We start from the raw sequence: 54752 nt of genomic DNA, 5'->3' as shown, positions 1-54752 counted from the left end.
CGGCCGCCTCGCGCTCGCGGGCGGCGTCGGTGAAGCCGGCCCGGGCGTAGCGGGCGAAGCCGGCCAGGGTCACGTTGCGGTAGATCGGCTCGCCGAGCAGCAGCGCCTGGCTCTTGCGCTCCTCCGGCGCCATGCCGATGCCGGCCTTCACGGCGGCGTTGACGCTGCCGCGGCGCAGCTTCTGCCCGGCCAGCTCGACCGTGCCGGCGCTGGGCCGGCGGGCGCCGTAGATGCTCTCGAGCACCTCGGAGCGGCCGGAGCCGACCAGGCCGGTGATGCCGACGATCTCGCCGCCGTGCACCTCGAGCGACACGTCGGCGAAGCGGCCCGGCAGCGTGAGCCCCTCGACCCGCAGCAGCGGGGCGCCGTCGAAGGCGCGCGCGGCGGGCCGGGTGGGGAAGACGTACTCGATGGTGCGCCCGGTCATCCGGCTCACCAGCTCGCGGTTGGGGGTGCTCTTCGCGTCGAGGTTGGCGGCGGTGGTGCGCCCGTCCTTGAGCACCGTCACCCGGTCGCCGATCTCGCGGATCTCGTCGAGGCGGTGCGAGATGTAGATGACCGCGATGCCCTGCTCGGTGAGGCCGCGCACGATGCGGAACAGGTTCTCCACCTCGTCGTGGGCGAGCACGGCGCTCGGCTCGTCCATGATGAGCAGCCTGGCCTCGCGCGACAGCGCCCGGCCCATGCTCACGATCTGCTTGGCGGCGGCGGGCAGCTTGCCGACCTCGCGGCCGACCGGGATCTCGGGGTGCCCGAGGCGCTGCAGGATGGCGGCCGCGCCGCGGCGCATCTGCCGGCGGGCGACGAAGCCCACGCTGTTGGGCTCGTGCCCGAGGTACATGTTCTCGGCGACGCTCAGCCCGTCGACCAGGTCGAGCTCCTGGTAGATGGTGGCGATGCCGGCCTTCATGGCCGCCTGCGGGCTGCCGAACGCGGCCGGCTGGCCCTGCCACAGGATCTCGCCGGAGTCCGGGGTGTGTGCGCCCGACAGGACCTTGATCAGGGTCGACTTGCCGGCGCCGTTCTGGCCCAGCAGGCAGTGCACCTCGCCCGCGCGCACCTCGAGCTGAACGCCGTCGAGCGCGCGGACGCCGGGAAACGTCTTGACCACATCGGTGAGCCGAAGTACCACGTCCGCCGTGGGGTTCTCGACCGGTTGCCCAGGTTGGGCCGGTGGAGCTGTCATGAAGGCCGTCCATATGCGAGTTCGCTGGCCAGTACCGCGGCGCCGACGACGCCGGCGCGGGGGCCGAGCTCGGACAGGACGACCGGCAGGTTGCCGGTCGCAAGGGGCAGTGAGCGCCGGTACACGACGCTGCGGATCTCGGCGAGCAGGATGTGCCCGAGGCCGGCCAGGCCGCCGCCGATCACGATCATCGACGGGTTGATGAAGCTGACCAGGCCGGCGAGCACGCCGCCGACGCGGCGACCGCCGTCGCGGATGAGCCGGATGCAGGTGACGTCGCCCTCGGCCGCGCCGTCGGCGACGTCCTTGGCCGTCACGGAGCCGTTGGCCGCGAGCCGGTCGGCCAGCGCCGGCGAGGCGCCGCTGCGGGCCGCGGCGGTCGCGTCACGCGCGAGCGCGCCGCCACCGAAGAGCGCCTCGAGGCAGCCGACGTTGCCGCACGAGCACACCGGCCCGTGGCTGTCGACCTGGATGTGGCCGATGTCGCCGGCGCACCCGTCGGTGCCCCGGTACACCTCTCCGTTGAGGTAGATGCCGCACCCGATGCCCGTGCCGACCTTGAGGAACAGCAGGTTGTCCACCGAGTGCGCGACGCCGCCGTAGCGCTCGCCGATGCTCATGATGTTGACGTCGTTGTCGACGACGACCGGGCAGTTGTGCTCGCGCCCGAGCGCCTCCCGCACCGGGAACCGGTCCCAGCCGGGCATGATCGGCGGCGACACCGGCACCCCGTCGCGGAAGCTGACCGGGCCGGGCACGCCGATGCCGATGGCGTTGAGGCGCTCGTACGCCCCTTCCGCCTTGAACTTGTGCAGGATCTCGTTGACCCGTTGCAGGATCACCTTCGGCCCCGAGCGGATGTCCGCGGGCTCCCCGTAGGCGGCGATCGGCTCCAGCCGGCCGTCACTGATCTCGACGTCGATCGAGCTGGCGCCCAGGTCCACCGCCGCGAAGCGCAGGCCCGGGTTGAGCTCGACCAGCGTGGAGCGCCGCCCGCCGCGGCTCGCCGCCGGGCCCGCCTCGCGGATGAGCCCGGTCGCGACGAGCGCGTCCAGGTCGGCCAGCAGCCGGGGCCGCGGCACCTCGAGTCGGTCGGCCAGCTCCGCACGCGACAGCGCACCCGTGTCCCGCAACAGGCGGAGCAGGCGCGACTGAACGGGGTTGTCGATGGCGCTGACGGTGTTCATGGAGGCACCTCCTCGTCAGGTCGCAGTCCAGGGCGTCCGCGACATGCGGCTACACCACCACACCGCCACCTAGCTACTGGTGACAGGGTCGTGTGCCGTGCGTTACACCCGTGTTGCGTCGAGACTTTAGGCCCGCCCGAGCCCCCGCGTCTAGAGCTTCTTTCGCTTGTTACCAAACTTTTGCTGAATCCAACGGAAGTTCGGACGCTTAAGAAAATATGCCTGTTTCCGCAGGTCGGGGCCGGTATGCAAAGATCATCCGACCTTTGCAAAATGCGGTCAAACCGGGCGCCAGAAGTTTTTTTCAGCCCGCCTCCCCCACCGGTCCACGCGTCGGCCTTGCCTCGCCGTGCGCTTGCCGAACTCCCTCGCCGCGCCCCCGCCGGGCTTGCCTGGCCGTGCCCCCCGCCGCCTCGCCGCGCCCCCGCCGGGCCCGCCCCGCCGGGCGCTCGCCGACAAGTTTGTAAGTGCGGACTCACATACATGCAACCGCCCACGGAGCCGGCTGGCCCTTGCGTCGCCGCGCCCCTGCCGGGCCCGCCTCGCCAGGCGCTCCCGACAAAGTTTGTAAGTGTGGACTCACATACATGCGACCGCCCACGGAGCCGGCTGACCCTTGCGTCGCCGCGCGCTTGCCGAGCCCGCCTCGCCGCGCCCCCGCCGGGCCCGCCCCGCCGGGCGCTCACCGACAAGTTTGTAAGTGCGGACTCACATACATGCAACCGCCCACGGAGCCGGCTGGCCCTTGCGTCGCCGCACCCCTGCCGGGCCCGCCTCGCCAGGCGCTCCCGACAAAGTTTGTAAGTGTGGACTCACATACATGCAACCGCTCGCGGAGATGGCTGGCCCTTGCGTGGGTTTGTAAGTCCACACTGACTTACAAACCATCGGCCATGCGCTCCGTCGGGCGAAAAGCCGGACACGGAAAGTTCCACGGTCCCCAATGGCGCGAGCGCCTGGCGCGGGCCGGCCCGCGAGGGTTACTACGATGCGTCAGTGCGTCTCAACCCGCGCTGGCTCGGGCTGGCCGCCACCGTCCTGCTGGCCGCCAGCGGCTTCCTCGGCGGCAAGCCGCTGCCGCACGACGCGGCCTGGGTGACCGGCGTCTGCGTCTGGTTCGTCGGGCTGCTCATGCTCGGGTGGGCGTGGTGGCAGCTGCGCGACACCACCGAGACCCGCGAGGTGCTCGTCACCGCCGCCGTCTGGGCCCTGCCGCTGCTGGTGGCGCCGCCGATGGGGGCCCTGGACGTGTACGCGTACGCCTGCCAGGGTCAGCTCTTCAACGCCGGGATCAACCTGTACGAGCACGGGCCGTCCGCGCTGCCCTGCACGTGGCTGGGCGAGGTGCCGCCGCTGTGGCGGGACACGCCGAGCCCCTACGGACCGCTGTGGTTCGCGATCTCGGGCGGGGTCGCCTGGGTCGCGCACGGGCACCTCATGCTGGCCGTCGGGCTGTTCCGGCTCGTCGCGATCGGCGGGCTGGTGCTGTGCGTCGCCGCCGCGCACCGGCTCACCGACGGCAACGCCGTGCTCGCGGCCAGCCCGCTCGTCATGATCCACGTGGTGTCCGGCGTGCACAACGACATCCTGCTCGCGGCGTTCGTGCTGGCCGGGTTCGCGTTGGCGACCCGCGGGCGGGGCGGGCTGTCCGGGGTCGCGTTCGGGCTCGCGGCCGCGATCAAGGTGACCGCCGTGGTGGCGGCGCCCTTTGCGGTACCACTGCTGCTTGTGCGGGGGCGGCGGGCACCGGCCGGCTTCGTCGCGGCGATGGCCGGGACGTACGGCCTTCTCGCCCTCGTCACCGGGCACGGGATCGGGTTCGTCAAGGCGCTCGGGGCCACGGCGGGGCTCAAGCAGTGGCTGTCGATCCCGACCGGCGTCGGCATGGCGATCGGGTACGTCCTGCGCGCCCTCGGGCGGCCCGCGGCCGTCGACACCGTGATCGCCGCCTGCCGGGCCGCGGGGTTCGTCGCGCTCGCGGCGATCCTGCTCTGGCTGTGGTGGCGGGCGGTGCGGGCGGCGCGACGCAACCCGCAGGAGGCGGCCGACCCCGTGCTCACCGCCGCGGGGCTGGCGCTGCTGGCCACGGCGGTGCTCGGGCCGGTGTTCTACGCCTGGTACGCCCTCGCCGGAATCGCCGTCCTCGCCGGAACGCACCTGCACGGGAGGCTGCGCACCGGGGTGCACGTCGCCGTGGTCGCGCTGCCGTTCCTGACGCTGCAAGACAGCCTCGGGCTGGCCACCAAGACGAAGCTGCCCGGTGCGTTCCTCGACGTGGCGCTGGTCATCGCCGTGGCCGTACGGCTGCTGCGCCGCAACAAAGACCGGCTGCCCGCGGGCTAGGGCACGGTGCCGACGCCGGACTTCGCCCAGGCGACCAGCTCGCGGGTGTGCTCCGGCACGCCCGGTGCCTGCGGGTCGACGCTCTCGTCGTAGCGGACGGTCCAGCGCAGGCCGTTGACGCCGGGGACGCGGCGGCCGACGACGCGCACGCCGCCGCGGGTGCCGGTGAGCTCGTCGAGCGGATGGTGCGAGGTGTGCGCGATCGACTTGTTGACGCGCACGCGGACCTGCTCCGGCACGCGGTCGGGGTCGAGCAGCGTGATGACCAGGGGCGGGAGGTCGCCCATCACCGCGTACTCCTCCTCGCCGGGCAGCTCGCGCGCCGCCACGACGGCGAGCTGGCGGCCCGACCAGGTGGCCTTGTGGATCTCGTGCCAGCCGACGCGCTCGTCGGCGCCGGGCAGCCACAGGCCGTGGTTGGTGGCGACCACGACGTTGTCGCCGGTTGCGGCGGCCCAGGCCACGACGCGCTCGTCGGGGCCCAGCCGGGGGCGTTTGTCCGCCGGCAGCCGGCGGCGCTTGAGAAATCCGAACACGAGACTCCTAGACGGTCACCAGCGGCTCGCGCCGCGGTCGCGTAGCGCGCGGGCGTGGCCCTCCAGCGACACCAGCTCGCTGAACAGGCGCAGGTGCTCGTCGGCGTTGGTCACCGGGTTGATGCGCTGCAGCTTCGACTTGAGCTCGGCGATCGTGCGGTTGAGCGCCATGAGCTGCAGCCGGTTGATCGTCGCCTCGACGTAGCGCGGGTCCGGCTCGCCGTCCAAGCGCAGCGGCTCGACCGCGAGCTCCGCGACGAGCGCGCCGGCCCCCAGGTCGGTGCACGCCTCGCGGACCTGCTCGATCCACACCGCGCCGCCGCCCGCGCTGGAGGCGCCGCCGGCGTCCCCGACCGCCGAGCGAAGGGCCGAATACATCGGATGGGTGTACATCTCCGGGCCCACGGCGTCGAACATGGGCCCGGCCAGGGCCGGCTGCTGCAGGGCGAGCTTCAGCGCCTCCCGCTCGACGAGCGCCTCGGCGCTGTCGGGCGCGACCACCCGCCGCTGCGCCTGGGCCGGGATCGGGTCGACGGCGCCCTTGCCGGCCGCGGCGACCGCGCGCTGGACCGTCTCCAGCTCCATGCCGAGGTCGCCGGAGAGCTTGCGCGCGTACTCCGGCCGCAGCGCCCGGTCCTTGATCTTCGCCACCAGCGGGGCGGTCGCGCGCAGGGCGCCGACGCGGCCCTCGGCGGTGTTGAGGTCGAAGCGCTGGATCACCGAGCGCAGCGCGAAGTCGAGCAGCGGCTGGCGGTCGGCGACCAGGTCGCGTACCGCCACATCGCCCTTGGCCAGGCGCAGCTCGCACGGGTCCATGTTGTCGGGGCCGATCGCGACGAACGTCTGGGCGACGAAGCGCTGGTCGTCCTCGAACGCGCGCAGCGCCGCCTTCTGCCCGGCCGCGTCGCCGTCGAACGTGAAGATGATCTCGCCGCCGTAGCCGTCGGCGTCCAGCAGCAGGCGGCGCAGGACCGTGATGTGGTCCGCGCCGAACGCGGTGCCGCAGGTCGCCACGGCCACCGGCACGCCGGCCAGGTGACAGGCCATCACGTCGGTGTAGCCCTCGACGATGACGACCCGGCTCTGCTTGGCGATCTCGCGTTTGGCCTGGTCGATGCCGTACAGCACGTGGGACTTCTTGTACAGCGGCGTCTCGGGCGTGTTGAGGTACTTCGGCCCGTCATCGTCGTCGAACAGCTTCCGCGCGCCGAAGCCGATCACGTCGCCGGAGATGTCCTTGATCGGCCACAGCAGCCGGCGGCGGAACCGGTCGATGAGCCCGCCCGAGCGGCCCTCGCGGGAGAGGCCGGCGGCGGTGAGCTCCTGGTGGGTGTACCCCTTCTGGCGCAGATGCTTCGAAAGGTGGTCCCAGCCGTCGGGGGCGAACCCGCACCCGTAGCGCTCGGCGGCCTCGCGGCTGAACCCGCGCTGGGCGAGGAACTCCCGGGCCGGGCGGGCGCCCGGGGTGCCCAGCTGCTCGGCGTAGAAGCGGGCGGCCTCCGCGTGCGCGGCGATCAGGCGCTGCTTCTGCCCCGTCTGGCGGATCGGCGCGCTGCCGGCCTCGACGTAGCGCAGCTGCAGCCCGGCCCGCGCGGCGAGGCGCTCGACCGACTCGACGAAGCTGAGGTGGTCGTGGTCCATCAGGAACTTGATGGCGTCGCCGCCGGCTCCGCAGCCGTGGCAGAAGTACACGTTGCGGGCGGGCGAGACGTTGAACGAGGCGGTCTTCTCGTCGTGGAACGGGCACAGGCCCTTGAGGTTGCCGCCGCCCGCGGAGCGCAGCGTGACGTGCTCGGAGATCACGTCCTCGATCGACGTGCGCTCGCGGACCAGGGCGATGTCCTCGTCCTTGATCTTGCCGGCCAATCGCCACCTCCCAACACATCCTGCCTCGCGGCACCGACAATCTAAAACCCGCAGGGCCAGACGTGTGAGGAAGCGCCGCCTTGCCGGGCCGTGCCATGCTGCGCGCATGCCGTCTCGCCCTCCCTGGTACCGCCGACGCTGGGTGATCATCGCCACCCTCGGACTCTCCCGGCGCCTGCCCGACGACCGGCGCCGCCGCCGCCGCGTCCTGCGCCGGCTGACGGTCGCCGCCGTCGTGGCGGTGGCGATCGCGCTCGCCCCGACGGTGTGGATCCGAGCCGCGTCCGCCGGGCGGGTGGTCCCCGCCGACCGGGCGCCGGCGGCGGACGTGGCGATCGTGTTCGGCGCGCAGGTGGAGCACGACGGCAAGGACCCGATGTCGTTCCTGCGCAACCGGCTCGACGCGGCCGCCGCGCTGGTGTCCTCCGGGAAGGTGAAGGCGCTGCTCATCTCCGGCGACGCGCACGGCGGCTCGGGCAACGAGGTCAAGGTCATGAGCGACTACCTCGCCGCGCGCGGCGTGGACCGGTCGCGGCTCGTGATAGACCCATATGGCCTCGACACGTACGACACGTGCCGGCGGGCGCACGACGTCTACGGCATCAGCCGGGCGCTGCTGGTGAGCCAGGACATCCATCTGTACCGCGCCGTCACCCTCTGCCGCCGCGTGGGCGTGGACGCGTGGGGCGTGCCGTCCGGGTGCCAGGGCTGCCAGCGGGTGACGATCGCGTACAACACGGTCAGGGACGTCGCCGCCGCCTGGAAGGCCGCCTGGGACGCGCTGCGGCACCGGCCGCCGGCCGTGCAGTCCCCGCCCGATCCGGCACTCCAGGAGGCGATTGCCGCGCACAGTCCGTAATCCGTTTCGCATCACGGGCGGCGACGCTCCATAGTGGACGGCGGCACGCCGCGCCAGGCGACACGCCGATTTTCGCGCGACACGCACCGGACGGGCGACTACGTCTTCGCCACACCAGCCCCATTCGCGTTTTCGCCGTGCGGGCCCGCCGCCCCCGGCATACTTGACCAGGCCCGTCACGGGCGGCGCGGAAGTGTCGGTACGAACGATGCGATGGGTGGTGCGAGTCCGGTGAGGGCGAGCGTGCGCGTGGGACGGCTTCTCGGGCGGCGCGGCTGATGGTCATCGTGCTGCGCACCACGGACGACGTCCTGCGCTGGGCCGACCGGCTGGTCGAGCCGCCCCTGCGCGCGGCGGTCGGCCGCCTGCCCGAGCCCTCCCGTGAGGTCGCCGAGCTGCGGCTGGGCCGGCCCTCCGGCGACGCCGGGCCGAACGCGTCGCTGTACCGCGCGCTCACCCTCGTCTGCGCCGCGGCCGTCGGCGGCGACCCGCACGACGCGGTGCCCGCCGCCGTCGCCGTCGAGCTCATGCACCACTGGTCGGCCATCCGCCGCGACCTGGTCGACGGCCCCCTCGACGGCGCCCCGTGGACCGTCGGCACCCAGCCCGCGGCGCTCGGCGGCGAGGCCCTGCTCGCGCTCGCCTTCGACGTCATCGCCACCGGCGACCCGACCCGCCTGGGCGCGGCCCGCCACGGCCGGGCCGCCGCGGTCGCCGGCGCCCACGCCTCGCTCGGCCGCCCCCGCCAGCGCCCCGCCCGCCCGGACGCCCCCGGCCCCGACCGGGCGATGATGCGCGTACTCGGCGACACGGTGCAGGAGCTGCTGCACGGCCAGCACGCCTCCCTCGCCCTGCGCGACACCCCGCCCGGCACGGCGGCCGAGGAGCGCACCGACCTGCTGCGCGACTGCCTGGCCATGGTCGAGCAGCGCACCGGCGCCCTCTTCGGCTGCGCCTGCGCCCTCGGCGCCGTGGCCGGCGGCGGCGACGCCGCCCAGGTCGAGCGGCTGCACCTCTTCGGCGTGCGCCTGGGCCTGGCCGTGCAGTTCGCCGAGGACCTGCTCGGCATCTGGGCCGAGGACGGCGGCCCCGGCCGCCCCGCGTACCCCGACCTGCGCCGCCGCCGTCGCTCCCTGCCCGTCGCGGCCGCGATCGCGGCCGGCGCCGACGAGCTGGGCGCCCTGCTGGAGGCCCGCGGCCGGCTCAGCGACGCCGACGCCGAGCGCGCGGCGAAGACGATCGAGCAGTCGGGCGCCCGCGACTGGTGCCGCCGCCAGGCCGAGGAGCTGCTGTCTCAGGCGCTGCTCGCGCTGGACCTGGCCTTCCCGGCGCCGGCGGCGGTCGCCGAGCTCATCGCGCTGGCTCGCCGCGCCACCATCGCGCCGCGCTGAACCACCGGACCGGCTCGACGTCCGGCCCCGCCGCGCCGCGACACCGTGCCCGGCCGGCGCCCCGCGCGCACCACGCCCTCCGGCCGCGCCCCGCCGCTCCCGCCGCGCTCCACTCCGCGCTCCACCCCGCCGCGCCGGCCGCTGCGGTCTTTGCGACAAGTCGGGCGCTCCGCGCCACGACTTGTCGTATTTATGCGTCGTCAGGCGATAAATCATCGTTAACCGGCGCGCAGGTCGGCGAGCACCGTCTCGACGTCGCCGGCCCGCGGCCACGTCCGGCCAGGCCGCCCCGGTGCGGTCGGCGAGCGAAGACCCGGTTCAAACCAGCGTGCCCACCGAAAAGCGCTCCCCGAGCGAACCGGATCGACGCCCGGCTACGCCGAAGAAGGTGAGGCTAGGGGGACGGCACATGCCCGGTGATGATTTCCACGAGTTCGTCCGGTCGCGGCTGCCCGGCCTGCGCCGCGCCGCGTACCTGCTCTGCGGCGACTGGGAACGCGGCGACGACATCGTCCAAAGCACCCTCACCGACGTCTACGTGAAATGGCGGCGCGTGCGCAAGGCCGACAATGTCGACGCGTACGTGCGCACCATCCTCGTGCACCGCTTCGTCGACGAGCGGCGGCGCGGCTGGGCGGCCCGCGTCCGGCTGGTCGAGCGCCTGCCCGACCGGCCGGTCGACGATGCCGCGCTGCAGTCGGTGGCCGACGGGCTCGACCTGCGCGGCGCCCTGGCCGAGCTGCCGCCGCGCCAGCGCGCGGTCCTGGTGCTGCGGTTCTACTGCGACATGTCCGTCGAACAGACCGCGGAGGCGCTGCGCTGCGCCCCCGGCACCGTGAAAAGCCAGACTTCCGCGGGTCTGCAGGCGATGCGGCGCCTGCTGGCGCCCGCGCCACTCGACCAGGGGAGGACACGATGAACGAGAACGGCCTGCGCCTGCTCATGCACGCCGGCGAGGAGGCCCCGCCCTCGCGCGTCGACCTCGGCCGCGTGGTCGCCGACGGCAACCACCGGCGGGCGCGGCAGCGGGCGGCAGCCGGTGTCGCGGCCGCGGTCGCCGTGCTGGCGGTGACCGGCACGGCCGCGCTCGGCCTGCGCTCCGCGCCCGGCACTGCGGACGGGCCGCCGGCCGGTCCGCCCGCGGCGGCCGCGAGCGCCTCGCCGGCGCACCGGACCGCGGGCGGGTTCGACCCGATCCTGCTGCTGCGCATCGCGCCGGGGTGGCTGCCCGACGGCGTACGCGAGGACCCCGACCCGCTGCTGTGGGCGGCCGTGCAGTCGGTGTCCTACACCGACGACGGCGGCAAGTTCGACGCAACCGACCTCACCATCACGCTGTACGCCAACGGCTTCATGCCCCGCTGGCTCGACCCGGCCACGGCCGGGGACCCCAACCAGCTCGCCGTCAGCACGAGCGCCGCGCCCGCGCTGGGCTCGGGCGACGCGTCCTGGTACACGGTCGAGACCCACCGCGCCCCGGGTGACACGCACGTGCGCCCCGATCGCAACGGGCTGCTGTGGCAGTGGGCGCCGGGGTCGTACGCCACCGTGGAGGGCGAGGCCCCGGGCACCCTGGCCGAGAACCGCGCCATGTGGCGGCACATCGCCGCAACGCTCGGCACCGCGGGCCGGCGCCCGTTCGCGGCCGGCGTGCGCGTTGCTGTGCCGGCGCCGCTGGTGCTGATCGGCGTCGACCGGATCACCGAGGGACCCGGCCCCGGCGGCGGGACCACGGTGCTGATCCTCAGCGACAAGGCGTACGTGCCGCCGCCGGGCCACGCCGGGCGCGGTTACCGCGTGATGGTCGGCCCGGACGGCGTGCACGTGAACGGACGGGAGACCGAGGGGCTCGAGCCGCTGGGCGCGGACTTCACCGCATCCGTGCGGCGACTGCCCGACCCGGCGGACTGGACCCTCGACCCGTCGCGGTGAACGCGGCTCAGGCGAGGGCGGCGACCACCTCGGCGGCCCGGTCGGCGTGCTTCTGGTACGCCCCCGGGTACGCCGAGCGCTGCACCGCCTGCGCCGCCCCGGTGACGCTCATGCTCTGCCAGCCCGAGACCTGCATGAGCGCGTTGTAGAACAGCATCGCCGAGTGCGCCGGGTCCATGAGCTCGGCCACGGTGCCCCAGCCCTGGCTCGCGCGCTGCTGGAACAGCCCGACCGAGTCGTGGTCCGCGGAGACGCCGTCGTGCGGCAGCTTCAGCGAGGACGGCACGGCGGGGCTGGCGACGTTGTACAGGTCGCTCTCCTGCATCGCGGTGGCGAGCGCGACGACGAGCGCCTTCTGCGGCAGGCCCTGGGCGCGGCCCTGGCGCACGATGGTGGCGGCGTTGTTCATCTGGGTCTGGTCGAGGCCGGCGACGGGGCGCGGCGGCTGCGGTGCCGGCGGCGGCGTGGCCGGGGCGATCGGTTCGGCCGGCGCGGCCGAGATGGCGGCGGTGCCGGTCGGCAGTACGAGCGAGGCGTCGTCGTAGTGGTAGGCGGGCGCGGCTGCGGCGGCGACCGGCAGGTGCACGGCCGGGGCGCCGGCGGAGCCGGTGGCCAGCAGCGTGGCCGAGACGACGACGGCGGACACGGCCCCGGTCTTCACGATGAGGCCGGGCCGGCGATGTCGTGGACGAAACTGGCGCGGTAAAGGTTTCAAGGTAAGCGGTTTCCTCTTCAGGACGGCGCGAATCAGCGCACGGCGAAGCGCACGTCCACAGGGGGACGCGCGGTGACAACGACGCACGGGAGAGGGCGCGCGGGATCGGCACGGCCCCAGGGGTCAAAGCTCACCCATGGAGACGCGCGGCGATTGGGCGTCGATCGGCGTGAAAACGCGGCCAGGCATTACGTCCTGGCGATCACCCGTCCGAGAGGAAGGCGGCGGGCGGCCGCAGCAGCAGCATCGAGATACGGCACGAGCGGTACTCCTTCCGGTGCCGCCTACCGGGTTAGCTGACGGGTTCGGGCGGGAAGATTCGCCCTACCGTGACTCGGTCACGGATACACCCCAGGACTGCGTGGGTCCCCGGCCCGCGGTATCGAGGCATGCGACGCATTCGATCGCGTGGCTCGACGGTGCGGCTCGACGGCGCCTGCCCGGTGGCACCCGTTTGGCGCCCGTCGACCGGAGCAGACCACCCGACCTTACTGGGCGGTTTCGGCCTCGGCCAGCCGCAGCAACGGGATCCCACCCGGCGCACCTGAACGCTCACCGTGTGCTGTCACCCGACCGGTCACCTGAGCGGTCGTCCGTTCGTCGCGTCGATGGCCTTTGACCTGGTACATCGCCTTGTCAGCGATCCGCAGCGCCGCGCCGGCATCGGCAACCGTGTCGTCGATCACGGCCACGCCGACGCTGACCCGCACTCGCAGAACGTGACCGTCGTGCATGACCGGCGTGCACACGGCCCGCTCGACCCGCTCGGCCAGCGCCGTGCGGGCGAGGTCGCCGAGGTTCTCGGCGAGGACCACGAACTCGTCGCCGCCGAGGCGGGCCACGGTGTCGCCGGGGCGGACCAGCGCGGTCAGCCGCTGGGCGACGGCGACGAGGACCGCGTCGCCGGCGTCGTGGCCGAGGGTGTCGTTGACCGCCTTGAAGTCGTCGAGGTCGCAGAACAGCAGCGCGCTGACGCCGAGCCCGGCCTGGGCCCGGCGGATCGCGGCGGCCAGCGGCGCGGCCAGGGCGTCGCGGTTGGCCAGGCCGGTCAGCGGGTCGCGGAGGGCGCGGCGGACGAGGTCGGCCTCGGTCGCCTTGCGGCCGGTGATGTCGTGGACCTGCAGGATGCCGAAGCCCGGCGGACCGGCCACGATCGACAGCGTCGCCGACACCCAGATCGTCTCGCCGTCGGCCCGCACGCAGCGCACCTCGTAGTCGCGCACCGGGGTGCCCTTGCTCGTCAGTGCGGCGGCGAAGGCGAGCCGGGCCCGGTCCACGTCCGCGGGGTGCAGCAGCTCGGACACGCGCAGCCGCACGAGGTCGGCGCCGTCGCGGCCGAGCAGCTCGCACAGCGCGGGGTTGACCCGGGTCAGCCGGCCGTTGTCGTCGCCCTCGATCCCGACCATGCACATGCCGCTGCCGGCGCCGTCGAACGCAAGCCGGAAGGCCTCCTCGCTGGCCGTGAGGTGCTGCCGCTCGCGCCTGAGCGCCTCGACCAGGTTGGCGTTGTCGATCGCGATGCCGGCCTGCCCGGCCAGCATCTCCAGCAGCTCCCGCTGAAACGGGCCGGGGCGGCGCCCGTCGGCGGGCAGGTCGACGCTCAGGATGCCGACGATCGCGCCACTGGGCGCCCGCAGCGGGGCGAACAGGGCGTCGAGGGGGTGCCAGCGCTCGTCCTCGGGCACGCCCTCGACGCCCGGCACCTCGTCGGGCACCCACGACTGCATGTCCTCGCTGAAACGGGCGTGCGGGAGGTACCGCAGCTGCCCCCACTCCTCGGCCCGCTCCAGGTAGCCGTCGAACTCCGCCGCGGGGTACCGCGCGCCCAGCAGCGACTCGCGGGCGTCCTCGGAGCCGGCCAGGGCAACCGCCTCGTAGACGCCCTCGGGGTGCAGGTAGTTGACGACGGCGACGCCGAACCCGGTGCCGTCGACGACCGCGTCCACGATGAGCTGCAGCGTCTCGGCGAGCGTGGTCCCGGTGTTGATGCGGCCGGTGATGCGGTACACGGACCGGATCGCGGCCATCGCCGTGTCACGATCCCGCTCCATCGCCCGCCCACCCGGTTCCGGTCGACCTTCGAACCCTGCCTGACGCATCCCCTACATCGACGCATCAAACCGGATCTGAAGTAAACCCTCGCATCACGACGGCGCGGCGGGCGGCAGCGTCAATGCGCCGGCCGCGCGGCGGGCCTCCTTCATCATGGCCTCGATGATCAGCCCGCGGAAGGGCATGAACGGCAGCATTCGGATGCTCAGCGCCTGCATCCGCGCGGCCCGCTCGGTCCTCGGGGCGAAGCCCTTCGCCGGTCGCAGCGCGGCACGCTGGTTGACCTCGACGAACTCCCGCATCCGGGCGTCGTACCCGGACAGCTCGCCCGTCCCGCCGGCGATCTGGAGGGCCAGCAGGTAGGCGCCGGCGAGCGCCATGCCGGTCCCCTGCCCGGTCAGCGAGGACGGTGCGTAGCCGGCGTCGCCGACGAGCGCCACCCGCCCCCTGGTCCAGCCGGGCATGCGGACCTGCGCGTTCGGCGCGACGTACAGGTCGGGCGCCTCGCGCATGACCTCGAGCAGCCGCGGGACCACCCACCCCGCGCCGTCGAACGCCGCCTCGACGCTGCGCAGCCGCTCCTGCCGGTCCCGGGGCGGGAGCGGCCCGCCGTACAGCAGCGTCACCTTCACCTCGCGGTCGCCCCGGTCCGTCTTCACGCTCGCCACCCGCCCCGCCCCGGAGTGGATGAGCTGCCAGCGGGTGATGCCGAGCTCGTTCGGCGCCGTGAAGATCGCGGCGTTGCTGCCCAGGTGGTGCACGTACCGCTCGGAAGGGCCGAACGCGAGCGCCCGCACCCGCGAGAAGATGCCGTCGGCGCCGACGACGTAGTCGAAGTCCCTCGTCCCGCCGCGCTCCAGCTCGGCCTCGGCCCCGCGGCCGTGCGGGCGCAGGGCGGCGACGGTGTCCCCGAAAATCCACTCGACCCCGTCCGGCACGGCCTCGTGCAGCAGCCGGGAGAGGTCGCCCTTCATGATCTCGATGTCGGCCGGGTCGAGCACCCCGAACCCGAGCGGCAGCGTCGCCACCCGTCGGCCGGCGCCGTCCACGAAGGTCGTGCCGAGGGTGTCGGTACCGCGCCGGCGCGCCTCATCCGCGATCGACATCCGCTGCGCCACCTCCAGGGCGACGCCGCGGATGTCGATCGCGTATCCCCCGTTGCGCACCGCCGGCGCGCGCTCGACGACGGTCACCTCGCAGCCGTACCGCCGCAGCCAGAAGGCGAGTGCATTGCCGGCGACGCTCGCGCCGCAGATCAGAACCCGGGTCACGCGTACACCGTACGAACACCGCAGCGGGCACTCCACGACGCGCGCCGGCGGCTAGGGTGTGCACTAGTGCACGCCACCGAGCCCCCGTACCTGCGGATCGTCGCGCGGATCCGCGCCGCCATCGACGCGGGCGAGCTGCGCCCGGGCGACCGCGTGCCCTCGACCCGGGAGCTGATGCGCGATCACGGCGTGGCGATGGCGACGGCCACGAAGGCGCTCACCACCCTGCGCCAGGAGGGCCTCGTCGAGCCGCGGCCCGGCGTCGGCACCGTGGTGGCGCGCCGCCCCCGGCCCCGGCCGGCCGCCGCGCCCGAGGGCCCGTCGCCGCTGGAGCGGGTCGTGAGCACCGCGATCCGGCTCGCCGACGCCGACGGGCTTGCCGTGCTGTCGATGCGTCGCCTGGCCGCCGCGCTCGGGCTGCCGACGATGACGGTGTACCGCCACGTCGCCGGCAAGGAGGAGCTGCTGCTGCTCATGACGGATGCGGTGTTCGGCGAGGCCCCGCTTCCCCGCACCGCGCACGGCGACTGGCGGGTCCGGATGGAGACCTCGGCGCGGCTGCAGTGGGGCGTGTACCGGCGCCACCCCTGGGCGGCCGAGGTCATGTCGTTCACCCGCCCGCCGATGGCGGCCAACGCGATGGCCCACACCGAGTGGAACCTCGCCACGCTCGAGGCGGTGGGCGTGCCGCTGCCGGTCGCCATGCACGCCACGATGATGCTGGCCAACCACGTGCGCGGCACCGCGATCAACCTGGAGTGGGAGGCCGGCGCCGAGCAGGACACCGGCCTGGACAACGTGCAGTGGTTCACCGCGCAGGAGGAGCGCCTCGCCCGCATCACCGCGAGCGGGCGGTTCCCGGCGGTCGTGCGCCTGGCGATGCTCGGCCCGGACGCGGTCGACTTCGAGCTCGACACGCTGTTCGAGTTCGGCCTGGCCCGGCTGCTGGACGGGCTGGCCCGGCTCGTGCCGGCATGAAGGCCGGGACGGAAGGCATAGCGGAAGGCATAGGGTCGCAAGCATGAGCATCCCGACCGTGAAGCTGAACTCCGGCCTCGACATGCCCGTCGTCGGCTACGGCACATATCCGCTCAAGGGCCGCCGCGCCACCGATGCCGTCCTCGCCGCGATCGGGTCGGGGTATCGCCTGATCGACACCGCCTCGGCGTACGACAACGAGGAGGCGGTCGGCGCGGCCGTGCGCGAGTGCGGCCTGCCGCGCGAGGAGCTGTTCGTCACCACCAAGCTGCGCGGCGCCGACCAGGGCCGCGGCTCCACCCGGGCCGGGCTGGAGGGGTCGCTGACGCGCCTGGGCCTGGACTACGTCGACCTGTACCTCATCCACTGGCCCCTGCCCGCGGTCGGCCGCTACGCCGACTCGTACGCCGAGATGGCCGACCTGCACCGCGAGGGCCTCATCCGCTCGCTCGGCGTGTCGAACTTCCTGCCCGAGCACATCGAGACCGTCACCGCCGAGACCGGTATCCGCCCCGCCGTCGACCAGCTGCAGGTCTCGCCGTCGCACTCGCGGCCCGACCTCGTCGCCGAGGTGCAGCGCGGCGGCACCGTGGTGCAGGCGTGGAGCCCGCTGGAGCGCAACACCGGCGTGCTGGACGCGCCGGCGGTGGCCGCGATCGCCGGGCGCCTCGGCGTCACCGGCGCGCAGGTCGTGCTGCGCTGGCTGCTGCAGCGCGACATCACCGTCGTGCCGCACTCCTCGGACCCGGGCCGCCAGCGCGCCAACGCCGACCTGTTCGGCTTCGAGCTCACCGGCGACGACATGGCCGCCGTGTCGGCGCTGGACGTCGGCGTGCCGGTCAAGCAGGACCCGGCGACCTGGGAGGAGTTCTAGGCCCTGACTCGTCATTCGAGGTCCGATTCCCGCGCCTCCGGCCACGGAATCCGCAATACGACCGGGAATACCGCGGCGAAGGCCACGCGCAATTGTTCGCGCCCAATTCCTTGTCGTGGGTCAGCCGCCGGAGTCGTCGAGCTCGGCGCCCTCCGGGACCGTGTCGGTGTCGCGGTCGTCGAGCCAGCCCTCCGGCAGGACGACCTTGCCGGGGGTGCCCGTGCGGCCCCGCGGCTGGCCCAGGATCTCGCGCGGGAACGGCGCCGCGTGGTCCAGCTGCGCCAGCAGGTCCGACAGTTCGCCGAGCGACGACGCCATCGCCAGGGCGCGGCGCAGCTCGCCGCCCGCCGGGAAGCCCTTCAAGTACCAGGCCACATGCTTGCGGAAGTCCGTCACCCCGTCGCGTTCGGTGCCCAGCCAGTCCGTCAGCAGCTCGGCGTGGCGGTACATCAGCGCGGCCACCTCGCCGAGCGACGGCAGGACGCGCGTCGTCGAGCCGGCGAAGGCGGCGGCCAGGTCGGCGAAGAGCCAGGGGCGGCCCAGGCAGCCGCGGCCGATCACGACGCCGTCGCAGCCGGTGGCCGACATCATGCGCAGGGCGTCGGTGGCCTCCCAGATGTCGCCGTTGCCCAGCACCGGGATGTCCAGGGCCTGCTTCAGCTCGGCGATCCGGGACCAGTCGGCCTCGCCCGAGTAGCGCTGCGCGGCCGTGCGGGCGTGCAGGGCGACCCAGGCCACGCCGGCGTCCTGGGCGGTGAGGGCGGCGTCCAGGAACGTGCGGTGGTCGTCGTCGATGCCGATGCGCATCTTCACCGTGACGGGGAGGTCGCCGGCGGCCGCGACCGCGGACGTCACGATCTCGCGGAACAGCTTGCGCTTCCACGGCAGGGCCGAGCCGCCGCCGCGGCGGGTGACCTTCGGCACCGAGCAGCCGAAGTTCATGTCGATGTGGTCGGCCAGGTCCTCGGCCACGACCATCTCGACGGCCTTGCGGATGGTGGCGGGGTCGACGCCGTACAGCTGCAGGCTCCGCGGGTGTTCACCGGGCGCGAAGGAGATCATCGACATGGTCTTCGGGTTGCGCTCGACCAGGGCGCGGGTGGTGATCATCTCGCAGACGTAGAGGCCGGCGCCCTGCTCGCGGCACAGCCGGCGAAACGCCACGTTGGTGATGCCGGCCATGGGGGCCAGCACTACGGGCGGGTCGACGACGTGGGGTCCGAGCGGTAGCGGCACGCCTCCGAGGATCGCACGGCCGACGCGGACCACCCAAAAACTATTGCCAATTTTGCGAAAGTTCAGAGAGCGCTCTCATGCGTGAATCTGCGCATGGAATCGCTCCCAAGCGCACCGAAAATCGACACTTTTGCCAGGCCCTGTGCGACTTGTCACCCGGCATGGCGACCAAAGGGAATGGCGATTTACGGTGTGCCGCACACCCCGGACCTAACGAGGACTTAGGCCGTGCCGCTGTGGGTATGGAGGCAGTTGTGCAGAAGTTCGTGTACGACTTCGAAGAGGGCAACCGCGACCTCAAGGACCTCCTCGGGGGCAAAGGCGCCAACCTGGCGGAGATGACCAACCTCGGCCTGCCGGTGCCTCCCGGCTTCACCATCACCACGGACGCCTGCCGCGCGTACCTCGAGACCGGCGAGATCCCGGGGCGGGACGAGATCACCGAGCACCTGCGGGCCCTGGAGGACCGGATGGGGCGCCGCCTGGGTGACGCGGGCGACCCGCTGCTGGTCTCGGTGCGCTCCGGCGCCAAGTTCTCCATGCCCGGCATGATGGAGACCGTCCTCAACGTCGGGCTGACCGACGACAGCGTCGCCGGGCTGGCCGCGCAGGCCGGCGGCGACGAGCGCTTCGCCTGGGACTCCTACCGGCGGCTCATCCAGATGTTCGGCAAGACGGTCTGCGGCGTGCCGGGCGAGGAGTTCGACCACGCCCTCGAGGACGCCAAGCACCGCGCCGGCACCCGCGACGACGTCGGGCTGAGCGCCGAGCAGCTCAAGGGCCTGGTCGAGGACTACAAGCGCATCTTCAAGGACCACGTGCAGAAGGACTTCCCGCAGGACCCGCGGGAGCAGCTCGACCTGGCCGTCGGGGCCGTCTTCGGGTCGTGGAACGCCGACCGCGCGGTGCTGTACCGCCGGCAGGAGCGCATCCCCGCCGACCTCGGCACCGCCGTCAACGTCGTCGCGATGGTCTTCGGCAACCTCGGCGCCGACTCCGGCACCGGCGTCGCCTTCACCCGCGACCCCGCCACCGGCGAGCGCGGCGTCTACGGCGACTACCTGGCCAACGCCCAGGGCGAGGACGTCGTCGCCGGCATCCGCAACACCATGCCGCTGCAGGACCTCGAGGCCCGCGACAAGCACAGCTACGACGAGCTCATGTCGATCATGGCCACGCTCGAGGAGCACTACAAGGACCTGTGCGACATCGAGTTCACCATCGAGCGCGGCAAGCTGTGGATGCTGCAGACCCGCGTCGGCAAGCGCACCGCGGCCGCCGCGTTCGTCATCGCCACCCACCTCGTCGACGAGGGCGTCATCGACCTCGACGAGGCGACCCAGCGGGTGAGCGGTGCGCAGCTGGCGCAGCTGATGTTCCCGACGTTCGACCTGGCCGACGAGCCCGAGCAGCTCACCCGCGGCGTCGGCGCCTCGCCCGGCGCGGCCGTGGGCAAGGCGGTCTTCGACGCCCAGCACGCGGTGGCCATGGCCAAGGAGGGCGAGGCGGTCATCCTGGTGCGCCGGGAGACCAACCCCGACGACCTGCCGGGCATGATCGCCGCGCAGGGCATCCTGACCAGCCGGGGCGGCAAGACCTCGCACGCCGCCGTCGTCGCCCGCGGCATGGGCAAGACCTGCGTGTGCGGCGCCGACCAGCTCGACGTCAACCTCCACAAGGGACAGTTCACGGTGGACGGCCACGTGGTGTCCGAGGGCGACGTCATCTCCATCGACGGTACGACCGGGCGCGTGTACCTCGGCGAGGTGCCCGTCCAGCCGTCGCCCGTGGTGCAGTACTTCGAGGGCCGCCTCAAGCCCGACGCCGACCCGCTCGTCTCCGCGGTACACCGGATCCTCACCCACGCCGACGACCGCCGCCGGCTGCGGGTGCGCACCAACGCCGACACCGGCGAGGACGCGGCCCGGGCCCGGCGCTTCGGCGCGCAGGGCATCGGCCTGTGCCGCACCGAGCACATGTTCCTCGGCGAGCGCCGCGCCCTGGTGGAGCGCCTGATCCTGGCCCGCACCCCCGAGCAGCGCGACGCCGCCCTGGCCGAGCTGCTGCCCCTGCAGCGCGCGGACTTCACGGAGCTGTTCCAGGCGATGGCCGGCCTGCCGGTCACCGTCCGGCTCATCGACCCGCCGCTGCACGAGTTCCTGCCGCCGCTGGAGGACCTCGCGGTGAAGGTCGCCGTGGCCGAGGAGCGCGGCGAGGACCCGGGCCGGGACAAGGACCTGCTCGACGCGGTGCGCCGGATGCACGAGGAGAACCCGATGCTGGGCCTGCGCGGCGTGCGCCTCGGCCTGGTCATCCCGGGCCTGTTCGCGATGCAGGTGCGGGCGATCGTCGAGGCGGCCGCGGGGGTCGAGGGCGCGCAGCCGGAGATCATGGTGCCGCTCGTCGGCGCGGTGCAGGAGCTGGAGACGATCCGGGCCGAGGCCGAGAAGATCATCCGCGAGTTCGACGTCGACGTGAAGATCGGCACGATGATCGAGGTGCCGCGGGCGGCGCTGACCGCCGGCGACATCGCTCAGGCGGCCGACTTCTTCTCCTTCGGCACCAACGACCTGACCCAGATGGGCTGGGGGTTCTCCCGGGACGACGTCGAGGGGGCGTTCTTCTGGCGGTACCTCGAGCTCGGCATCTTCGGCGTCTCGCCGTTCGAGTCGATCGACCGCGACGGGGTCGGCCGGCTGGTGCGCATCGCGGTCGACGAGGGCCGCGCCGCCCGCCCGGAGCTGCACTTCGGCGTCTGCGGCGAGCACGGCGGCGACCCCGACTCCGTGCACTTCTTCCACGAGGTGGGCCTGGACTACGTCTCCTGCTCGCCGTTCCGGGTGCCGGTCGCCCGCCTGGAGGCGGGCCGCGCCGCGATCGAGTCGACGGGCTCCGACTCCAGGTAGATCCCCACGGACACCACCGGGTTTCGAGTCCCCGGTGGGCATGAGAAAGGCCGGGGCAATGGCGCCCCGGCCTTTTTCTCGGTCCGGCCTCAGACCTCGAGATCGTCCTCGACCCGGGCCAGCTGGTGACGCGCGAGCGCCAGGTTGGCCCGCGTGCGGTTGAGCGCGAGGTAGATGAACAGGCCCTTGCCGGAGCGGCCGGTCACCGGGCGGATCAGGTGGTACTGGTTGGCCAGCGTGATGAGGATGTCCTCGATGCCGTCCTTCAGGTTCAGCATCTCGATCGTGCGCATCTTGGCCCGCACGACGTCGGTGTTGCCGGCCGCCGCGACCGTCAGGTCGAGGTCCTTCGAGCCGCCGAGCACGCCGAGCGCCATGCCGCTGTTGTAGTCCACGAGCGCGACACCGATCGCGCCGTCGATCTGCATGAGTTCCTTGAGAGCAGTCTCCATGTCCGCCATGGCAACCTCCGTGAGCTTTCTACTAGGGGAAGAGAGTGGTTCCGGGGAAGGTTCGGGACCTCGTCTGGGTCTGCGGTGCGCGCCACCGCCGCGGCTCACCATGCCGCCGGCTCCGGCTCCGGCAACGCCTGCGCGAAGCTGAGCGCGGCCTGGGCGACGACGCGGGACACGACGGCGGTCGAGCGCCGCGCCTCGTGGTGCAGCAGGCCGACGTTCGCGTCGGCCGCGGCCAGCAGCACCAGCACCGCGCCATGGCCGGCCATGTACATCGCCACGTATCCGCCCGTGCTTCGGATGAGCACCTCCTGAAACTCGTCCTGGGCGGCGCTGTCGGCGATGCGCTGGCTGACGCCGAGACACGCCGCCGAGAGCGCCGCGACGCCCTCGACGGCCAGGGTGCAGGCGTCGTCGGCGATGAGCAGGCCGTCGGTGCTGGCGACCAGGCAGCCCGTGATCTCCGGGACGACCCGCCGCAACCGGCCGAGCTCGGCGAGCAGCTCACCACGCAGCTCCGCGTCGGTCCTCATCGATGTCGTATCTCCTTTCCGCGCGGCGGCACCGTCGAGGGAGGACGGGCCGGGGCGTCCGCGCTGCCGAATGCGGCGCTAGCGCAGGGCCTGCAGCGCCGATCGGATCCGTTTGAGCAGCGAGTCGTCGGGCGCCTTGTCGATCGCCCCGGGCAGCACGGCGAGCGCGCTGACCCCGGGCGGCAGCTCACGCCGGCCCGGCACGGGCGCCGGGTCGCCGAACGTGTACGTGCCGGGCACCCGCTTCGGCAGGGGTTCCACCTGGTGCGGTACCGCCTCATGCGGTACCGCGGCAATGGCTTTTGCGGTTGGGTTCGGGTCCGGCTCGCGGGCCCGAGGCGGCTTGACCAGGCCGGCCGCGGCCAGCCGGCGCACGTCCAGCGTCACGGCGTAGGCCGAGCGCCCCAGCAGGCCCGCCAGTTCCTGCGGGGTCCGCCGGCCGTCCGCGTGCAGCACGATCTCCCACTGCAGGCCGGACAGGAGCACCCGGTCGAGTCCCGGCCGGAGAACCGGGACGACCGGTGCCAGGTCCGTCGCTTCCGAGGGGTGCACCTCGTCGAGCATGCGCCGCTGCCGGGCGACGTGGTCGCACACCTGGTCCGTCGTCACGGTACCTTCCGCGCCGAGCCAGTGCAGGACGTCCGGATCGAAGCGCATCTCCGCGCGGGGCGTGCCGAGGACGAAGAACGCCGCGTCGTACAGCGCCTGCAGCGTGCAGAGCTCCATCGCCGCCGCGCTGAGGTGGCCGCCCTCGACGAGCGCGCGGGCCGGCGCCGACGGCAGGGTCTCCCAGACCCGCTCGTCGACCACCCCGGCCGCGGTGAGCAGCCGGTCGACGCTCGGCGCGGCCGGCGACTCGACGGCGTTGACCCGGCCGGCGAGCAGGAAAACCACCCCGCCGGGCTCGCCGTGCACGGTGAGCGCGCCGGTGGCGCCCGCCGCGGCGAGCTGGGCGAGGGCCTTGGCGGGGGTGGTGCCCTTGGGGAACCGGGACTGCTTGCCAGGGACGCTCGCCTTCGCCCCGACTACGACCGCGTTCACGCGAGGTCGTCGGCCAGCGAACGGATACGACGGCGGGCAATGGCCAGATTGCCCTCGTTCCGGTCGAGCCAGACGTACAGGACCAGGCGGGAGTCGAAGCTGGTGCGTACCGGCCGGATCAGGTGGTACGCGGCCGTTGTGCTGATGATGACGTCCTCCACGGTGTCACCGGCGATGGCGGGAGCATAGGCCGCGGTCTGCATCGCGGCGTGGATGACGCTTGCGGTGCCGAGCGCGGCGGCGGTCGGATCGGCGTGCGGCGCAACATCCTCCTGGCCGCCCTCGAGGCCGAGGGTCTGCCCGGTGGTGTAGTCGATGAGGCTCGCGCCGATCGCTCCCCGGATGGTCATGGCACGGCGGAGGCAGTCGTCGATCACGGGCACAACCAGCAAGTTACCGTCCGTTTGATGATCATCTACTCCGTGCATTCGGCTAAGAACGAATGGCCAATCGGTCTTTGAATTTTGCAATGTGCAGGTTTCACGTACACGCCCAATGGAAACCGACTAGGGTGCCGTCCCCCACTGGCAACGACGCGGCTGCGACGGCCGTCGACCCGGCGTATGGTGGGTCCCCACGTCGACCGCGGAGGTGTTTATGGGGAGTCGCTGGTACGCCCTGATCGTGGACGCGGTCGACCCCGAGCGCCTGGCCCGGTGGTGGGCCGAGGTCCTGGACCACCGCGTGGAAAGCGTATCCCCGGGGGAGGTCGTGATCGGCCCCGCGATCGACGGGCATCCACGCCTCGTCTTCCTGCGCCACGACGACGCCAAGCACACGAAGAACCGGCTGCATCTCGACCTGCGCCCGGACGACCTCGACGGCGAGCTCGAGCGGCTGGTCAACATGGGCGCCCGCCACGTGGACGTCGGCCAGCCGGAGGACGCGGGCTGGGTCGTGCTCGCCGACCCCGAGGGAAACGAGTTCTGCGTCATCCGGCCGGCGCACGGAAAAGGCACTGCGGGCCGATGAGTTTCGCGAAGACCTACCGGCTGGCCATCGCGGCCGGCCTCGGGCTGCTCACCGTCGCCGTCGGTGCCTTCGCGCTGTACTCCGTCCGCGAGGTCCTGGTCCAGGTGATCATCGCGCTGTTCATCGCGGTGAGCCTCGATCCCGCGGTGCGCCTGCTGATCCGCCACGGCGTGCGCCGTTCCCTCGCCGTCGGCATCATCCTGCTGCTGGCCCTGGGGATCCTCGCCGCGTTCATCTGGTCGCTGGTCCCGCCCCTGGTCGGGCAGGCCGGGCAGCTGCTGGACAACGTGCCGCGCTACCTGCAGGAGCTGCCCGACCGCTCGCGCACCTACCGCGAGATCGCCGACCGCTACGGGCTCACCGAGCGGCTGACCGCGTTCGCCAAGACGGTGCCCGAGAAGATCGGCGGCGGGGCGCTGGGCGTGGTCACCGGCATCTTCAGCGCGATGGTCAACGTCCTGCTGGTCACCGTGCTCACGATCTACTTCATGGCCGACCTGCCGCGCATCCGCCGCGGCCTGGTCCGGCTGGTGCCGCGGGCCGGCCGGCCGCGCGCCGCGCAGGCGGTCAACGTCGTCGTCGACAAGGTCGGCGGCTACATGATCGGAAACCTGATCATCTCGCTGTTCGCCGGCGTCACCTCGGGCATCTGCCTGTTCGCGCTCCACGTGCCCTACGCGCTGCCGCTGGCCGTGTGGGTCGCGCTGACCGACCTCATCCCGATGATCGGCGCGACCGTCGGCGCGGCCGGCTGCTGCCTGGTCGCCCTGGTCACCGGCGACATGGTCTCGGTGATCGTGCTCGTCGTGTTCTTCGTGGCCTACCAGCAGATCGAGAACTACCTCATCGCGCCGCGGGTGCTGCGCAACACCGTCGACCTGTCCTCGGTCGCGGTGCTGCTGGCCGCCCTGACCGGCGGGGCCGTCCTCGGCGTCGCCGGCGCGCTGATGGCGATCCCGATCGTCGCGGCCGGCAAGGTCCTCATGACCCCGGTCGTCGACGCGCTCAACGAGCCGCCGGCCCGCGAGCCGCCCGCCGAGCCGCCGGTGCCGATCCCGGTTCCGCGTGAGGAAGACTCTTCTAAGCTCGACACGTGACTGCCGACGATACGGCCCGATTCGTACCCGAACCGGTGAAGGACACGGTCACCACGCCCGCCGACAACGGCCGCGGGCCCTTCCAGCGCGACCGGGCCCGGGTGCTGCACTCGGCCGGGTTCCGCCGGCTGGCCGCCAAGACGCAGGTGCACACCGCGGGCAGCGACGCGTTCCTGCGCACCCGGCTCACCCACTCGCTCGAGGTTGCCCAGATCGCCCGCGAGATGGGCGCCCGGCTCGGCTGCGACCCCGACGTCGTGGACACCGCCGGGCTTGCGCACGACCTCGGCCACCCGCCCTTCGGGCACAACGGCGAGGACGCGCTCGACGCCGTCTCCGCGCTCTGCGGCGGCTTCGAGGGCAACGCGCAGACGCTGCGGGTGCTGACCCGGCTGGAGGCGAAGGTCCCGGGCGCCGGGCTCAACCTCACCCGGGCCTCGCTCGACGCGGTGTCGAAGTACCCGTGGCCGCGCGAGCCGGGCAAGCGCAAGTTCGGCGCGTACGCCGACGACCTCGAGATCTTCGCCTGGCTGCGCGTCGAGCCGGGCCCCCGGCGCTGCCTGGAGGCGCAGGTCATGGACTGGGCCGACGACGTGGCCTACTCGGTGCACGACCTCGAGGACGGGATTCACGGTGGGTACGTCCACCTGGCCCCGTTGCGCGCCGACGCGGGCGAGCGGGAGGCCCTGTGCGCCGACGTCGCCGCCGCATACTCGCAGGAGCCGGCCGCCGACCTCGACGCCATCCTGCTGGAGCTGCTCGCCGACCCCGTCTTCGAGCCGCTGGACGACTACGACGGCAGCCACGGCGCGCAGATCGCGCTGAAGCGCATGACGAGCGTGCTGACCGGCCGCTTCGCCGCCGCGGCGGTGGCCGCCACCCGGGAGCGTTACGGTCCCCGCCCGCTGCGCCGCTACGACGCCGACCTGCTCGTGCCGCCCCTGGTGCGCGCGCACTGTGCCCTGCTGAAGGGCATCGCGCTGCGCTACGTCATGCGCCGGCCCGGATCCGCGCAGCGGTACGCCGACGAGGTACACATCCTGCAGTCGCTCGTGGCGGCGCTGCTCGCCCGGGAGGGTGACGGCCTGGACCCGGTCTTCGCCCCGATGTGGCGCGGCGCCCCCGACGACGCCGCGCGGCTGCGCGTGGTGATCGACCAGGTGGCGAGCCTGACCGATGCCACCGCGGTCGCGTGGCACCGAAACCTGTCCGCTTCGTGAAAGGCTGGAACCATGGCTGATGAGCGAGTCTTTGTGATCGTGGGGGCGAGCCTGGCCGGCGCGAAGGCGGCCGAGGCGCTGCGGGACGAGGGCTTCGCCGGCAAGGTGATCCTGATCGGCGAGGAGACGGAGCGGCCGTACGAGCGCCCGCCGCTGTCGAAGGCCCACCTGCAGGGCAAGGAGGGCGCGCGGGAGAAGGCGTTCGTGCACCCGCCCGAGTGGTACGCCGAGCACGACGTCGACCTGCGCCTCGCCACCCGGGCGACGCACCTGGACCCGGCGGCGCACACGATCACTCTCGACGGCGTGGACGAGCTGCGGTACGACCGGCTGCTGCTGACCACCGGCTCGCGCGTGCGGACCCTGGGCATCCCCGGATCCGACCTCACCGGCGTGCGCTACCTGCGCACGATCGACGAGTCCGACGCCCTGCTCGAGCACCTCCGCGCGGCCGGCAACGTCGTGGTCGTCGGCGCCGGCTGGATCGGCCTGGAGACCGCCGCCGCGGCCCGCGGCCACGGCGCCGACGTCACCGTCGCCGAGATGGCGGACCTGCCCCTGCAGCGGGTCCTGGGCGACGAGGTGGCCGCGATCTTCGCCGACCTGCACCGGGCCAACGGGGTGACGTTCCGCTTCGGGACGTCGGCGGCCGAGTTCCGCGGCACGGACGGGCGCCTGACCTCGGTCGTGCTCTCCGACGGCACCGAGCTGCCGGCCGACGTCGCCGTCGTGGGCGTCGGCATCCAGCCCAACACCGAGCTGGCGGTCGACGGCGGCCTGGCCGTCGAGGACGGCATCCTGGTCGACGCGGCCCTGCGCACGTCGGTCGAGGACGTCTTCGCCGCCGGCGACGTGGTGAACCTCGACCACCCGCTGCTGGGCCGGCGGGTGCGCGTCGAGCACTGGGCCAACGCGCTCAACGGCGGCAAGTACGCCGCCCGCGCCCTGCTCGACCAGGACGTCGTCTACGACCGGGTCCCGTACTTCTTCTCCGACCAGTACGACCTCGGCATGGAGTACAGCGGGTACGCCGCGCCCGGCGGCTACGACCGGGTGGTGTTCCGCGGCGACCCGTCCATCGTGGACGGTAAGGCCCCGGAGTGCATCGTCTTCTGGACCCGGGACGGCCGCGTGCTGGCCGGCATGAACGTCAACGTCTGGGACGTCACCGACGACATCCAGAACCTGGTCCGCGCGGGCTACGCCGGCCGCGCCGTCGACCTGGACCGCCTCGCCGACCCCGCCGTCCCGCTGGCCGCCCTGCTGGACTGAGGCCGCACCAGCGCCACCACCACGGCCAGGAGCGTCACCGCCAGGGCGAAGAGCAGCCAGCTCGCGCCCGCGGCGGTGGCGCCCGCGGCCAGCAGCGGCCCGGCCCACATGCCGGCCGTCATCGCCAGCGTGAGCGCGGCGTTGTAGCGCCCGCGCAGCGCCTCCGGGGCCAGCGCGTTCACCATCGCCGGCAGCGCGCCGGACAGCAGCAGCTCCCCCGCGCCCATGAGGACCGCGGCCGCCACCAGCGCGAAACGCCCGGGCAGCGGATGCAGCGCCGCCTGTACCGCACACAGCCCCCACCCCGCCGCCCACACGCCCGCCGCCGCGGCGATGAGGCCGGCGGGGCGCAGCCGGCGGCCGAGGCGCAGCGCCAGGGGCAGGCCCGCGACGATGACGAGGCAGTTCGCCACGCTCGCCCACGACATGCCGGCCGGGTCGCCGCCGAGCACCGCCAGGATCGGCAGGCCGGCGTTGTACACGCCGTAGCCCGCCGCCGACGCCAGCCCCGCCACCACCAGCAGGCGGCGCAGCGCCCGGTCGCCGAGCAGCGCCCGGTAGCCGCCGGCGTCGGCCGGCGCGGGCCGCGGCCGCGCGCCGGAGGCCCGGACGCACGCGACGGCGACGAGGCAGGTGGCGGCGGCGACCCACCACGACCGGGCGGCCCCGGCGCCGAACGCCGCCCCCGCGCCCATGCCGGCGTTGAAGAGGGCGAACTGCAGCGTGAACGTGCGGCCCTGGTCCGGCTCCGGCACCGCGGCGGCCAGCAGCGCCGAGTACGCCGGCAGCGTCACCGACCACCCGAACCCGACAAGGGCGACCGCGCACCCGAGCGCCACCGGGTCGCGGGCGGCGGCGACGAGCGCCAGGCCGCCCGCGCTCGCGAGCAGGCCCGCGGTCATCGCGCGGTGGCCGCCGAAGCGGTCGGCGACGGCGCCGCTGAGCCAGTTGCCGGGCACGCTGGCCAGCGCCAGCAGCGACGTCATCGCCGCCGCCGTCGCCAGCGGCAGGCCCTTCGCGCCGTGCAGCAGGATGACGAGGTACGGCTGCGTGAGCCCGATGCCCGCCGCCGAGACCGCGTCGCCGAGGAACAACCATCGCACCGCCCGGTTCATGGCCGAAGTCTGCGGCGGGGCGCTTTCCAAGCACTTGAACCGCCGCGCCAAGTCCGTTGCAAGTGCGGGCCAAGCGGGGCGCGCGAAGCTCTTGGCAACCCCGACGACAAGGAGATCCCGATGAATGACAAGCCCCAGCCCGAGGTCCGCACCACGGTGCGCCCGGTGCGCTCCGGTGGCCTCGCCACCAACCACAGCCAGGCCGCTGAAATCCGCACCACGGTGCGCTCCGGTGGCCTCACCACCAACCACAGCCAGGCCGCGCCCCGCCGTGACCGTGCTGCCGAGCCCCGCTGACGCCGCGGTCGCGGTGCACGACGCGGCGCTGACGGCGTGGGACGAGCGCCGCTACGCCGCGACGGTGAGCCTGTGCCGGCGGGCCCTCGACCTGCTGGGGTCGCCCGCCGGCGCCGGGTCGCCCGACGCCGCCAACGTCCTCACGCTGCTCGGCGGCGCGCTGGACGAGCTCGGCCGGCACCGCGACGCCGAGGCCCGCCACCGCCGGGCCGTGCGCATCATGGACGCGTTCCTGGCCGGGCACGGCGTGCTGCTGCGCCTGCGCGTCCAGGCGGCCGCCGGCCTGGCCGGCAGCCTGCGGCGGCAGGGCCGCTACGCGGAGTCCGAGGCGTGGTACCGCCGCGCCCTCGACGACGCCGCCGCCGACTACACCGAGCTCGAGCTGGCGCCGCTGCACAACGACCTGGGCGTGCTCTACCGCTTCGCCGGCCGGTTCGACGAGGCGCGGGAGTGCTACGAGCGGGCGCGGGCCGCGCTGGAGGCGGCCTACGGCCCCGACGACCCGGCCCTGGCCGCCATCTGGCACAACCTCGCCGGCCTCGCGCACGCCCGCGGTGACGCGGCCGAGGGCGTGCTCATCGCGCGCCGCTCCCTCGCGCTGCACCGGGCCGCGTTCCCGCCCGGCCACCCGGCGATCGCCGCCGACGAGGCCCAGCTGGCCGCGCTGCTGCAGGCCGCGGGCGAGCCGGCCGCGGCCGAGCCGCTGCTGCGCGGGGCGATCGCGAGCCTCACCGACCAGTACGGCCCGGACCACATCGAGGTCCTCGCCGCCGTGCACAACCTCGCCGCCGTGCGCGCCGACCGCGGCGACCGGCACGAGGCAGCGGCGCTCTACCGGCGCGCGCTGGACGGCAAGCGCCGCACCCTCGGGCCGGACCATCCGGAGACGATCCTCACCCTGGACGCCGCGCGGCCGGGCTAGAAGACCTCGCGCACGACGTCGTCGGGCGCCGGCATCCGCGCGATCTCCGCCGCGATCGCGCGGGCCGCGGCCCGGAAGTCCTCGCCCCGGCCGGGCAGCAGCCGCCACGCGAGGTCCTCGATCGCGTCCGCGCCGGCCCCGGGGCCCGCGCTGAGCCCGGCGCCGGCCGCCACGACGGCCGCGGCGTTGCCGAAGTGGTCGGCGCCCTGGGGCAGGACCAGCTGCGGCACCCCGGCCGCGAGCGCGCCGAGCGTCGTGCCGCTCCCGCCGTGGTGCACCACGAACGTGGCCCGCGGCAGCACCTCGGCCTGCGCGACCCACCCGTGCACCTCGACGCCGCGCGGCAGCGGCCCGAGCCGGGCCGGCGGCACCGACCCGGCGGCCACGACGACCCGCATGCCGAGCGCGGCGACCCCGGCCACCGCTTCGCGCAGCACCTCGGCGGTGCCGAACGCGGTGCCGAGCGTGACGTAGACGAACGGGCCGTCGACCCGCACGCGCTCCCCCGGCGGCGAGAACGCCACCGGCCGCAGCGGGATCCGCTCGGCCGCGTCGAGGAAGCCCGGCTCCTGCAGCGACGGCGGGCAGATGTCGAGGTGCGGGCGCTCGGCCACCGCGGCCGGCAGCTCCAGGCCGATGCCGTCGGGGTACATCCGCCCGAACCCGTGCCACAGCGAGGGGATCCCGGCCCGCGTCGCGGCGAGCGCGGCCCCCGGCAGGCCCCACTCGTGCACGACGAGGTCGGCCCGCAGCCGCTCGAGCTCGGGCTGGAGGTCGTCGGCGTACATCTCGTAGAAGCAGTCCCCCGGCCGCAGCACCGCGAGCCCGGCCCCGCGCAGCGCCGCGTGCACCTCCTCGCCGACGGCGAAGTGCACGTCGTGCCCGGCCCGGCGGGCGGCGACGGCGAGGGGCACGAGCGGGTAGGCATGTCCCGGGGCGGCGAGGCTGGCGAAGACGACGAGCACGCCGAGAATCTACGCCGCCGGCTCCTACGCGGCCCTGCGCAGGGCGTTGCCGGCCCTGGCCTGGCCCTGGATCAGGCGCAGGCGGGCCGGCGCGGGGGCCGGGGGCGGCTCCTCGTCAAGCGCGGCCGGCCGGCGGAACCGCCACGGCGGCCCCTGGCGCCCGGCCGGCGGGCGGCCCGGGTCGAGGCCCGGGCGGGACAGCGCGATGACGATCGCGTAGCCGGCCAGGACGAACCCGTGGCTGACCAGCCGGGTCGTCTCGACCGTGCCGGCCAGCAGGTCGCCGGCGCTCAGCAGTGCCAGCAGCGCGACGAACGCGGTGAGCATCGGCAGCGCGCCGGCGGGGCGGCCGCGGCGGGTGGCGATCCAGGCGAAGCCGGCGCCGATGGCGACGTTCCAGGCGGCCGACTCGTGGAAGACGTGGCCGTTGCCGTGCAGGTGGGCGGCGGTCGCGCCGGCGGCGGCCTGGGTGATGCCGAGCACGAACTGCGCCGCGCCGAACGCGCCGAGCAGCGTCCGCAGCACCAGCACCAGCCGGCGCCGGGAGCGGCCGTTGTCCCGCTTCGCGGCGCCCGCGAACCCGGCCACGAGCGTCTCCACCGGCGGCGGGGAGCCGGGCACCGGCTGGAGGCGCACGAGGCGGGTCACGGCCATGGCCTCGCGCTCCCACGCCCGGCACGCCGCGCAGCCGGCCAGGTGGGCGTCGACCAGCCCCGGCTCGATCGGCTCGTCCTCGCCGTCGATCCGGGCCGACAGCGCCTCTCTGTACCGCTCACACTCCACGGTTGGATTGTCGCCGCCCACGCGGCGTTAGTTCCATCCGGACCGCGGATACAGCGCCGACACCCACAGGTGGGTCAGCGTGTCGACCAGCACCGACCGGTCGTCGAACGGCGCCACCCGGCAGGCGGCCAGGTAGTAGAGCCGCTCGCCGAGCCAGGTCAGTGACGCGGCCAGCGCGGGCACGTCCACGCCGGCCAGGTGCGCCGAGGCGGCCGGGTCGGCGCGGATGCGGGCCAGCGTGGCCTCGGTGAACGTCGCCATCTGGGCCAGCCACAGCTCGCGCAGCTGCGGGTCGGCGGACCAGCTCTCCACGATCGCGCGCAGCACGCCGGCGTTGGCCAGCCACAGCCCGGCGCCGGCGTCGATGCCGGCCCGCAGCGCCTCGCGCGGGTCCCGCTCGCCGGCGATCCAGGGCTCGGCGGCCTCGTGGCCGGCGCCGACCGCGCGGCGCACCAGCTCGGCCAGGGCCGCCGGCTTGCCGGGGAAGTAGAAGTAGAAGCTCGCCCGGGACACCCCGGCGGCGGCGATGATCTCGGCCACGCTCAGCGACTCGAAGGTGCGCCCGTTCAGCAGCTCGCGGAGCGCATCCAGGATGCGTTCGCGCAGCTCGGGGGCTCCGGGCGGGGGTTGGTCGCGGCGGGCGGTCACCCGGCCACCATACAACATGACCAGACACGTTGTATGGTGAACGCATGGGGATGCGGTACACGACATTCGGGCACACCGGCCTGCGGGTGTCCGAGCTGGTGCTCGGCGCGATGACCTTCGGCGAGCAGGGCGGGGTGGGCGCGCCGGTCGAGGAGTGCCGGCGGATCCTCGACGCCTACGCCGACGCGGGCGGCAACATGATCGACACCGCGATCAACTACCGCGGCGGGGCGAGCGAGGAGATCCTGGGCGAGCTGCTCGGCGAGCGGCGGGACCGGTTCGTGCTCGCCACGAAGTACACGGTGACGCGCGACGCCACCGACCCGAACGGCGGCGGCAACCACCGCCGCAACCTGCGCCGGTCGCTGGAGACGAGCCTGCGCCGGCTGCGCACCGACCACATCGACGTCTACTGGGTGCACATCTGGGACCGGCACACCCCGGTCGAGGAGACGATGCGCGCCCTCGACGACGCGGTGTCGGCCGGCCAGGTGCTCTACGTCGGCATCTCCGACGCCCCGGCCTGGGTGGTGTCCCGGGCCAACACGCTGGCGCAGTGGCGCGGCTGGACCCCGTTCGCCGGCCTGCAGGTGCCCTACAGCCTCGTCAACCGCGACGCCGAGCGCGAGCTGCTGCCGATGGCGGCGTCGTTCGGCATGTCGGTGACGGCCTGGAGCCCCCTCGGCGGAGGGATCCTGTCCGGCAAATATGACAGATCCGAACTGTCCGAGAAATCGCGCCTCGACCCGAGCTCGATCAGCGAGCGCGACCGCGGGATCGCCGCCGCGGTGCGGACGGTGGCGGACGAGCTCGGCGCCACCTCGGCCCAGGTCGCGCTCGCCTGGACGCGGCGGCGGGCCGGTGTCCTGCCGATCCTGGGGGCCCGCAACGCGGAGCAGCTCGCCGACAACCTCGGGTGCCTCGACGTGCGCCTGACCGACGAGCAGGCCGGGAAGCTCGAGGCGGCGACGGGCTTCGTGCCGGGGTTCCCGGCCGACTTCATCAGGCAGACGGAGCCGTGGGTGCTGGGTGCCGCCGCAATAGGTATGTATCCATGATCCAGCCCTTGCGGGCGCGGGCCCGCGCGCGCACCTCGGCGATCTCGTCGATCACGTCGCCCAGCCGGCCGGCGACGAGCAGCTCGTCCGGGGTGCCGAGGTAGGCGCCCCAGTAGATGTCGATGGGCTCGTCGCGGTACACCTGGCAGGCCAGACCGGCGTCGAGCATCACGACCACGTCGTCGCTGTCCGCCGGCCAGCCCGCGGCCAGGCGCCGGCCCGTGGTGATGTGCACCGGGCCGGCGACGCGGTTGAGCGTGACCCGGTGCCGCGCGGTGAGGATCTGCACGCTGCTGATGCCCGGGATCACCTCGTAGGCGACATCGTGCCCGGCCTCGCGGATGGTGTCCAGGACGCGGATGGTGCCGTCGTAGAGCGCCGGGTCGCCCCACGCCAGGATGCCGCCGACGCCGCCGTCGGGCAGCTCCCGCTCGACCGCCTCGGCGAGGAGCCGGGCCCGCTCGTCGCGCCAGTCGCGCACGGCCCCGGCGTAGTCGGCGGCGGCCCGGTCGCGGGGCGGGTCGGGGATGACGACGGTGCGGTAGTCGCCGGTAGCGTACCGCGCGCACAGCGCCTTGCGGGCGTCGGTCAGCTCGGCGGCCGCCTCGCCCTTGTCGAGGACGAAGAACGCGTCGACGGCGTTCATGGCGTTGATCGCCTGTACGGTGACCTGCTCCGGATCGCCGGCCCCGACCCCGATGATCAACACTGTGCGCATGGCGCCATCCTGTCAGGCCGGGTACGCACGGGTCTCGGCGGCCTTCACCGCGACCCAGACCTCGCGGCCGGGCATGAGCTCCAGGTGGGCCGCGGCGGCCGGCGTCACGTCGGCCGCGACCGGCAGCGCGCCGGCCAGCTGGATGCGCAGGTTGTCGCCGTGGCGCTGGATGCCGGCGATGGTGGCCGGCCAGGCGTTGCGCGGGCTGCCGTCGGGCCGGGCCGGGTGCAGCGCGACCGCGGACGGCGGGAACGCCACGAACGCGTCGCCCCGCAGCGCGTCGGCCGCCGTGAGCGCCACGCCGCCGACGTCGACCGCGTGGCCGTCGGCGCGGCCCCGGTACAGGTTGAGGCCGACGAGCCGGGCCACGTACTCGGTGCGGGGCCGCGCGGTGATCTCCGCCGCGCCGCCCTCCTGCACCACGGCGCCGGCCTCGAGGATCACCAGCCGGTCGGCGAGCACGAGCGCGTCGAGCGGGTCGTGGGTCACCAGCAGCGTGGCGCCCGGGTGGTCGGCGAGGTGCCGCTGCAGCTCGGCCCGGGTGTCGGCCCGCGTGCCGGCGTCGAGCGCGGCGAGGGGCTCGTCCAGGAGCAACAGCCGCGGTTGTACGGCAAGAGCCCGGGCGAGCGCCACCCGCTGCGCCTGCCCGCCGGAGAGCTGGCGGGGTTTGCGGCGCGCGAAGTCCTCCAGCCCGACGCGGCCCAGCCAGGCCAGCGCCTCGATGCGGGCGGCCCGCCGGTCGCGGCCGTGCCGCCGCGGCCCGAACGCCACGTTGTCCAGCGCCGTCAGGTGCGGGAACAGCAGGTAGTCCTGGAAGACGACGCCGATCGCCCGGGTCTCCGGCGGTATCCAGAGCCGGTTGGCGGGCCGGTCCAGGTCGCGCCCGTCGAGCGCGATGTGCCCGCCGGTGAGCGCCTCCAGCCCGGCGAGCGCCCGCAGCGCGGTCGTCTTCCCGGCGCCATTGGGCCCGAGCAGCGCCACGACCTCGCCCGCCGCGATGCGCAGCTGCGCGTCCAGCCGGAAGTTCCCGCGGTCGACGACCATGTGGGCGTCCAGAAACTCGCTCATGGCGCAGCAGGCTCCGGTTCAACATCCGCGCAGTCGGGCAAGACCCGCCGTATCACGATCTTCGGACCGCTCACGCGGTAACCCATTGGTCGCGTAGGGAGGCCAGGATCGCTACCGAGACCGCGAGCAGGATCAGACTCAGCACGATGGCGGCCTGCAGGTCGGTTTCGAGGGCGAGGTACACCTCGAGCGGCATCGTCCGCGTCCGGCCCGGGAAGCTGCCGGCGAACGTGATGGTGGCGCCGAACTCGCCCAGCGCCCGCGCCCAGCACAGCACGCCGCCGGCCGCGATGCCGGGCGCCACCAGCGGCAGCGTCACGTGCGTGAACGTCGTCCACCGCCCGGCGCCCAGGGTGGCCGCGGCCTCCTCGTAGCGGCTGTCGGCGCCGCGCAGGGCGCCCTCGACGGCGATGATGAGGAACGGCATCGCCACGAACGCCTCGGCGAGCACGACCGCGGTCGTGGTGAACGGCAGCGTGATGCCGAACGTGCGGTCCAGCCAGGCCCCGAGCAGGCCGCGGCGGCCGAAGACCAGCAGCAGCGCGACGCCGCCGACCACGGGCGGCAGCACCAGCGGCACGGTGACCAGCGCGCGCACCACCCGCCGGCCCGGGAACTCGACCCGGGCCAGCAGCCACGCCAGCGGTACCCCGAAGACCAGGCACAGCAGCGTGGCCAGGGTGGCGCTCTGCAGCGACAGGCGCAGCGCGGTCAGCACGCCGGGCTGGGTGAGCCGCTGCGGCAGCGTCGACCAGGGCGCGCGGACCAGCAGGCCGACCAGCGGCAGGACCAGGAAGGCGAGGCCGAGCGCGGCAGGCACCAGCAAGGCGACCGGTACCCGCCGGACAGTTTTACGGCGACTGGAAGCCAGCATCGGCGAGTCTCTGTCGGCCCTGGTCCGACAGCACCCAGGCGACGAACGCCTGCGCGCCGGCCGCGTTGGGGGCGTTCTTGAGCACGACGATCGGGTACTCGTTGATCGCGCCGGCCGACTCGGAGAACTCGATGCCGTCGACGTCCGCCACGGAGGCCTTGGCGTCGGTGCGGTACACCAGCGCCGCGTCCACCTCGCCCAGCTTCACCTTCTGCAGGGCCGCCTTGACGTCCTGCTCCAGCGTCACCGGGGTCAGCTTCACGCTCGCCGCGTCGAGCGCCTTCTTCGCCGCCGCGCCGCACGGCACCTGCTCGGCGCACAGCGCCACCTTGACGCCCGGCCCGGTCAGGTCGGCCAGGCCCTTGACGCCCTTGGGGTTGCCCTTCGGCACCGCGATGACGAGCTGGTTCTTGACGAACGTGGTCGGGGTGCCCGCGCCGTTGCCGGCGTCGGTCACGGTCTTCATGTTGGCCGGCGCCGCCGAGGCGAACACGTCGGCGGGCGCGCCCTGGTTGATCTGGGTCGCCAGCGCCGAGCTGCCGGCGTAGTTGAACGTGACCTTCGCGTCCGGGTTGGCCGCCTGGAAGTCCTTGGCGATCTGGTTGAACGACTCGGTCAGCGACGCCGCCGCGAACACCGTGACGGTGCCCTTCACCGTCGAGGTGCCCGACGTCGCGCCGGTGGCCGGCGCGGTGCCGCCGGTGTCGGTCGCGTTGTCGCCGCAGCCGGCCAGCCCGACCATCATGAGCATGAGCGCCGCGATCGCGGTGCGCCTCATGAGTGACTCCTCCCCTTGTCGACTCGCTCCACCACGACGGTGGTCGACTTGATCACCGCGATCGCCAGCGAGCCGACCCGCAGGTCGAGCTCGTCCGCGGCCTCGCGACTCATCAGCGACACGATCCGGAACGGCCCGGCCTGAATGTCGACCTTCGCCATCACCGTGTCCTTGACGACGGCGGTGACGATGCCGCGCAGGAGGTTGCGGGCGGACGAGCCGTCCGAGCCCTCCTCCGCCTCGGCGGCCTGCGCCCGCGCGAACGCGGCGAGGTCGACCCCGTCGATGACGCGGTGGCCGTTGTCGTCCCGGCCGGCCGGCAGCCGGCCCGAGTCGACCCAGCGGCGCAGCGTGTCGGCGCTCACCCCGAGCAGTTCGGCCGCCTCGCCGATCCGGAACGTGGTCATGGTCGGAAGCCTATCCCCGGCACTTGCAAGGACAAATCGGCTATTGGGCTGGCATCTGCCCAAGGAAATCGCGGCGGGGCCTGATAGGTGCATGACGCAGCCGGCCCGGGTCACGCGGCCGGGCGGGCGGCTGGTGCTGTTCCACCCGTCGGGCCGGGCCGCGCTCGCGGCGCGGCGCGGGCGGGTGCTGCGGCCGGACGAGCCGCTCGCGCGGGGGCCGCTGGCCGCCACGTGCGCGGGGTCGGGGTGGGAGCTGTGCGAGTACGACGACGGGGCGGAGCGCTTCTACGCCCTCGCGCTCAGACGGCCACCAGCAGGCGGCGGTCGGTGAGGAAGTCGCGGACGGTGTCGGCCTCCGCCGCCGGCAGCAGCGTCCACGGCACCACCAGCACGCCCGTGCCGCCGGTCACCACGATCCAGAACTCGCCGTTGTCCTCGACCCGCTCGACCGACGTCCACTCGTAGCCGGCCCGCATGCTCGGGGTCCGCACCCGGATCTCGTCGTCGGTGAGCTCGTAGGTGGCGGTCTCGGCGAACACGCCGGTCCGGGCGTTCACCGCAGCCCGGGTCAGCAGCCAGGGCCCGACGAGCAGGGCCACGCCCGGCGTGAGCAGGACGCCGCCGCCGATCGGGACGCCGAGCAGCAGGGCGCCGAGGCCGGCGACCGCGAGCGCGCCGCCCACGAGGTTCCACACACGCAGGCTGCCGCGCATCCGCGCCCGCAGCGACCTTCGCGTCCGGCCGCCGTCCGGCCTGACCGTCAGCGTGATGTGCATCGTTCCCCGTTCATCGATTGCTGCCGCGACAGTACGCCATGGCCGATCCCGGCCCGCCGCGGCACCCGGGGGTGCGCGATGCCCGCCGGCAGGCGCGGCCGGGGTGCATGCTGACGCTCTGGCGGGCCTGCGTGACGGTCACCACGATGGCCCGCTCCGGGCGGAGGTTCAGATCCCGTCGGTCGATGAGCCGACGGTCCAGTAGACCCGGTTGTAGTCCTCCAGCTCGAGCCCGGCGCCCGCGCCGCCGTCGCGGTAGGTGGTGACGCCGCAGTTGGCCGGGGCGCCGCCGGCGGGCCAGCTCTGGGCCTGCGAGTAGCTCCACCCCTCCAGCAGGAACCGGAAGCAGCGCAGCGTGCCGCCGTGGGTGACCACCATGATCTTCTGGCCGGCGTGGTCGCGGGCGATGGTGTTGAGGAACATGTGCACGCGGCCGGTGACGTCGGCCAGGCTCTCGCCGCCGGGCGGGCGGGCCATGAAGCCGCCGAACGTCTGCCAGTACTCGTTGAGCCACGGGAACGCCGCCTCGGCCTCGGCGGTCGTCATGTCGTAGGCGAAGCCCGGGTCGCGCTCGCGGATGAACAGCTCGGTCTTGACCCGCATCGCGGCCCGCTCGGCCGCGGTGTAGGCCTCCAGGATGCCCTCGGCGGTCTGCTCGGTGCGGGCGTAGCCGCTGGTGAACACGTAGTCGAACGCGCCGAAGCGCTCGCGGATGCCGTGGCCGGTCTGCTGGGCCTGCTTGTGCCCGTCGGCGGTGAGCTCGATGAGGTGGTCGGGCACGCCCCGCACGACCTGGCGGGCCGCGTCGTCGGCGAAGTAGACGCTGCCCTTCTTGGCGATGTTGCGGGCGGACTCGGCGTGGCGGACGAGGACCAGCAGGGCGGGAGCGCTCACCTTATGACTCGTACTGCTCTTGCGGCACCGGGATCAAGGTGACCTCGGACACCTCCAGGTAGGGGATGGCCTCGCCGTTGACCTCGTCCTGCAGCTCCTGCCCGCTGTACTTGCCGGTGACGTCGAGCCACTGCTGGTCGGCGAGGCCGGCGGGCAGCTCGCCGCCGAGCGCGACCTTGACCGGCCGGGCATCCGCCGCGCAGCAGCTGACCATCATCCGGGCCAGCAGCCAGGAGCCGTTCGGCCCGCGCATCGCGAAGCCGGTGAGCTTGATCCGCCGGTCGCCGAGCGAGACGCCCTTGTCGAACACGGCGCGGGAGGCGTAGTCGAGCATCGTCAGGCGCAGCGGGTCGCCGGCCGGCAGCGGCGCGTACTCCGAGCGCGCGGTGACCGCCGAGCCGGAGCGCCCGGCCGCGTAGGAGCCCAGCGCCGGCGGGGCGAACAGCAGCAGGCCGAGCACCGGGGCGAGCAGCAGCCAGGCCACCCTGGGGCCGCCGTGCGCGTGCCCGTGCCCGTCGTCGTGCTCCTCCGCCCTCCCCCGGATCTCGTAGAACAGCGTGAAGGCCCCGGCCAGCACGAGGATGGCGCCGGCGACGACGAGGTACGGCTGGAGACCGGGCTTCACGTAGTTGAGGTACTGCCCGGTGAGGCTGGCCCGCAGCACGGCCCCGCCCACGAGCAGCAGGATGACGGCCTGCGCCTGCTTGTTCACACGGGCCTCCTCATAGCAGAACGGGTCCCAGCAGCGTCGAGACGAGGATCGCCACGACGAAGGTGGCGGGGGCGAAGCGCAGCGCGAAGCGGCGGCCGAAGATGCCGGCCTGCATCGCGAACAGCTTCAGGTCGATCATCGGGCCGACGACCAGGAACGCCAGCCGGGCGGTCATGGAGAACTGGGTGAGCGAGGCGGCCACGAACGCGTCGGCCTCCGAGCAGATCGACAGCAGCACCGCCAGCAGGCCGAGCACGACGATCGCCAGGAAGTGGTTGGCCGCCACGTTCTCCAGCCAGCTCTTGGGCACCACCACGGCGATGACGGCGGCGGACGCGGCCCCGACGACGAGGAAGCCGCCGGCGTGCAGGACGTCGTGACGTACCGAAGCCCAGAACGCCGGCCATTTCGTCATGCCGTCCAGGTGGGCCTGCGACGGCATGCGCAGCCAGCTGCCCTTGCCGAACGCCTGCCACAGCCAGCCCATCACGGAGGCGACCACGAGGCTGGCGACGGCCCGGGCGAGCACCATCCGCGGCTGGCCGGGGAAGGCGACCGCGGTGGAGACGAGCACGATCGGGTTGACGGCCGGCGAGGCGAGCAGGAACGCGAACGCGGCGGCCGGCGTGACCCCGCGGCGCACCAGGGCCCCGGCCACCGGCACCGACGCGCACTCGCAGCCGGGCAGCACCACGCCGGCCACGCTGGCCGTCGGCACGGCGAGGGCCGGGTGCTTCGGCAGCGCCTTGGCGAAGAACGAGGGCGGCACGAACACGGCGATGACCGCCGAGAGCACGACGCCGAAGACGAGGAACGGGATCGCCTGGGTGAGCACCGAGACGAACACGGTCAGCCAGGTCTGCAGGGCCGGGGCGGCCAGCGAGCGGGTGATCGGCCCGCGCAGCAGGACCACGAGCACGAGCAGCACGGCCAGCACCTCGACCGAGCCCGGCCGCCAGCGCCGCGGCCGCTCGGGTGCCGGGGCCGGCGCTTCCTCATGGGTGAGCGTCACGGACTGGAGGCTACCGCGTGGATTGATACGGTCGACATGAAGCGCCCACGAACACTTCGGAGCGTGAAGCCATGGTTGCCTCTTCCGGGTTCGACTCCCAGGCGTGCGCGCTGGCCCACGGCGCCGTCGAGGCCGCGCCGGACGGCCGGGCGGTGGTCGCGGTCTTCGACTCGCCGGTCGCCACCCAGCTGCTGCACTTCGCGGCCACGCTGGGCTACCGGGTCGCCCTCGCCGACCCGGACCTCGCCGGCGTGACCGTCGACGCCGACACCGACGTGGTCGTCTGCGACCACGACCGGCCGGAGCTCGGCGCGGCGCTGCGCGACGCGCTGGCCTCGCCGGCCCGCTGGGTCGGGGTGATGGGCAGCCCGCGGCACACCGCGCCGCACGTGGCGGCGCTGCGTGAGCTGGGAGTGGCCGAGGCCGACATCGCCCGGGTGCACCGCCCGATCGGGCTCAACATCGGGTCCCGGACCCCCGCCGAGATCGCCCTGGCGACGCTCGCCGGGCTGGTCGCCGACAGAAACGACCGGCCCGGCGGCTTCGCTTTCTAAGTCTGCTGCAGACCCCAGGTATGCAGCAGACCTAGCAGCCCGGGAGGCGCTCGATCAGGTACGACTCGACCTGGTCGAGCGAGACGCGATCCTGGGCCATCGTGTCGCGGTCGCGGATGGTCACCGCGTTGTCGTTGAGGGTGTCGAAGTCCACCGTCAGGCAGAACGGCGTGCCGATCTCGTCCTGGCGGCGGTAGCGACGGCCGATGCCCTGGGCGTCGTCGAAGTCGACCGTCCAGCGCTTGCGCAGCTGGGCGGCGAGGTCGCGGGCCTTCGGCGACAGGTCGGCGTTGCGCGACAGCGGCAGCACCGCGGCCTTGACCGGGGCCAGGCGCTTGTCGAACCGCATGACGGTGCGCCGGTCGACGCCGCCGCTGGTGTTGGGGGCCTCGTCCTCGTCGTACGCCTCGAGCAGGAAGGCGAGCACCGCGCGGGTCAGGCCGGCGGCCGGCTCGATGACGAAGGGGACCCAGCGCTCCTTCTTCTCCTGGTCGAAGTACGACAGGTCGACGCCGGAGTGCTTGGAGTGCGTGGTCAGGTCGAAGTCGGTGCGGTTGGCGATGCCCTCGAGCTCGGAGAACTCCTGGCCGCCGAAGCGGAAGCGGTACTCGATGTCGACGGTGCGCTTCGAGTAGTGGGAGAGCTTCTCCTTCGGGTGCTCGTAGTAGCGCAGGTTGTCCGTGGAGATGCCGAGGTCGATGTACCAGTTCCAGCGCTCCTGCAGCCAGTACTCGTGCCACTGCTCGTCGCTGCCGGGCTCGACGAAGAACTCCATCTCCATCTGCTCGAACTCGCGCGTGCGGAAGATGAAGTTGCCCGGGGTGATCTCGTTGCGGAAGCTCTTGCCGACCTGCGCGATGCCGAACGGCGGCTTCTTGCGCGCGGCCAGGGCGACGTTGTTGAAGTTGACGAAGATGCCCTGGGCGGTCTCGGGCCGCAGGTAGTGCAGGCCCTCGTCGTTCTCGACGGCGCCGAGGTAGGTCTTCATGAGGCCGTTGAACATGCGCGGCTCGGTGAAGGTGCCCTTGTTGCCGCAGTTCGGGCAGCTGATCTCGCCCAGCACGAACGGCTTGTCGGTGCCGTTCTTCTCGACCCACGCCTCCTCGAGGTGGTCGGCCCGGAAGCGCTTGTGGCACGACGCGCACTCGGTCAGCGGGTCGACGAACGCCTCGACGTGGCCGGAGGCGACCCACACGTCGCGGGCCAGGATGACCGCGGAGTCCAGGCCGACGATGTCGTCACGCTGCTGGACCATCGTGCGCCACCACTGGCGGCGGACGTTGTCCTTGAGCTCGACGCCCAGCGGGCCGTAGTCCCAGGCCGAGCGCGTGCCCCCATAGATCTCGCTCGACGGGAAGACAAAGCCGCGGCGCTTCGCGAGGCTGACGACGGAATCGATGCGATCTGCGGCCATGGTTCCTCCTCGGCCTACTCGACTGGCTGTCGGCAGGCTTGGTCGTGTTTGGTCTGTCGGGACTTAACGGTCGATCCGGGCAAACCGTCAACGTCACCATCGACGGTACGGTTACGCCGGGCGAGCCGCACCAGATTAACGGGCGGCGGCCGGGCCCCCGCCCACCGGGCGGCTAATCGATCCCGCCGCAGATCACGTAGCGGCTGCCGGCCTGCTCCATGTCGTAGCGCTCATCGACCCAGCGGCCGTTCTGCTGGACCTGGGCGGCGACGGTGATGTCGTTGTTGGTGATCCGCACGTCGGCGGCGTCGACCCGGAAGTCGGTGACCGGCGCGGCGGCGAAGTGGTCCTCGAACCAGGCGACGGTGTGCGTGCGCTGCTCGGCGTCGCACAGCTGGCGCCGGGCCGTGACGAAGTCCTCGTCGCGCACGGCCCCAAGGTACACGTCGACGACCGACACGATCTGGGACTTGGCGACGTTGTCGGCATAGGGCAGCAGGAACGCGATGCCGACCACCCCGCCGATGCAGCACAGCACCAGCGCCAGGCCGCCCACGCCCAGGCCGATCCACAGTCCGCGCAGGTCGCGGTCGCGCGGCGGCGCGGCGAAGGGCGTGAGCACGCCCGGGCCGCGCGGGGGCGGCGGAACCTCGTCCGGCGACTGGAACTGCGGGTGGGGGCCGGCCTGAGGCGGCATCATGCGATCAGCCTATCCAACGTCAGGCGCGGTCACTCGTGGTGACCACGAGCGCCCCTCCCGGCGCACTCTCGGCCAGCACCTCGAACGCCGAGGGCTCGTCGAGCGCCTGGGCGAGCAGCGGGGTGGCGTGGACCTTGACGTCGAAGTTCGACAGGGCGCGCCGGTAGGCCCCGACGGACTCCCACTCGGTGACGATGCTCCAGTGCGCCGGGTCGTCGTACGCTCGTCCGAGCGCCCCCCGCCGGTACCCTGGGCAGGCCGCGAGGGCGGCGAGCGCGGCGTGCGCCCGCTCGGCGAATCCGTCGTCGCCCTCGTCGACGACGAACCTGGTCATCACGAGCATGCCGTCGAGCATACGGAAGGACCCCTGCCCATGACCGAGCGCGTGCTCATCCGGCTGGCCCGGCTCAACCGGACGGCGGTGTTCCTGCTGGGCGCCGCGGTCGTGTTCGCCGGCTTCTGGCTGCCCGGCATCGTGGGCGCGGCGGTACTGGTGGTCCTGGCGGCCGCCCTGGGCTGGGTGCTGAGCCGCACCTGGGGCATCACCCCCACCCCGCTGCGAACCGTGCGCGTGGTCATCCTCCTCCTACTGCTGGGCGTGGCGCTGTTCAAGGCAAGTTGACAACGATTCCCATTATCGGGCACGCTCGGAGGGTGGTTCTCCAGGTCGAACGGGCGGTCGTCGCCTACGATGGGCGGCCCGTGCTCGACGGGGTCTCGCTCTCGGTGCACGCCGGCGAGGTCGTCGCGATCCTCGGCGCCAACGGCTCCGGCAAGTCCACCCTCGTCAAGGCCTCCATGGGCCTCGCCCCGCTGACCGGCGGCGAGGTGCGGCTGTTCGGCACCCCGCTGCGGCGCTTCCGCGGCTGGCATCGCATCGGCTACGTGCCGCAGCGCGTCGGGGCCGGCAGCGGCGTGCCCGCCACGGTCGCCGAGGTGGTGGCCGAGGGCCGGCTGGCCCGGCGCGGCTTCCTGCGCCCCGCCTCCGGCGCCGACCGGCGCGCGGTGGCCGAGGCGCTCGCGGCCGTCGGCCTTTCGGAGCGCTCCCGCGAGCCCGTGTCGGTGCTCTCCGGCGGCCAGCAGCAGCGCGTGCTCATCGCCCGCGCCCTGGCCGGCGCCCCGGAGCTGCTCGTGCTCGACGAGCCGACGGCCGGCGTCGACGCGGTCAGCCAGGAGCTGTTCGCCGGGTGCCTGCGGGGCTTCGTCGGCCAGGGCGGCACGGTCGTCTTCGTCGCCCACGAGCTCGGCCCGCTGCGCCCGCTCATCACCCGGGCCGTCGTGGTCAGCCGCGGCGAGATCGTTCACGACGGCGAGCCGCCGGCGACCGACAACGACCACGTGCACCCGCACGCCGCGGCCGCATGAGCATTTTTTCGTACGACTTCATGATCCGCGCGCTGCTCGGGGCGCTCATCACCGGCGCGTCCGCGCCCGCCATCGGCGTCTACCTGGTCCAGCGCCGCCTGTCGCTGATCGGCGACGGCCTCGGCCACGTCGCGCTCACCGGCGTCGGCCTCGGCCTGCTGCTGCACCGCTCCCCCGTGATCATGGCGGTGCTGGCCGCGGCGGCCGGCGCGGTCATCATCGAGCTGGTCCGCGAGCGGGGCCGCACGTCCGGCGACATCGCCCTGTCGATGCTGTTCTACGGCGGCATCTCCGGCGGCGTGGTGCTCGTCAACCTCTCCGACGCGCAGAGCAGCCGCAGCCTGGTGACCTACCTGTTCGGCTCCCCGCTGACGACCAGCCGCCAGGACCTCACGGTGATGCTGATCCTGGGCGCGGCCGTGCTGGCGGTGGCGGTACTGCTGCGGCCCTGGCTTTTTGCGGTGTGCCACGACGAGGAATATGCGCGGGTGTCCGGCCTGCCGGTGCGCACGCTCAACCTGGTCCTGGCCGTCACCGCCGCCGTCACGGTCACCGTCGCCATGCGGGCCGTCGGCCTGCTGCTCGTCAGCGCGCTCATGGTCGTCCCGGTGGCGACCGCCCAGCAGATCACCCGCGGCTTCCGGGCCACGATGCTGGCCGCCGTCGCCCTCGGCCTGGTCGTCTCCGGCGGCGGCGTGTGGCTGTCCACCGCGATCGACACCGGCCCGGGCGCCACCGTCGTCCTGCTCGCGATCGCCGGCTTCTTCGCGGTCACCGTCGGCGCCTCCGCCGTGCGGTCCGCGCGCGGCGCCCGCGCCCGCCCCGCAGCACCGCCCGACGCCCCGGCGGAGTCCCTGGACGCGGGTGAGGCGCGTGCCGGGGCCTGACGGCTACGAGGCCGCCGGCGAGCTGCTGCGGGCCCTGTCCGCGCCGCTGCGCATCCGGATCGTCACCGAGCTGGCCGGCGGCTCCCGCTGCGTGCACGAGCTGGTCGACGCGCTCGGCGTCGCCCAGCCGCTGGTCTCGCAGCACCTGCGCATCCTGCGCGGGGCCGGCGTCGTGCGCGGCGCCCGGCGCGGCCGCGAGATTGCCTATTCTCTGATCGATGACCACATTGCGCGCATTGTCGCCGACGCCGTCAGCCACGTTCGTGAGGGCTGAGCGCTTCGCGGCCGCCGCGATCGCGGCCGTGCTGGCGCTGGCCGGCTGCTCGTCCGCCAAGGAGCCGGCGCCGGCCCCGACGGCCGCCGCGATCGTGAGCGCCCCGGCCGACCCGGCCGTCGCGCTGCGGGAGGCGGTGGCCCGGACCAACCAGGTCACGATGACGTACTCCATCGACGCCGACCTGGGCACCCTCGGCTCGCAGAAGGGCAGCGGCGGAGCCGACCCGAAGGCGAAGGCGACCGGCTACCACGCCGACCTCAACGTCTCTGACCGCGACGTCACGATCGACGCCATCCTCGTCGGCTCCGACCTCTACCTGAAGGTCACCGGCGTGACCAGCGGCGACCGCTGGGCCCACGTGGACATGACGAGGGTGAAGTCGCTGTCCAAGCTCGGCCTGGACGCCAGCGGCAACCCGACCGGCCTCGGCTCCCTCGACGCCGAGATCGTCTCGGTGACGAGGACGGCCCCCGGCGCGTACAGCGGCACCCTGGACCGCACCAGGAACCCGATCATCGCCGGCTCGACGGGCACCAGCGAGGCCCTGAAGAGCGTCCCGTTCGAGGCGACGGTCAACGCCCAGGGGTACGTCACGTCGCTGGTCATCCACACCCCGCCGGTCGGCACGGCGCCGGCCGCGACGTCGACGGCCCGCTTCGCCGACTTCGGCGCCCCGATCACCGTCGACCGCCCGGACTCGTCCCAGGTGGAACAGGCGCCGGACTCGGTGTACCAGCTGCTGCAGTAGCCACTCGCGCGTGCGCTGCGCCCCGGCCCGGGTTGCCGCACGCTGGACTCATGAAGCTCTATGCCGACCGCGCCCCCGTCGCCACCAGGCAGTTCATCACCGACGTGCTCATCATCGTCTGGATCTATGTCTGGGTGAAGCTGGGCATGACGCTGTTCGACCTGATCCAGAAGCTGGCGGTCCCCGGCCAGAAGCTCGAGGGCGCCGGCAACGGCCTGGCATCCAACCTGAACTCGGCCGGCGACAAGATCAAGAGCCTTCCCGGCGTACCGGACTCGGTGGCCGCCCCCTTCACCAACGCCGCCAACGCCGCCGGCTCGCTGGCGAACGCCGGCCGCGAGCAGCAGGACATCGTGAACGACCTGGCGTGGATCCTGTCGATCGTGATCGTCGTGGTGCCGGTGCTGTTCGTCGTGGCGGTGTGGCTGCCGCTGCGCATCCGGTGGATCCGGCGTGCGGGGGCGGCCGCGCGGCTGCGCACGGTGACGGCCGGCCGCGATCTGCTGGCGTTGCGCGCCCTGGCCACGCAGCCGTTGAAGCGGCTGCTGCGCGTGGACCCGGAGATCGCCGCGCTGTGGCGCCGCCGCGATCCGGACGCGGTGGAGGCCTTGGCGCGGCTGGAGCTCCGCTCCCTGGGCCTACGCTGACACCCGGCCCGCGAGGCCGGCTCGACGCGGTTCGGACCCCGACGCCCGAGGCCGGCACGCGAGACAGGTCGGACGCCGACGCCCGAGGCCGGCACGCGAGACAGGTCGGACGCCGACGCCCGAGGCCGGCACGCGAGACAGGTCGGACGCCGACGCCCCGAGCCGCGGGGCCGGCACGACGCCGACACCTAAAGACTGGCGCGCGAGGCGGGCCGGACCCCGACGCCCGGGGCGGGACCTACGCTGACCCCGGACCGCGAGCCCGGTTCGACGCCGACACCTAAGGCTTGACGCGCGAGACGGGCCAGCCGCCGACACCGAGGCGGGACCGACGCTGACGCCCGGACCCTTGCGAGCCCGGGCGTCACGGGCCGGTCACGCCGAGTAGTGGCGCGTCCGTTTTGTCCCGGCCAGTTTGGTCGGCAATGCTAGCGTGCTCAAGAGACAGGAAGCGCGCCCACGGCACCAACCCCCGTCACTGGACGCGGCGACGGACATCGGTGGCAGTGGACGGCCCCGGCTCCCAAGGCGCCGTGGACGGCCCCTCCGCGGGCGCGGGCACAACCCCTTCTTCCAGCGACCCATACTTCCCCTGGAGGACCCGCTTGGCCGCGGCCACCTCGACCGAGTCGGCGTTGTCCCACAGCTCGCGGAAGAGCGCCTCGGCCCGCAGCGTCGCCTGCCGGCAGAACAGGTCGGCGAGCTCCACGCCCTCCGGCCGCTCGGCCCGCTCCGTGCGCGCCTTCACGCACGCCGCGGACATCGCGAAGAGCTCGGCGGCGATGTCCACGATCCGCCCGAGGAAGCCCTGCTTGTGCTCGAGCTTGCCCTGCCACCGGGCCATGGCGTAGAACGTCTCGCGGGCCAGGCGGCGTGACGCGCGCTCGACGTAGCGCAGGTGGTGGGCCAGCGGGCCGAAGTCGCCGAAGCCGCCGGGGAGCTGGCCCTTGCCGGCGACCAGAGTTGGGAGCCACTTCGCGTAGAAGCCGCCCGCGCGGCCGGCGGCCTTGGCCTTGCGGGCCAGGCCGGCCTCCGGGTCGATGATGTCGCCGGCGACCGAGAGGTGCGCGTCGACCGCCTCGCGCGCGATCGCCAGGTGCATGATCTCCGTCGAGCCCTCGAAGATCCGGTTGATCCGCAGGTCGCGCAGGATCTGCTCGGCGGGGATCGGGCGCTCGCCGCGCGCGGCCAGCGAGTCTGCGGTCTCGTAGCCGCGGCCGCCGCGGATTTGTACCAGTTCGTCCGCAACCTTCCAGGCCAGCTCGCTGGCGTAGAGCTTGACCAGGGCGGCCTCGATGCGGATGTCGTTGCGGTTGTCGTCCGCCAGGCGGGCGGAGATCTCGAGCATGGCCTCCATGCCGTACGTCGTGCCCGCGATGAACGCGATCTTCTTCGCGATGGCCTCGTAGGCGCCGATCGGGCGGCCCATCTGCACGCGCTCCGCGGCCCACGAACGAGCCACGCTCAGGCACCACTTGCCGGCGCCCACGCACATCGCGGGCAGCGACAACCGGCCCGTGTTGAGCGTGCTCAGGGCGATGCGCAGGCCCTGGCCCTCGCCGCCGATCACGTTCGCCGCCGGCACGCGCACGTCGTGGAAGCGGGTCACGCTGTTCTCCAGGCCGCGCAGGCCCATGAACGCGTTGCGGCGCTCGATCGTGACGCCGGGCGCGTCGCCCTCGACGACGAACGCCGTGATGCCGCCGCGGTGGCCCTCGCTCTTCGGGACCAGCGCCATGACCACGAACAGTGTGGCCAGGGTGCCGTTGGTCGCCCACAGCTTGACGCCGTTGAGCAGGTAGTCGCCCTCCGGCGTCGGTACCGCGGACGTGCGCAGGTTCGCCGGATAGGAGCCGACCTCCGGCTCGGTGAGCAGGAACGCCGACACCTCGCCGGCGGCGAGGCGGGGCAGGAAGCGCTGCTTCTGCTCGTCGGTGCCGACCAGCTTGAGCGGCTGGGGCACGCCGATGGACTGGTGCGCCGACAGCAGCGCGCCGATCGCCGGGCTGACCGAGCCGGTGAGCATCAGCGCCCGGCAGTAGTCCAGGTTGGTCAGGCCCAGGCCGCCGTACTTCTCGTCGATCTTCATCCCGAAGGCGCCCAGTTCACCCAGCGAGGTGAGCACCTCGTCCGGAATGCGGGCGTCGCGCTCGATCTGCTGGCCGTCGACCTCGGCGGACAGATACGCGGCCAGCTTCGCGCGGAACTCCGCGCCGCGGGCCTCGGCGGCCGGATCGAGCTCCGGCAGCGGGTCGATGAGATCGAGGCGCAACCGGCCGAGGAAGAGCTCCTTGCCGAAGCTGGGCTTCCTCCACTCGATCTCGCGGTTCTCCTCGATGACCTTGCGCGCCTCCCGTTCGGCGCGCACCGACGTGGAAACCATGGCCACCCCCAGGTAGACGGGCCTGACGACCAGGTTATTACCCGCGAGTAGGCCGCGCTATGCCGAAGTCACACAGCGTGCCACGATGGCATCGGCAAGTGCTGACGGCGCCTGGTCGGGGATCCAGTGACTGACCCCCGCAAGCGGGACGAACCGGTAGTCCGCCGTGACATACTCCGCACAGGCCCGCGCGGCCGTGGCGCCGATCGCCAGGTCGCCGTCGCTCCAGACGTACGTCGTCGGCACCTCCGCCGGCCCCAGCCCGACGAGGTCGAGGGGGCTCATCGCGCGGTACCAGTTCAGCGCGGCCGTCAGCGCCCCGGGCTCCAGTAGCGGGCGCACGTAGACCTCGGGATCGACGCCGGCGCCGTCGAAGAGCGCCCGCAGCCGCCGCGCATCGTCCTCGAGCAGCAGCGACTCCGCCTTCCCGGGCCGGCGGAACAGCTTGATGTACGCGGAGCGCTCCCGCTGGTCGGGATCGTTGGCGTAGGCATAGGCGCTCGCGTGCGGGTGCGGCACCGAGACCGCCGTGAGCGTGCGCACCCGTGAGGGGTGCCGGAGCGCCACGTGCCAGGCGGCCACCGCGCCCCAGTCGTGGCCCACCAGGTGTACCGACGCGAGATCCAGGGCATCGAGGACGGCCACGGCGTCCAGGGCGCACTCGGTGATCCGGTAGGCGTCGGCCTCGGCCGGGCGGGCGCCGGGCGACGTGCCCCGCTGGTCGAGGGCGTAGGTGCGCAGGCCGGCGGCGTGCAGCAGCGGGGTGACCGCCGCCCACTCGCCGCTGTGCTGCGGGAAGCCGTGCAGCAGCAGGACCGGCGACCCGTCGGCCGGACCGCCCGCCACGACGTCGAACGTCAGATCGCGCGCCGTGATTTTCATGACCCGAGACTACGAGTCAACAACGTTCACTGTTACCTTCAGGAAACAACTTCACATCCGACAGGGGAGCGCACAGCGCTGAGAGTGCGGGGGCCGCCACGGGCGGCGCCGCAGACCCTCGAACCTGATCTGGGTAATGCCAGCGCAGGGAGCTCGGTCACCTCACGCCAGCCGTCACGTCCGTCCATATCCCGGGGCGGTCGTGGCGTCGCGTCTCCTTCTGGTTCCTTCGCGGACTGCGTCAGCGCCCGCGGCCCCCGAACTAGGAGGTATCGAACAAAATGCAGACCCGTTGGCGCACCGTCGACATCGTGGTGGCGTCCGTCATCGCCGTGGCGTTCGCGGCGGTCTTCTACGCCTGGAACAACCTCTGGACCGCGCTGGAGGGCAGCTTCGCCCTGCCGTGGCGGGCCGTGATCTACGGTGTCTGGCTGATCCCGGGCGTGCTCGGCCCGCTGGTCATCCGCAAGCCCGGCGCCGGCCTCTACACCGAGATCGTCGCCGCGGTCGTCTCCGCGCTGTTCGGCTCCGCGTGGGGCCTCGGCGTCGTCGTGTCCGGCCTGGTGCAGGGCATCGGCGGCGAGTTCGGCTTCGCCGCGACCGGCTACCGCAGCTACCGCCTGGGCAACGCGCTCATCGCGGGCGGCCTGGCCGGCGTGGGCGCGTCGCTGTTCGACCTGAGCGTGTACTACGGCACCACGTTCACCGTCGCGCAGAAGTGGACGTACGCCGGGCTCGTCGTGCTCAGCGGCGCGGTCGTCGCCGGGGCCGGCAGCTGGGCGCTGCAGCGCGCGCTGTCGAGGACCGGCGTGCTGGACCGCTTCCCCTCGGGCCGCGAACGAGTCGCGGTCTAGAAGGTGCCGCGAACGAGTCACTGTCGAAAAAAGTCTTGAGCACAGTCGAGTTCCGCGGGTTCGGGTGGCGCCACGCCGGGCGCAAGGCGTGGGCGGTGCGCCACCTGGACCTGCGTATCGAGCACGGCGAGCGGGTCCTGCTGCTCGGTGCCTCCGGCGCGGGCAAGTCGACCCTGCTCGCCGCGCTCGCCGGCCTGCTCGCCGAGGACTCCGGCGAGCAGGAGGGCGAGGTTTTCGTCGACGGCGTGCCGGCGCGGCAGGCCCGCCACGAGACCGGCATCGTCTTCCAGGACCCGCAGACCCAGCTGGTGATGCGCCGAAGCGGCGACGACGTCGCGTTCGGCCTGGAGAACCGGGCCGTGCCGCGCGAGCGGATCTGGCCGGCGGTCGACGCGGCGCTGGCGGCGGTCGGCTTCCCCTACGGCCGGGACCGCGACACCGCTGCGCTGTCCGGCGGCGAGCAGCAGCGGCTGGCCATCGCGGGCGTCATCGCGCTGCGCCCGCGCCTGCTGCTGCTCGACGAGCCGACCGCCAACCTCGACCCGGACGGCGCGCAGCTGGTGCGCACCGCGATCGCCAAGGCGCTGCCGGACCTCGACGCCACCATGGTGCTCGTCGAGCATCGGGTCGACGAGGCGCTGCCGCTGGTCGACCGCACGATCGTGATAGGCGAGGACGCCGACGCCGTGTGGGCGCCCGGCGCGCCGCTGCCGGCCCGGCGGGCCACGGCGAAACCCGGCGACCCGCTGCTCACCGCCGAGTCGCTGCGGCTGCCCTTCACCGAGCTCAATGAGGCGGTACGCCCGGGCGAGGCGCTCGCCGTCCAGGGCCCCAACGGCGCCGGCAAGACCACGCTGGCCCTGCTGCTGGGCGGCCTCACCCGGCCGGCCGGGGGCCGGGTCGTGGCCTCGGCGGAGCTGGCCGGGCGCGACGCGCGCCGGCCGCCGCACCGGTGGGGTGCGGGCCGGCTGGCCGCCCGGATCGGCTCGGTGTTCCAGAACCCGGAGCACCAGTTCGTCACCGACACCGTGCGCGCCGAGCTCGCGCTGGGCGGCGCGGCACCGGCCGTCGTCGACGAGCTGCTGGCCCGGCTCCGCCTCGACCGGCTGGCCCTGGCCAACCCGTTCACGCTGTCCGGCGGCGAGCAGCGCCGGCTCAGCGTCGCCACCGCGCTGGCCGCGGCGCCGCGGGTGCTCATCCTCGACGAGCCGACGTTCGGGCAGGACCTGCGCACCTGGCGGGAGCTGGTGACGCTGCTGGCCGACCTGCGCGACGAGGGCCGCGCCCTGGTGCTCGTCACCCACGACCGGCCGCTGGTCGAGGCGATCGGCGACCGGCGGCTGGAGCTGGTCCGATGACGACCTGGCTGGGCCGGCGCGACGCCACCGCGAAGCTGCTCGCCGCGCTGCTCGTCACCGCCGCCGTGGTGACCACCCTCGAGCCGGTCGCCCTGCTCACCGTCATCGGGGCGCTGCTCGTGGCCCTGGCGTTCACCGGGGTCGCGCCGGACGCGCTGTGGCGGCGCGGCTGGCCGATCCTCGCCTCCGCCGCCGGCATCCTGACCTTCACCGTGCTCTTCGGGGCCACCGACTCGCCCGTGGTGTGGCAGCTGGGCGGGCTCGACGTGCGCGAGAACGCCGTCGGCTACGCGCTGCGGCTGCTCGCCATCGGGCTGCCCGGGTTCGTGGTGTTCGCCACCATCGACCCGACCGACCTCGCCGACTCGCTGGTCGCGCACCTGCGGGTGTCGCCCCGCTTCGCGATCGGCGCGCTCGCCGCGCTGCGCCTGGCGCCGCTGCTGGCCGCCGAGTACCGGCTGATCCGGCTGGCCCGGCGGGCCCGCGGTACCCGCCGCGGGCTCTTCTCCACCCTCTTCGGGCTCCTGGTCGCCGCCATCCGCCGCGGCATCCGGCTGGCCACCGCGATGGAGGCCCGCGGCTTCGACCGGGGGCCCCGCACGATCGCCCGCGAGACCCGTTTCGGCTGGTCCGACGCATTGGTGGTGATCTTTGGAGTGGCCCTGGCGGCGGCGGTGATCACGCTGAAGTTCGCGCGCGCATAGCGATATCGCTACCTGTTGTTAGTTCACCAGGACGAGATTCCCCCATGAGGACCATCAACGTGCAAGAAGGAGTCTTCATGGGTCACGGCCACCACCACCATCACCACGAGGACATGCCGCAGGCCGGCGGCGACGTCCCCGCGGTGCTCGACGCGTCGATCCCCGACAGCGAGCTCTCCCCCGGCGACGTGTCCCGTCGCGGGTTCCTGCGCCGCGCGGGCCTGCTGGGCGCGGCCGCCGCCGCGGGCGGCGCGCTGGCCAACGCCGGCGTCGCGCACGCGGGCGACGACCACGAGCACGACTTCGACGGCTGGGACCGCCACGGTCACGGCCGCCCGACGCTCAACAACTACAAGTGGCTCGCCGGCGACCACCACATCCACACGCAGTACAGCTCCGACGGCATGTACCGGCCGGACGACCACGTCAAGCACGCCTCGGCGTACGGCCTGGACTGGATGGTCATCACCGACCACGGCACCGTCCAGCACGCCAAGATCGGCGTCGAGAAGGTCAACCCGCAGATCCGCCAGGCCCGCGAAGACTACAAGGACATGCTGGTCTTCCAGGGTCTGGAGTGGAACATCCCGGCGGCCGAGCACGGCACCGTGTTCGTGCACCCGGGCGCCAACGAGGTCGCGGTCCTGAAGGAGTTCGAGAACACCTTCGACGGCAGCGTCGTCGGCTCGGTCGACCCGACCCTCGTCACCGAGGCCCTCGCGGTCGCCGGCGTGAAGTTCCTGGCCGACCAGGTCGCCAAGCGGCGCGTCGCCGACGCGCTGTTCCTGGCCAACCACCCGGCCCGCAACGGCATCGACTCGCCGCACGAGATCCGGAGCTGGCGCGACGCCAACCCGAAGATCGCGATCGGCTTCGAGGGCGCGCCGGGCCACCAGGCCGCGGGCTTCGCCAAGCCGAACGGCGGCGGCGCCGGCCGCGGCTTCTACGAGAACGCCCCCAACGCCAAGTCGTTCCCCGGCTACCCGCTGGAGAGCTACCGCACCTGGGGCGGCTTCGACTGGATGACCGC

General features: G+C 73.3%; 57 protein-coding genes and 2 riboswitches (2 of these 59 cut by a window edge). Of the genes, 27 read left to right on the top strand and 30 right to left on the bottom strand.

The annotated features are described in order from the left end of the window. Positions 1-1186, bottom strand: partial view of a sugar ABC transporter ATP-binding protein gene (locus tag ACQEVU_RS01875; RefSeq protein WP_433319537.1) — the 5' portion only. The gene continues 419 nt to the left of window position 1, outside the view; 1186 of the gene's 1605 nt are visible here — the first part of the coding sequence; it begins with the start codon at positions 1184-1186; its stop codon lies off the left edge, out of view. Then, positions 1183-2373, bottom strand: coding sequence for an ROK family transcriptional regulator (locus tag ACQEVU_RS01870; protein ID WP_433319534.1), 1191 nt, complete (start codon positions 2371-2373; stop codon positions 1183-1185). Before ACQEVU_RS01870 ends, ACQEVU_RS01875 begins: the two co-directional genes overlap by 4 nt. Before the next feature lie 996 nt (positions 2374-3369). Here ACQEVU_RS01870 and mptB point away from each other — a divergent pair. Continuing rightward, positions 3370-4716, top strand: coding sequence for a polyprenol phosphomannose-dependent alpha 1,6 mannosyltransferase MptB (gene mptB, locus ACQEVU_RS01865; RefSeq protein WP_433319531.1), 1347 nt, complete (start codon positions 3370-3372; stop codon positions 4714-4716). Here the strand turns inward: mptB and ACQEVU_RS01860 are convergent. Together ACQEVU_RS01860 and dnaG are read right to left on the bottom strand one after the other, a co-directional pair. After that, the gene (locus ACQEVU_RS01860; protein WP_433319528.1) at positions 4713-5252 is read right to left on the bottom strand and encodes a hypothetical protein; all 540 of its coding nucleotides are present in this window, start codon (positions 5250-5252) and stop codon (positions 4713-4715) included. The genes mptB and ACQEVU_RS01860 overlap by 4 nt on opposite strands. Positions 5253-5267: 15 nt before the next feature. Then, complete coding sequence (dnaG, locus tag ACQEVU_RS01855; RefSeq protein ID WP_433319525.1) at positions 5268-7118, bottom strand: DNA primase; 1851 nt, start codon at positions 7116-7118, stop codon at positions 5268-5270. Between the two features lie 106 nt (positions 7119-7224). On the opposite strand from dnaG, the gene ACQEVU_RS01850 reads away from it, so the two are divergent. The 4 genes from ACQEVU_RS01850 (at position 7225) to ACQEVU_RS01835 (ending at position 11300) form a co-directional block, all read left to right on the top strand. Next, positions 7225-7977, top strand: a complete 753-nt coding sequence (locus ACQEVU_RS01850) for a SanA/YdcF family protein (RefSeq protein WP_433319523.1) — start codon at positions 7225-7227, stop codon at positions 7975-7977. Positions 7978-8255: 278 nt separating this feature from the next. Beyond that, entirely contained in the window at positions 8256-9368 is a 1113-nt protein-coding gene (locus ACQEVU_RS01845; RefSeq protein ID WP_433319520.1) for a polyprenyl synthetase family protein, read from the top strand. A gap of 409 nt (positions 9369-9777) precedes the next feature. Continuing rightward, entirely contained in the window at positions 9778-10287 is a 510-nt protein-coding gene (locus tag ACQEVU_RS01840) for a SigE family RNA polymerase sigma factor (protein WP_433319517.1), read from the top strand. After that, complete coding sequence (locus tag ACQEVU_RS01835) at positions 10284-11300, top strand: hypothetical protein (RefSeq protein ID WP_433319514.1); 1017 nt, start codon at positions 10284-10286, stop codon at positions 11298-11300. Before ACQEVU_RS01840 ends, ACQEVU_RS01835 begins: the two co-directional genes overlap by 4 nt. A 7-nt stretch (positions 11301-11307) precedes the next feature. Here ACQEVU_RS01835 and ACQEVU_RS01830 read toward each other — a convergent pair whose 3' ends face one another. The 3 genes from ACQEVU_RS01830 to ACQEVU_RS01820 all read right to left on the bottom strand — a co-directional run bounded on the left by ACQEVU_RS01830 (position 11308) and on the right by ACQEVU_RS01820 (position 15338). Then, complete coding sequence (locus tag ACQEVU_RS01830) at positions 11308-11946, bottom strand: hypothetical protein (protein WP_433319512.1); 639 nt, start codon at positions 11944-11946, stop codon at positions 11308-11310. Positions 11947-12281: 335 nt separating this feature from the next. Then, positions 12282-12415: riboswitch (cyclic di-AMP (ydaO/yuaA leader) on the bottom strand. A gap of 88 nt (positions 12416-12503) precedes the next feature. Then, positions 12504-14066: a diguanylate cyclase domain-containing protein gene (locus tag ACQEVU_RS01825; protein ID WP_433319509.1), complete on the bottom strand. Its 1563-nt coding sequence runs from the start codon at positions 14064-14066 to the stop codon at positions 12504-12506. 93 nt (positions 14067-14159) lie between these two features. Further along, positions 14160-15338, bottom strand: a complete 1179-nt coding sequence (locus ACQEVU_RS01820) for an FAD-dependent monooxygenase (RefSeq protein WP_433319506.1) — start codon at positions 15336-15338, stop codon at positions 14160-14162. A 66-nt stretch (positions 15339-15404) separates the two neighbouring features. Between ACQEVU_RS01820 and ACQEVU_RS01815 the strand changes: the two genes are divergently transcribed. Next, positions 15405-16316 (top strand): TetR/AcrR family transcriptional regulator C-terminal domain-containing protein, encoded by a 912-nt coding sequence (locus ACQEVU_RS01815; protein ID WP_433319504.1) that lies wholly within the window; start codon positions 15405-15407, stop codon positions 16314-16316. 43 nt (positions 16317-16359) lie between these two features. Beyond that, a complete protein-coding gene (locus ACQEVU_RS01810) occupies positions 16360-17190 on the top strand; it encodes an aldo/keto reductase (RefSeq protein ID WP_433319501.1) in 831 nt (276 codons plus the stop codon). Between the two features lie 120 nt (positions 17191-17310). Here the strand turns inward: ACQEVU_RS01810 and dusB are convergent, their stop codons facing one another. Then, positions 17311-18426, bottom strand: a complete 1116-nt coding sequence (dusB, locus tag ACQEVU_RS01805; protein WP_433319498.1) for a tRNA dihydrouridine synthase DusB — start codon at positions 18424-18426, stop codon at positions 17311-17313. A gap of 242 nt (positions 18427-18668) precedes the next feature. On the opposite strand from dusB, the gene ppdK reads away from it, so the two are divergent. Further along, positions 18669-21332, top strand: coding sequence for a pyruvate, phosphate dikinase (gene ppdK / locus ACQEVU_RS01800; protein WP_433319495.1), 2664 nt, complete (start codon positions 18669-18671; stop codon positions 21330-21332). A gap of 89 nt (positions 21333-21421) precedes the next feature. Here ppdK and ACQEVU_RS01795 read toward each other — a convergent pair whose 3' ends face one another. From ACQEVU_RS01795 to ACQEVU_RS01780, 4 genes are all read right to left on the bottom strand, one after another. Further along, positions 21422-21793, bottom strand: a complete 372-nt coding sequence (locus ACQEVU_RS01795) for a hypothetical protein (RefSeq protein WP_433319492.1) — start codon at positions 21791-21793, stop codon at positions 21422-21424. Positions 21794-21888: 95 nt separating this feature from the next. Next, on the bottom strand, positions 21889-22320 hold the full coding sequence (locus ACQEVU_RS01790) for a roadblock/LC7 domain-containing protein (protein ID WP_433319490.1): 432 nt from the start codon (positions 22318-22320) through the stop codon (positions 21889-21891). Positions 22321-22398: 78 nt separating this feature from the next. Then, positions 22399-23361, bottom strand: a complete 963-nt coding sequence (locus ACQEVU_RS01785) for an ADAM 12 protein (protein WP_433319487.1) — start codon at positions 23359-23361, stop codon at positions 22399-22401. Further along, complete coding sequence (locus tag ACQEVU_RS01780; protein WP_433319484.1) at positions 23358-23744, bottom strand: hypothetical protein; 387 nt, start codon at positions 23742-23744, stop codon at positions 23358-23360. Before ACQEVU_RS01780 ends, ACQEVU_RS01785 begins: the two co-directional genes overlap by 4 nt. A gap of 214 nt (positions 23745-23958) precedes the next feature. On the opposite strand from ACQEVU_RS01780, the gene ACQEVU_RS01775 reads away from it, so the two are divergent. From ACQEVU_RS01775 to ACQEVU_RS01760, 4 genes are read left to right on the top strand one after another with little or no spacing between them, the layout of a single operon-like run. Beyond that, entirely contained in the window at positions 23959-24333 is a 375-nt protein-coding gene (locus tag ACQEVU_RS01775) for a VOC family protein (protein ID WP_433319481.1), read from the top strand. Then, positions 24330-25430 (top strand): AI-2E family transporter, encoded by a 1101-nt coding sequence (locus ACQEVU_RS01770; protein ID WP_433319478.1) that lies wholly within the window; start codon positions 24330-24332, stop codon positions 25428-25430. Before ACQEVU_RS01775 ends, ACQEVU_RS01770 begins: the two co-directional genes overlap by 4 nt. After that, on the top strand, positions 25427-26650 hold the full coding sequence (locus ACQEVU_RS01765) for a deoxyguanosinetriphosphate triphosphohydrolase (RefSeq protein WP_433319475.1): 1224 nt from the start codon (positions 25427-25429) through the stop codon (positions 26648-26650). The genes ACQEVU_RS01770 and ACQEVU_RS01765 overlap by 4 nt, the downstream gene beginning before the upstream one ends. A gap of 12 nt (positions 26651-26662) precedes the next feature. Then, positions 26663-27922 (top strand): NAD(P)/FAD-dependent oxidoreductase, encoded by a 1260-nt coding sequence (locus tag ACQEVU_RS01760; RefSeq protein ID WP_433319472.1) that lies wholly within the window; start codon positions 26663-26665, stop codon positions 27920-27922. Here the strand turns inward: ACQEVU_RS01760 and ACQEVU_RS01755 are convergent. Further along, positions 27850-29037: an MFS transporter gene (locus ACQEVU_RS01755; RefSeq protein ID WP_433319469.1), complete on the bottom strand. Its 1188-nt coding sequence runs from the start codon at positions 29035-29037 to the stop codon at positions 27850-27852. The genes ACQEVU_RS01760 and ACQEVU_RS01755 overlap by 73 nt on opposite strands. 120 nt (positions 29038-29157) lie before the next feature. Between ACQEVU_RS01755 and ACQEVU_RS01750 the strand changes: the two genes are divergently transcribed. Together ACQEVU_RS01750 and ACQEVU_RS01745 are read left to right on the top strand one after the other, a co-directional pair. Beyond that, entirely contained in the window at positions 29158-29334 is a 177-nt protein-coding gene (locus ACQEVU_RS01750) for a hypothetical protein (protein ID WP_433319466.1), read from the top strand. Beyond that, entirely contained in the window at positions 29309-30256 is a 948-nt protein-coding gene (locus tag ACQEVU_RS01745) for a tetratricopeptide repeat protein (RefSeq protein ID WP_433319463.1), read from the top strand. The genes ACQEVU_RS01750 and ACQEVU_RS01745 overlap by 26 nt, the downstream gene beginning before the upstream one ends. On the opposite strand, the gene ACQEVU_RS01740 is transcribed toward ACQEVU_RS01745, so the two are convergent. The 3 genes from ACQEVU_RS01740 to ACQEVU_RS01730 are packed head-to-tail and all read right to left on the bottom strand — an operon-like array spanning position 30253 to position 32652. Further along, the gene (locus ACQEVU_RS01740; RefSeq protein ID WP_433319460.1) at positions 30253-31221 is read right to left on the bottom strand and encodes a glycosyltransferase; all 969 of its coding nucleotides are present in this window, start codon (positions 31219-31221) and stop codon (positions 30253-30255) included. The genes ACQEVU_RS01745 and ACQEVU_RS01740 overlap by 4 nt on opposite strands. 24 nt (positions 31222-31245) lie before the next feature. After that, positions 31246-32004, bottom strand: coding sequence for a zf-HC2 domain-containing protein (locus tag ACQEVU_RS01735; protein ID WP_433319457.1), 759 nt, complete (start codon positions 32002-32004; stop codon positions 31246-31248). A 27-nt stretch (positions 32005-32031) separates the two neighbouring features. Continuing rightward, on the bottom strand, positions 32032-32652 hold the full coding sequence (locus ACQEVU_RS01730; protein ID WP_433319454.1) for a TetR/AcrR family transcriptional regulator: 621 nt from the start codon (positions 32650-32652) through the stop codon (positions 32032-32034). Positions 32653-32696: 44 nt separating this feature from the next. Here ACQEVU_RS01730 and ACQEVU_RS01725 point away from each other — a divergent pair, with 44 nt between their 5' ends. Next, positions 32697-33710 carry an aldo/keto reductase gene (locus ACQEVU_RS01725; RefSeq protein ID WP_433319452.1) on the top strand — a complete coding sequence of 338 codons (1014 nt, stop codon included), beginning with the start codon at positions 32697-32699 and terminating at the stop codon, positions 33708-33710. Here ACQEVU_RS01725 and cobF read toward each other — a convergent pair. The 5 genes from cobF to ACQEVU_RS01700 form a co-directional block, all read right to left on the bottom strand. Beyond that, complete coding sequence (cobF, locus tag ACQEVU_RS01720) at positions 33655-34428, bottom strand: precorrin-6A synthase (deacetylating) (protein WP_433319449.1); 774 nt, start codon at positions 34426-34428, stop codon at positions 33655-33657. The two genes, ACQEVU_RS01725 and cobF, sit on opposite strands and share 56 nt — an antisense overlap. A gap of 12 nt (positions 34429-34440) precedes the next feature. Further along, positions 34441-35496, bottom strand: coding sequence for an ABC transporter ATP-binding protein (locus tag ACQEVU_RS01715; protein ID WP_433319446.1), 1056 nt, complete (start codon positions 35494-35496; stop codon positions 34441-34443). Between the two features lie 70 nt (positions 35497-35566). After that, on the bottom strand, positions 35567-36370 hold the full coding sequence (locus ACQEVU_RS01710; protein WP_433319443.1) for an ABC transporter permease: 804 nt from the start codon (positions 36368-36370) through the stop codon (positions 35567-35569). Further along, the gene (gene modA / locus ACQEVU_RS01705; RefSeq protein WP_433319440.1) at positions 36348-37148 is read right to left on the bottom strand and encodes a molybdate ABC transporter substrate-binding protein; all 801 of its coding nucleotides are present in this window, start codon (positions 37146-37148) and stop codon (positions 36348-36350) included. The genes ACQEVU_RS01710 and modA overlap by 23 nt, the downstream gene beginning before the upstream one ends. Then, on the bottom strand, positions 37145-37555 hold the full coding sequence (locus tag ACQEVU_RS01700; protein WP_433319437.1) for a TOBE domain-containing protein: 411 nt from the start codon (positions 37553-37555) through the stop codon (positions 37145-37147). Before ACQEVU_RS01700 ends, modA begins: the two co-directional genes overlap by 4 nt. A 91-nt stretch (positions 37556-37646) precedes the next feature. Between ACQEVU_RS01700 and ACQEVU_RS01695 the strand changes: the two genes are divergently transcribed. Continuing rightward, positions 37647-37886, top strand: a complete 240-nt coding sequence (locus ACQEVU_RS01695) for a hypothetical protein (RefSeq protein WP_433319435.1) — start codon at positions 37647-37649, stop codon at positions 37884-37886. Here ACQEVU_RS01695 and ACQEVU_RS01690 read toward each other — a convergent pair. The 4 genes from ACQEVU_RS01690 to ACQEVU_RS01675 form a co-directional block, all read right to left on the bottom strand. After that, on the bottom strand, positions 37855-38331 hold the full coding sequence (locus tag ACQEVU_RS01690) for a YcxB family protein (protein ID WP_433319432.1): 477 nt from the start codon (positions 38329-38331) through the stop codon (positions 37855-37857). The genes ACQEVU_RS01695 and ACQEVU_RS01690 overlap by 32 nt on opposite strands. Before the next feature lie 168 nt (positions 38332-38499). Next, positions 38500-39225 carry a histidine phosphatase family protein gene (locus tag ACQEVU_RS01685; RefSeq protein ID WP_433319429.1) on the bottom strand — a complete coding sequence of 242 codons (726 nt, stop codon included), beginning with the start codon at positions 39223-39225 and terminating at the stop codon, positions 38500-38502. A gap of 1 nt (position 39226) precedes the next feature. Next, positions 39227-39937 (bottom strand): TIGR03943 family putative permease subunit, encoded by a 711-nt coding sequence (locus tag ACQEVU_RS01680; protein WP_433319426.1) that lies wholly within the window; start codon positions 39935-39937, stop codon positions 39227-39229. A 10-nt stretch (positions 39938-39947) separates the two neighbouring features. Beyond that, complete coding sequence (locus ACQEVU_RS01675; protein WP_433319423.1) at positions 39948-40949, bottom strand: permease; 1002 nt, start codon at positions 40947-40949, stop codon at positions 39948-39950. 71 nt (positions 40950-41020) lie between these two features. Here ACQEVU_RS01675 and ACQEVU_RS01670 point away from each other — a divergent pair, with 71 nt between their 5' ends. Then, the gene (locus ACQEVU_RS01670) at positions 41021-41503 is read left to right on the top strand and encodes an XdhC family protein (protein WP_433319421.1); all 483 of its coding nucleotides are present in this window, start codon (positions 41021-41023) and stop codon (positions 41501-41503) included. 31 nt (positions 41504-41534) lie between these two features. On the opposite strand, the gene ACQEVU_RS01665 is transcribed toward ACQEVU_RS01670, so the two are convergent. From ACQEVU_RS01665 to ACQEVU_RS01655, 3 genes are all read right to left on the bottom strand, one after another. Further along, on the bottom strand, positions 41535-42917 hold the full coding sequence (locus tag ACQEVU_RS01665) for a glycine--tRNA ligase (protein WP_433319418.1): 1383 nt from the start codon (positions 42915-42917) through the stop codon (positions 41535-41537). 172 nt (positions 42918-43089) lie between these two features. After that, positions 43090-43617 carry a hypothetical protein gene (locus ACQEVU_RS01660; protein WP_433319415.1) on the bottom strand — a complete coding sequence of 176 codons (528 nt, stop codon included), beginning with the start codon at positions 43615-43617 and terminating at the stop codon, positions 43090-43092. A gap of 19 nt (positions 43618-43636) precedes the next feature. Further along, positions 43637-43960: an antibiotic biosynthesis monooxygenase family protein gene (locus ACQEVU_RS01655; protein ID WP_433319412.1), complete on the bottom strand. Its 324-nt coding sequence runs from the start codon at positions 43958-43960 to the stop codon at positions 43637-43639. A gap of 30 nt (positions 43961-43990) precedes the next feature. Between ACQEVU_RS01655 and ACQEVU_RS01650 the strand changes: the two genes are divergently transcribed. From ACQEVU_RS01650 to ACQEVU_RS01625, 6 genes are read left to right on the top strand one after another with little or no spacing between them, the layout of a single operon-like run. Beyond that, a complete protein-coding gene (locus ACQEVU_RS01650) occupies positions 43991-44239 on the top strand; it encodes a hypothetical protein (protein WP_433319409.1) in 249 nt (82 codons plus the stop codon). A 32-nt stretch (positions 44240-44271) separates the two neighbouring features. Continuing rightward, the gene (locus ACQEVU_RS01645) at positions 44272-44982 is read left to right on the top strand and encodes a metal ABC transporter ATP-binding protein (RefSeq protein WP_433319406.1); all 711 of its coding nucleotides are present in this window, start codon (positions 44272-44274) and stop codon (positions 44980-44982) included. Next, the gene (locus ACQEVU_RS01640; RefSeq protein ID WP_433319403.1) at positions 44979-45869 is read left to right on the top strand and encodes a metal ABC transporter permease; all 891 of its coding nucleotides are present in this window, start codon (positions 44979-44981) and stop codon (positions 45867-45869) included. The genes ACQEVU_RS01645 and ACQEVU_RS01640 overlap by 4 nt, the downstream gene beginning before the upstream one ends. Next, entirely contained in the window at positions 45856-46143 is a 288-nt protein-coding gene (locus ACQEVU_RS01635; protein ID WP_433319401.1) for an ArsR/SmtB family transcription factor, read from the top strand. Before ACQEVU_RS01640 ends, ACQEVU_RS01635 begins: the two co-directional genes overlap by 14 nt. Next, the gene (locus tag ACQEVU_RS01630; RefSeq protein WP_433319398.1) at positions 46088-46894 is read left to right on the top strand and encodes a hypothetical protein; all 807 of its coding nucleotides are present in this window, start codon (positions 46088-46090) and stop codon (positions 46892-46894) included. Before ACQEVU_RS01635 ends, ACQEVU_RS01630 begins: the two co-directional genes overlap by 56 nt. 50 nt (positions 46895-46944) lie before the next feature. After that, positions 46945-47541, top strand: coding sequence for a hypothetical protein (locus ACQEVU_RS01625; RefSeq protein WP_433319396.1), 597 nt, complete (start codon positions 46945-46947; stop codon positions 47539-47541). Between the two features lie 475 nt (positions 47542-48016). On the opposite strand, the gene ACQEVU_RS01620 is transcribed toward ACQEVU_RS01625, so the two are convergent. Together ACQEVU_RS01620 and ACQEVU_RS01615 are read right to left on the bottom strand one after the other, a co-directional pair. Continuing rightward, positions 48017-49924, bottom strand: coding sequence for an acyl-CoA dehydrogenase family protein (locus ACQEVU_RS01620; RefSeq protein WP_433319393.1), 1908 nt, complete (start codon positions 49922-49924; stop codon positions 48017-48019). Positions 49925-49981: 57 nt separating this feature from the next. After that, the gene (locus ACQEVU_RS01615) at positions 49982-50806 is read right to left on the bottom strand and encodes an alpha/beta fold hydrolase (protein WP_433319390.1); all 825 of its coding nucleotides are present in this window, start codon (positions 50804-50806) and stop codon (positions 49982-49984) included. 52 nt (positions 50807-50858) lie between these two features. After that, positions 50859-50975: riboswitch (TPP riboswitch) on the top strand. A gap of 112 nt (positions 50976-51087) precedes the next feature. Between ACQEVU_RS01615 and ACQEVU_RS01610 the strand changes: the two genes are divergently transcribed. The 4 genes from ACQEVU_RS01610 to ACQEVU_RS01595 form a co-directional block, all read left to right on the top strand. Continuing rightward, positions 51088-51660, top strand: a complete 573-nt coding sequence (locus ACQEVU_RS01610; RefSeq protein WP_433319387.1) for an ECF transporter S component — start codon at positions 51088-51090, stop codon at positions 51658-51660. A 35-nt stretch (positions 51661-51695) separates the two neighbouring features. Beyond that, the gene (locus ACQEVU_RS01605) at positions 51696-53018 is read left to right on the top strand and encodes an ABC transporter ATP-binding protein (protein WP_433319384.1); all 1323 of its coding nucleotides are present in this window, start codon (positions 51696-51698) and stop codon (positions 53016-53018) included. Beyond that, entirely contained in the window at positions 53015-53722 is a 708-nt protein-coding gene (locus ACQEVU_RS01600; protein ID WP_433319381.1) for an energy-coupling factor transporter transmembrane component T family protein, read from the top strand. The genes ACQEVU_RS01605 and ACQEVU_RS01600 overlap by 4 nt, the downstream gene beginning before the upstream one ends. A 77-nt stretch (positions 53723-53799) precedes the next feature. Then, on the top strand, positions 53800-54752 hold the 5' portion of the coding sequence (locus tag ACQEVU_RS01595; protein WP_433319378.1) for a PHP domain-containing protein. 769 nt of this gene lie beyond the right edge of the window; the window shows 953 of its 1722 coding nt (coding positions 1-953); it begins with the start codon at positions 53800-53802; its stop codon lies beyond the right edge, outside the window.

This window comes from Dactylosporangium sp. CA-139066 (assembly GCF_050936175.1).
Classification (GTDB): Bacteria; Actinomycetota; Actinomycetes; order Mycobacteriales; family Micromonosporaceae; genus Dactylosporangium.
Note: the sequence above shows the minus strand (reverse complement) of the source record. Positions and strands in the feature narration are given on the sequence as shown.

Excerpts from the sequence above, each read along its gene's own strand:
- ACQEVU_RS01850 (WP_433319523.1), top strand. The coding sequence starts at position 7,225 with ATGCCGTCTCGCCCTCCCTGGTACCGCCGACGCTGGGTGATCATCGCC.
- ACQEVU_RS01840 (WP_433319517.1), top strand. The coding sequence starts at position 9,778 with ATGCCCGGTGATGATTTCCACGAGTTCGTCCGGTCGCGGCTGCCCGGC.
- ACQEVU_RS01610 (WP_433319387.1), top strand. The coding sequence starts at position 51,088 with ATGCAGACCCGTTGGCGCACCGTCGACATCGTGGTGGCGTCCGTCATC.
- ACQEVU_RS01715 (WP_433319446.1), bottom strand. The coding sequence starts at position 35,496 with ATGAGCGAGTTTCTGGACGCCCACATGGTCGTCGACCGCGGGAACTTC.
- ACQEVU_RS01760 (WP_433319472.1), top strand. The coding sequence starts at position 26,663 with ATGGCTGATGAGCGAGTCTTTGTGATCGTGGGGGCGAGCCTGGCCGGC.
- ACQEVU_RS01845 (WP_433319520.1), top strand. The coding sequence starts at position 8,256 with ATGGTCATCGTGCTGCGCACCACGGACGACGTCCTGCGCTGGGCCGAC.
- ACQEVU_RS01630 (WP_433319398.1), top strand. The coding sequence starts at position 46,088 with ATGACCACATTGCGCGCATTGTCGCCGACGCCGTCAGCCACGTTCGTG.
- ACQEVU_RS01870 (WP_433319534.1), bottom strand. The coding sequence starts at position 2,373 with ATGAACACCGTCAGCGCCATCGACAACCCCGTTCAGTCGCGCCTGCTC.
- ACQEVU_RS01650 (WP_433319409.1), top strand. The coding sequence starts at position 43,991 with ATGACCGAGCGCGTGCTCATCCGGCTGGCCCGGCTCAACCGGACGGCG.
- ACQEVU_RS01670 (WP_433319421.1), top strand. The coding sequence starts at position 41,021 with ATGGTTGCCTCTTCCGGGTTCGACTCCCAGGCGTGCGCGCTGGCCCAC.
- ACQEVU_RS01710 (WP_433319443.1), bottom strand. The coding sequence starts at position 36,370 with ATGCTGGCTTCCAGTCGCCGTAAAACTGTCCGGCGGGTACCGGTCGCC.
- ACQEVU_RS01790 (WP_433319490.1), bottom strand. The coding sequence starts at position 22,320 with ATGAGGACCGACGCGGAGCTGCGTGGTGAGCTGCTCGCCGAGCTCGGC.
- ACQEVU_RS01615 (WP_433319390.1), bottom strand. The coding sequence starts at position 50,806 with ATGAAAATCACGGCGCGCGATCTGACGTTCGACGTCGTGGCGGGCGGT.
- cobF (WP_433319449.1), bottom strand. The coding sequence starts at position 34,428 with ATGCGCACAGTGTTGATCATCGGGGTCGGGGCCGGCGATCCGGAGCAG.
- ACQEVU_RS01620 (WP_433319393.1), bottom strand. The coding sequence starts at position 49,924 with ATGGTTTCCACGTCGGTGCGCGCCGAACGGGAGGCGCGCAAGGTCATC.
- ACQEVU_RS01700 (WP_433319437.1), bottom strand. The coding sequence starts at position 37,555 with ATGACCACGTTCCGGATCGGCGAGGCGGCCGAACTGCTCGGGGTGAGC.
- ppdK (WP_433319495.1), top strand. The coding sequence starts at position 18,669 with ATGGAGGCAGTTGTGCAGAAGTTCGTGTACGACTTCGAAGAGGGCAAC.
- ACQEVU_RS01835 (WP_433319514.1), top strand. The coding sequence starts at position 10,284 with ATGAACGAGAACGGCCTGCGCCTGCTCATGCACGCCGGCGAGGAGGCC.
- ACQEVU_RS01775 (WP_433319481.1), top strand. The coding sequence starts at position 23,959 with ATGGGGAGTCGCTGGTACGCCCTGATCGTGGACGCGGTCGACCCCGAG.
- ACQEVU_RS01795 (WP_433319492.1), bottom strand. The coding sequence starts at position 21,793 with ATGGCGGACATGGAGACTGCTCTCAAGGAACTCATGCAGATCGACGGC.
- ACQEVU_RS01725 (WP_433319452.1), top strand. The coding sequence starts at position 32,697 with ATGGGGATGCGGTACACGACATTCGGGCACACCGGCCTGCGGGTGTCC.
- ACQEVU_RS01755 (WP_433319469.1), bottom strand. The coding sequence starts at position 29,037 with ATGAACCGGGCGGTGCGATGGTTGTTCCTCGGCGACGCGGTCTCGGCG.
- ACQEVU_RS01750 (WP_433319466.1), top strand. The coding sequence starts at position 29,158 with ATGAATGACAAGCCCCAGCCCGAGGTCCGCACCACGGTGCGCCCGGTG.
- ACQEVU_RS01695 (WP_433319435.1), top strand. The coding sequence starts at position 37,647 with ATGACGCAGCCGGCCCGGGTCACGCGGCCGGGCGGGCGGCTGGTGCTG.
- ACQEVU_RS01810 (WP_433319501.1), top strand. The coding sequence starts at position 16,360 with ATGAGCATCCCGACCGTGAAGCTGAACTCCGGCCTCGACATGCCCGTC.
- modA (WP_433319440.1), bottom strand. The coding sequence starts at position 37,148 with ATGAGGCGCACCGCGATCGCGGCGCTCATGCTCATGATGGTCGGGCTG.
- ACQEVU_RS01625 (WP_433319396.1), top strand. The coding sequence starts at position 46,945 with ATGAAGCTCTATGCCGACCGCGCCCCCGTCGCCACCAGGCAGTTCATC.
- ACQEVU_RS01660 (WP_433319415.1), bottom strand. The coding sequence starts at position 43,617 with ATGATGCCGCCTCAGGCCGGCCCCCACCCGCAGTTCCAGTCGCCGGAC.
- ACQEVU_RS01665 (WP_433319418.1), bottom strand. The coding sequence starts at position 42,917 with ATGGCCGCAGATCGCATCGATTCCGTCGTCAGCCTCGCGAAGCGCCGC.
- ACQEVU_RS01655 (WP_433319412.1), bottom strand. The coding sequence starts at position 43,960 with ATGCTCGTGATGACCAGGTTCGTCGTCGACGAGGGCGACGACGGATTC.
- ACQEVU_RS01825 (WP_433319509.1), bottom strand. The coding sequence starts at position 14,066 with ATGGAGCGGGATCGTGACACGGCGATGGCCGCGATCCGGTCCGTGTAC.
- ACQEVU_RS01770 (WP_433319478.1), top strand. The coding sequence starts at position 24,330 with ATGAGTTTCGCGAAGACCTACCGGCTGGCCATCGCGGCCGGCCTCGGG.
- ACQEVU_RS01690 (WP_433319432.1), bottom strand. The coding sequence starts at position 38,331 with ATGCACATCACGCTGACGGTCAGGCCGGACGGCGGCCGGACGCGAAGG.
- ACQEVU_RS01600 (WP_433319381.1), top strand. The coding sequence starts at position 53,015 with ATGACGACCTGGCTGGGCCGGCGCGACGCCACCGCGAAGCTGCTCGCC.
- ACQEVU_RS01640 (WP_433319403.1), top strand. The coding sequence starts at position 44,979 with ATGAGCATTTTTTCGTACGACTTCATGATCCGCGCGCTGCTCGGGGCG.